Raw genomic sequence first — 53,798 nt, 5'->3', positions numbered from 1 at the left:
CGGAGTTCACCCGCGCCGCGTTCCTCCAGGACCCCGGCGTGCGGACCCCGGTGTTCGTCCGCTTCTCGACCGTGCAGGGCCCGCGCGGCTCCGCCGACACGGTGCGCGACGTACGCGGGTTCGCGACCAAGTTCTATACGTCAGAAGGCAATTACGACCTGGTGGGGAACAACTTCCCGGTCTTCTTCATCCAGGACGGCATCAAGTTCCCCGACTTCGTGCACGCGGTGAAGCCCGAGCCGGACACCGACATCCCGACCGGGGCCTCGGCACACGACACCCTCTGGGACTTCGTGTCGCTGCAGCCGGAGACGCTGCACGCGATCATGTGGCTGATGTCGGACCGCGCGATCCCGCGCAGCTACCGGATGATGCAGGGCTTCGGCGTGCACACGTTCCGGTTCGTGGACGCGGACGGGCACGGCACGTTCGTGAAGTTCCCCTGGACGCCGAAGCTGGGCGCGCACTCCCTGGTGTGGGACGAGGCGCAGGAGTGCCAGGGACGCGACCCGGACTTCAACCGGCGTGACCTGTGGGACAGCATCGCGGCCGGTGAGTACCCGGAGTGGGAGCTGGGCGTCCAGCTGATCCCGGAGGAGGACGAGTTCGCGTTCGACTTCGATCTTCTGGACGCGACGAAGGTCGTGCCGGAGGAGCAGGTGCCGGTCCGGCCGATCGGCCGGATGGTCCTGGACCGCAACCCGGACAACTTCTTCGCGGAGACGGAACAGGTCGCCTTCCACACCGCCAATGTGGTGCCCGGCATCGACTTCACGAACGACCCGCTGCTCCAGGCCCGCAACTTCTCCTACCTGGACACGCAGTTGATCCGGCTCGGCGGGCCCAACTTCGCGCAGATCCCGGTCAACCGGCCGGTGGCGCCGGTGCGCACGAACCAGCGCGACGGCTACCACCAGGACGCGCTGCACACCGGCACGAACTACGCGCCGAACTCGCTGGGCGGCGGCTGCCCGGCGATCGCGGGCGCCGGCGGCTCCGCGTACACCCACTACGCGGAACGGGTCGACGGCGCGAAGATCCGCCGCCGCAGCCCCAGTTTCCAGGACCACTACAGCCAGCCCGCGCTGTTCTGGAACAGCATGGCGGACTGGGAGAAGGAGCACATCGTCCAGGCGTTCCGCTTCGAGCTCGGCAAGGTCGGCGCGCGAACGGTCCGTATGCGTGCCGTGGACGAACTCTCGCACGTGGACCGCGAGTTGGCGTGCGAGGTGGCCCGCGGCATCGGCGTGCCGGAACCGCAGGGCGGCGCCGGGCCCGACCGGTACAAGGCCTCGTCGCCCGCGCTGAGCCTGGAGGCGCTGCGCGGTGACGGCTCCGTACGCACCCGGCAGATCGCGGTGCTGGTGGCCGACGGCGTGGACGCCGCCCAGGTGGAGTCCGTGCGCGAGGCGCTCACCGCGGCCGGTGCGGTCGTGGAGGCGATCGCGCCGGCGGACGGCACGGTCGAGGCGTCCGACGGGGAGCTGTTCCCGGTCGACCGGGCGCTGCCCACCGTCGCGTCCGTGCTCTACGACGCCGTCCTCGTGCCGGGCGGCCCGGTCGGCACGCCGGAACTGGCGGGCGATCCGGACGTGGTGCGCTTCGTGCGCGACGCCTACCGGCACGGCAAGCCGGTGGGGGCGCTCGGCTCCGGGGTCGGTGTGCTGGGGCGGGTGGTGCCCGACGAGGTGCGCCGCACCAGCCAGTCCGGGCAGGTGGTCGCGGACCGCGGGGTCGTGACGGACGCGACGCCCGGGGCGGCCCGGCCGGAGTTCCTGCGCGCGTTCGTCGGCGCCGTGGCCGCCCACCGGCACCCGGCGCGGCCGGAGGTGCGGGCATGACCGGCATCCACAGGTCCCCCACCCTCCTCGGCGCCTTCCCGACTCCCCTCCGACCGAATGCGTGATACGTCGTGTCCGAACCCCTCACCCACGTGTCGGTGCACCCGCACCGGACCGCCACCCTCCTCCATGACGCGGTGCTGCTCCGGGACGGGCTGCATCCGCTGCCCCTGGGCCTCGAACTGCACTACACCTCGCTGGACCCCTTCGCCGTCCGCGTCACGCTGGAGGTGGAGGGCGCGCAGGTCCGCTGGTTCCTGTCGCGGGAGACGCTGCTGCTCGCCCGCGACCGGCGTGCCGGGGTCGGCGAGGTGGCCGCCTGGCCGGTGCCGGGCGACGCCGGCGCACCGGCCGCGCTGCGCATCCGGCTCGGCCCGGCCGACGGCTGCGCCGTCGTGGAGACCGAGCGCGACGTGGTGGCCGAGTGGCTGGACGTCACCACGCGGCTCGTGCCGCCGGGCGAGGAGTCCGCGCACCTCGACTGGGACGGCTTTCTGACCGGCCTGTCCGGCGACGCGTGACGCGCCTCCCCCGCCCGCCCGCCGCCGGATGGAAGAGTTCACCCACCCGTACAAGGAGCGCGACATGCCTGTTGCCCGGTACTGCCTGGTCGCCGTGGACTGTCCCGACCCCGCCGCACTCGCCGGCTTCTACGCCGCGCTGCTCGGCGGCGAGGTCCGGCAGGACGGCGAGGACTGGTACGACCTGTACGCCCCCGGCGACCACCGCATCGCCTTCCAGCGCGCCCCGGGCCACCGTCCGCCCGAGTGGCCCCGCGCCGACGACAACTCCCAGCAGCTGCATCTGGATCTGAAGGTCGACGACATGGCGGACGCCGAGGCGCAGGTCCTGGCCCTGGGCGGCATGCCGCTGGATCTGGACGACGAGGACGGCAAGCGCGGCTTCCGGGTGTACGCGGATCCGGCCGGGCACCCGTTCTGCCTGGTCCGCGCCTGAGCCGCCGATGTACGGACCCCTGCGCGCCGGCGCGGAGTTCCTGGCCTGGTGGGCGGTGCTCGACGCGCTGTGGCTGGTGCTGGTGAGCACCGTCGACGTGCTGGAGCTGACCGTGGGCGTGTGCTGCGCCGCGGCGGGCGCCCTGGCCGCGACGGCGGCGCGGCGCGCGGCGCGCGAGGAGCCCCGGTGAACGCGTGGGCCGCGTGCGGCGCCGCCCTCCTGGCCTTCGGCATGCTGCCGGTGATCTGGCGCGTCTCGGTCGGCCCACTGGCCGGCCGGCTGCTGGCCCAGAACGCGGGGAGCACGGTCGTCGCCCTGGCGTTCCTGCTGCTCGCGCAGGGCTACGGGCGGCCTTCGTACGTGGATCTGTCGCTGGTCCTGAGCCTGCTCGGACCGGTCGGCACGCTGGTGTGCGTGCGGCTGCTGGACGACGACCTGACGGACGGGTCGCCGCGCGGGAGCACGGCCGTGACCGTGATGTGCGTCGCCGCCGCGGTGGCGGTGACGGCCGCCGTGGGCGCGGCCACACCGCCCGGCCGGGCGCTGGTGAAAGCGCTTCTGATCGGTGTGCTGGTGGCGGTCGGCAATGTCGTCGCGACGCGCGCCCTGTCGGTGGGCGTGGTGCGGGAGCCTGGCGCGGAGCGGGAAGGCGGTGGGGCGCGGTGAACGGCGACGAGGTGCCGATCGCGGTGTGTCTCGTCCTGGTCGCGGTGTCGGCGACGGTGGCGGTCGCGGTGCGGGAGCCGGCCCGGCAGGCACTGGTCCTGTCCGTGCTCGGTCTCGCGCTGGCCGCGCTGTTCACGGTGCTCCAGGCGCCGGACGTGGCGCTGTCCCAACTGGCCGTGGGCTCCGCGCTGACCCCGCTGCTGATCCTGCTGTCGGTGCGCAAGGTCCGCCGCCGGGGACGCCGCACGGACGGGGACGAGGAGGCACGCCGGTGAGCCACGCGCTGCGGCGGTGGATCCTCGCGCTCGGCCTCGCGGGCCTGGCCGCGCTGTTCCTCGCCGCGTTCCTGGACCTCCCGGACTTCGGCCTCGGCGCGCATCCGTACGGCGACCGGTCGGTCGCGGAGTCCCTCCACCGCCACACGGCGAACGTCGTGTCGGCGGTCAACTTCGACCAGCGGTCCTTCGACACCCTGGGCGAGGAGTCGATCCTGTTCACCGCCGTGCTCGGCACGGTCGTCCTGCTGCGCCAGACCCGCGACGAGGACCGGCTGCCGCCCCGGCCCGCGCGGGTCGACCCCTGGGTGCGGCGCTACGCGCTGGCGCTGCTGCCGGTGGCGCTGGTGTCGGGCCTGTACGTCGTCGCCCACGGGCAGCTGAGCCCGGGCGGCGGCTTCCAGGGCGGCGTCATCGTGGCGACCGCCGTGCATCTGCTCTACATCGGCGTGGACTACCGGGCGCTCGAACGGGTCCGGCCCGTGGGCCCGTACGAGGTGGGGGACGCGGTCGGTGAGGCGGCCTATCTGCTGCTCGGCGTGGCCGGTCTCGTCGCCGGGTCCTCCTTCCTGGCGAACACGCTGCCGTCCGGCACGTTCAACACGCTCGCCTCGGGTGGCACGGTGCCGCTGCTGAACGCGGCGGTCGGCATCGAGGTGGCCAGCGCCGTCGTCGTGCTGGTGAGCCGCTTCCTCGACCAGGCGGTGGAGATCACCGACGCCGACGGGGCCGGGGAGGAAGCCGCCCGATGATGCACGTCCTGCCCTATCTGGTGTCCGGCTGGATCTTCCTCGTCGGCTGCTACGGCCTCGCGACCAGCCGCCACCTCGTGCACGCCGTCGGCTGTCTCGCGGTGTGCCAGGCCGCCACGTACGTGCTGCTGCTCGCCGTCGGCTACCGCGAGGGCGGCACCGCGCCGGTCCACTCCGACCTGCGTCCGCGCTCCCGGCCGCTCGTCGACCCGGTGGTCCAGGCGCTCGCCCTCACCGACGTCGTCGTCGGCGCCACCGTCACCGCGCTGCTCCTCGCGCTCGCCATCCAGGTCGCCAAGCACCACGGGACCGCCGACCCGGACGAGCTGTCGGAGCTGCGCGGATGAACCATCTGCTGCCGCTGGTCGTGGCGGGGCCGCTGCTCGGCGCCGCGTTCCTCGTCGCGTTCGGCCGGCTGCTGCCGCGGATCGCCACGGACGCGGTGGCCGCCGTCGTGGCGGCCGGTACGACGGCGCTGTGCGTCCTGCTCCTGACCCGGTCCTCGCCCGCCGCGACGGAGTGGGTCGGCGGCTGGGAGCCGGTGGCGGGGCGGAGCGTGGGCATCGTCCTGGTCGGCGACGCGCCCGGCACCGGACTCGCCACGCTCGTCTGTCTGCTGACGGTGGCGGTGCTGGTCTACTCGTGGCGTTACTTCGAGGAGGTCCCGCACAAGAACCCCGGGGCGTTCCCCGCGCTCGTGCTGCTGTTCCAGGCGGGCATGTGCGGATTCGCGCTGACCGGCGACCTGTTCGACGCGTTCGTCTTCTTCGAGCTGATGGGCGTCGCCGCGTACGCGCTGACCGGCTACCGGGTGGAGGAGTCCAAGGCCGTCCAGGGCGCCCTCACCTTCGGCGTCCTCAACTCCCTGGGCGCGTACGCGACGCTGATGGGCATCGGGCTGCTGTACGCGCGCACCGGCGAACTGGGCATGCGCCGGATCGGAGCGCGCCTGGACGGCCAGGGGCCGGCGGACGCGCTGGTCGTGACCGCGTTCGTGCTGGTGGCGACCGGGCTGCTGGTGAAGGCGGCGGCCGTCCCGTTCCATTTCTGGCTGCCCGACGCGCACGCGGTGGCGCCGAGCCCGGTCTGCATGCTGCTGTCCGGGGTCATGGTCGAGCTGGGTGTGTACGGGGTGTGGCGGGTGCACACGTTCGTGTTCGCGGGCCCGGGCGGGGTGCCGTCCGCCGATGTGGGTCTGTGTCTGGTCGTGCTGGGCGCGGTGACCGCCGTGCTGGGCGCGGTGCTGTGCTGGCAGCAGCACCACCTCAAGCGGCTGCTCGCGTACTCGACGATCGCGCACACCGGGCTGTTCCTCGTCGGGGTCGGGCTGCTGCGCCCCGAGTCGACCGCCGGGGTCGCCCTGTACATCGTCGGCCACGCGGGCGCCAAGGCCGCTCTGTTCGCCTGCACGGGGATCCTGCTCGACCGGTACGGCAGTGTCGACGAGCACGAGCTGTTCGGCCGGGCGACCGGGCTGCGGCTGATCGGCGTGCTCTACACGGTCTCGGCCCTGGCGCTCGCGGGGCTGCCGCCGTTCGGCACGGCGCTCGGCAAGGGCACGGTCGAGGAGGCCTCGGGGTTCGCGGGAACGGTGCTGTTCACGGTGGTCTCCGCGCTCACGGGCGCGGCCGTGCTACGGGTCGCGGCGCGTGTCTTCCGGGGCCTGGGGCCGCGCCCGCGCCGGGCGTCGGAGCAGGAGACGAAGGGCGGTGACGAGGAGCCCGAGACCCGCGGCAGGCTGTCGCGGGTGCCGCTGCCGATGGTGGCGGTGCCCGTGGCGCTGCTGGCCGGGTCGCTCGCCGTGGGGGTCGTGCCGGGGCTCGGCGAGCGGGCCGGTGCCGGGTTCGGCGGTCCGCCGGAGCTCGCCCCGCACTGGACGCTCGCCTCGGTGCTGACCGGCCTGCTGTCGGTGGCGTGCGCGGCCGGCTGCGCCGTACTGGCCCTGCGCCGGGACACGCCTCAGGAGCCGTACGCGTGGACGGAGCCGCTGCGCCGGCTGCACTCGGGGCACATCGGCGACTACGTGGCGTGGTTCGTGCTCGGCGTCGCTCTCCTCGGCGCGCTGGCGTTCTCCGGCTCCCTGCTCTGAGCGGGGCCGCGCGCGGTCGGTGCGCAGCGGTGCCTTTGCGTGACGTGAGGGTGGGTACCGGCGGATCCCAGCGAGGGTGTCCGATCCGACGACCCGAAGACGGTGTCCGTATGCACGCATCTCAGGCCGCTCCGGCCGACCTCGAAGGCCTCGAGTCCGCGTTGCGCGAGGCGGTCGCGGGCGAGGTCCGCTTCGACGCGGGCAGTCGCGGCGCGTACGCGACGGACGGCTCGAACTACCGCCAGGTGCCGATCGGGGTCGTCGTGCCGCGTTCTGTGGAGGACGGGGCGCGGGCGGTCGGGGTGTGCGCGCGGTTCGGGGCTCCCGTGCTCTCGCGCGGCGGCGGCACCAGCCTGGCGGGGCAGGCCACGAACGCGGCGGTGGTCCTCGACTGGACCAAGTACTGCGACGCGCTGGTCTCGGTCGAGCCGGCGGCCCGTACGTGTGTGGTGGAGCCCGGGATCGTCCTGGACGCGCTGAATGGGCGGCTCGCGGAGCACGGGCTGCGGTTCGGCCCCGAGCCCGCCACGCACAGTCACTGCACGCTCGGCGGGATGATCGGGAACAACTCGTGCGGCGCGACGGCACAGGCCTACGGCAAGACCGCGGACAACGTGCGCCGCCTGGAGGTCCTGACCACGGACGGCACCCGCATGTGGGTGGGCCCCGTCAGCCGGTCCGAGCGCGCCGAGATCGCCGCCGGGGGCGGGCGCCGGTCGGAGATCCACGCGGGGCTCGAACGGCTCCGGGACACGTATCTGGCGGACATCCGCCGCTCCTACCCCGACATCCCGCGCCGGGTGTCGGGCTACAACCTCGACGCGCTGCTGCCCGAGAACGGCTTCGACGTGGCGAAGGCCCTGGTCGGCAGCGAGGGCACGCTCGTGACGGTGCTGCGCGCCGAGCTGGACCTGGTCCCCGTGCCGCCCTGCCAGTCGCTGCTCGTGCTCGGCTACGAGGACATCTGCCGCGCCGCCGACGAGGTGCCCGAGCTGCTGCGGCACTGCGCCCCCGCCCAACTGGAGGCGCTCGACGGCCGCATGGCCGAGCTGATGCGTGAGGAGGGCGCCCACCTCGACGCGCTCGACGCCCTCCCGGCGGGCGACAGCTGGCTGATGCTGCAGTTCGCCGGTGACACCCGCGAGGAGGTCGACGAGCAGGCGTACGCGCTGCTGCGGGATCTGGGCCGCGGCGAGGACGACGACACCGTCGCGTTCTCGGACGAGCCGGAGCGCGAGCACCGCATGCTGAAGGCGCGGGAGGCCGGGCTCGGGGTGACGGCCCGCCCGCCGGACGACCGGGAGACCTGGGAGGGCTGGGAGGACTCGGCGGTGCCGCCGGACCGGCTCGGCGCCTATCTCCGTGATCTGAAGGGCCTGTTCGCCGAGTTCGGCTACGACCACCCGTCGCTGTACGGGCACTTCGGGCACGGCTGTGTGCACACCAGGATCCCGTTCGACCTGCGCGGCGCGGGGGGATCGCGGACTTCCGCCGGTTCCTGGAGCGCGCCGCCGACCTCGTCGTGTCGTACGGCGGTTCGCTGTCCGGTGAGCACGAGGACGGGCAGGCGCGGGGCGAGCTGCTGACGCGGATGTTCGGGGAGCGGATCGTCGCCGCGTTCGGCGAGCTCAAGGCGCTGTTCGATCCGGACGGGCTGATGAACCCGGGCAAGGTCGTCGACCCGCGGCCGGTCGACGGACAGCTCCGCCTGGGGCCCGCGTGGCACCCCGCGGACCCGGAGACCCGCTTCGCGTACCCCGACGACGAGCACTCCTTCGGGCGGGCCGTCCTGCGCTGTGTCGGCATCGGCAACTGCCGCGGCGCGCACGGCGGCGTGATGTGTCCCTCGTACCGTGCGACGAAGGAGGAGGAGCACTCCACGCGCGGCCGGGCCCGGCTCCTCTTCGAGATGCTGGACGGGCACGCGGACTCGGCGATCACGGACGGCTGGCGGTCGACGGAGGTCCGTGACGCGCTGGATCTGTGCCTGTCCTGCAAGGGCTGCCGGTCGGACTGCCCGACCGGCGTCGACATGGCCACGTACAAGGCGGAGTTCCTGTCCCACCACTACGCGGGGCGGCTGCGTCCGATGGCGCACTACTCGCTGGGCTGGCTCCCGGTGTGGGCGCGTCTGGCCCGGCTGTCGCCGCCGCTGGTCAACGCGGCGCTGCACGCCCCCGGTCTCGCCCGGGCCGGCAAGCGCCTCGCCGGAGTCGACACCGCCCGGCCCGCGCCGGTCTTCGCGCGGCGGACGTTCACGCAGACGTGGCGGGAGCGGGGCGGACCGGCGCCGGACCCGGCCGATCCGCGCACGGTGGTGCTGTGGCCCGACACGTTCACCGACTCCTTCCATCCGGCGATCGCGCACGCGGCCGTCCGGGTCCTGGCGGACGCGGGCTTCCGGGTCGCGGTGCCCGAGCGGCCCGTGTGCTGCGGACTGACCTGGATCTCGACCGGTCAACTGGGCGTGGTGCAACGGGTGTTGCGGCACGCGGTCGACGTCCTGCGCCCCTACGTCGAGGCGGGCACCCCGGTCGTCGGCCTGGAGCCGTCGTGCGCGGCCGTGTTCCGGTCCGACGCCCCCGAACTGCTGCCCGACGACGAGGGCGTGCGGCGCCTGGCGGGCCGGTTCCGTACGTTCGCCGAGCAGTTGACGGAGCACGCCCCGGGCTGGCTGCCGCCCGCCCTGAACCGGCGGGCCACCGTGCAGACGCACTGCCACCAGCACGCGGTCCTGGGCGACGACGCGGACCGCGAACTGATGCGCCGCGCCCATCTTCTGGCCGACGTGCTCGACGAGGGCTGCTGCGGGCTCGCCGGGAACTTCGGCTTCGAACGCGGCCATCACGAGGTGTCCGCGGCGGTCGCGGAGCAGGGCGTGCTGCCCGCCGTCCGCGCCGCCTCCCCCGGCAGCCTGCTGCTCGCCGACGGGTTGAGCGCGCGATCCCGCTCCAGTCCGCGTACTGCGGCGCCAAGCACGCCGTCAACGGCTTCACGTCCGCCGTGCGCACCGAACTCCTCCACCACCACAGCCAGGTGCGGGTCACGGTCGTGCAGTTGCCGGCGGTGAACACGCCGCAGTTCTCCTGGGTACGGTCCCGGCTGCGCGGCCACCCGAGCCCGGTCCCGCCGATCCACCAGCCGGAGGTGGCGGCCCGCGCGGTCGTGTACGCCGCCGACCACCCCGGCCGCAAGCAGTACCTCGTGGGCGCCGCCACCTGGGCCACGATCTGGGCGAACCGCCTCGCCCCGGCGGCCCTGGACCGCTACCTGGCCCGCACGGCCTTCGACACCCAGCAGACGGACGCCCGCCCGGAATCACCCCCCGGCGGCAACCTCTTCCCCCCCCCCCCCCCCCCGCGACGACCTTCCCGGCACGGACCCGGGCGCCCACGGCGTCTTCGACGCGTCCTCCCACCCCCACTCCTGGCACGCCGCCCTGAGCCGGCACCGCGGCGCGGCGACGGCGGCTGCGACGGCAGCAGCGGGGGCGGCGGCTCTCGCGGTCCGATCCCTCAGACGCTGAGCGGCACCGGGTGGATCTCGTCGGCCTTGTGACCGGCGCGTTCGTGGATGCGCTGGACCGCTTCGGCCGAGGGGGCCTCGGAGAGGCAGTACACGGTGCCGGACTTCGGGTCCGCCCACGCCTTCTCGAAGTGAACGCCTTCCTCCTTCTCGATGGCGAGGTCGGCCTGGTGCGCCTGCATCAGCTGGTCGGCAGTGATGTCCTTCATCCCGTGGTGGACGTCCATGAACTGGGACATGGCGTCGACCTCCTTCCGCCGTACGGGGTCGGACGTGCGGAGCCGCCGAAGCGCGCGGCGGCTCCGCTTCCGCTGTCTCCATCCTGCGCCCATCGGCCCGAGCGGTCGACCGGACGGGGCAGGCCCGGCTCAGACCAGCGCGTTCTTGTAGAAGATGCTGGAGCGCCGGTCGCCCTCGTAGCCGGTGGCGAAGCCGATGAACAGGCGGGCCTCGCCGGCGTCGGTGCGGTAGACCGCGAGGCCCTCGGGCTCGCGGAAGTGGAGCGTGGAGCCGGCCTTGGTGAGGACGGGGCCCTGCGTCACGGTGCCGGTGTTGATGTCGATACTGGTGACGTACGTGTTGCCGTCCCCGGTGGGGGTGCCGTCGCCCGGGTACGCGTCACCGGTCAGGAAGTACATGGACGAGCCGTAGAGGGCGTACCCCTGCGCGGTTCCGGCGATGGTCGGCTGCTTGAAGTCGACGAGCGGCGTGCCGAAGGTCCGGTTCTGGAACGCGGAGAGCGGGTACACGGCGACGCGCTTGCCCTCGCTGGTGTGGTAGCGGACGATCATGCGCTGGTAGACGGGGTCGACGGAGCAGGTGTACTCGCTCGCCCCGGAGATCGGCTGGAACGCGGCGGAGGCGGCGGGCGATCCGAGCGTGGTGTTCGGGGTGTAGCGGATGGGTGCGAGCGCGGTGCCGTACCCGTTGGTGTTCGTGGCGCACTCGATCCACAGCTCCGTGCCGGAGCCGTCCGGCAGCGCGGCGAAGGCGACGCCGTGGCCGAACCCGTCGAGGTGCATGTACGAGAGGTAGTTCCCGTCGAAGTCCATCTTGTTGATGCAGAGGTCACCGGCGGACTCGGAGCTGCCGTCGCGCTTGGTCGCCACGTACAGGAACTTGTTCACCCAGTCGAAGGCGAAGCTCTGCTGGACGCGCGGCCCGTGCGTGTCCTTGTCCCGGAACAGGTCGTACGAGGGCTGCGTGAGGTCGAACCGCTGGGTGGTGGCCACGGCGGCGGACGCGCTCGGCGCACCCGCCCCGAGCCCGAGCGCGGCGAGCGAGGCCGCGGCACCGGTGCGTATGAGGCCGCGGCGGGTGAGGGGGAGGCCGGCGGTGCGGTTCATGAGCGACTCCATGGACGCGTGTGGAGGGAAGGGGCACGTGATGCTATCGGTGTTCGAGGGCGGCGCGGTCGGGCGCATCCCCGCCCGGCCCGTGGGGAGTTGGGCCCCGCGCGAGGTCCGCGACTGCCCCACCCGCAACCCACGGGTTGCACTACGCGCTTTCTTGTGCAACCTTGGGGTTGCAGGTTGAACTCGTTCGCGACCACGCCACGGAGGACACCATGAGCGACACCACCTACACCGCAGCCGAACTCGACGCCCTGGACCGGATCGCCCGGCAGATCGACATCGACGCCCCCGCGGACCGGGTCTGGGAGCTGATCGCGCGGCCCGGCTGGTACATCAACGACGGCGACGTCGAGGCCGAGCCCGACCTCACCCACGAGGCGGACGGCGTGGCGGTGGTCCGCCACCCGAAGCTCGGCGAGTTCCGCTTCCGCACCGTCGAGCTCGACAAGCCGCGCTACGCGGCGTTCCGCTGGATCGGCACCCCGTACCGCGACGAGGCGAAGCCGTCCACCCTGGTCGAGTTCTGGATCGACGAGCGCGACGGCGGCGGCGTGACGCTGCGGGTCGTCGAGAGCGGGTTCAGCGGCCTCGCCGAGGACCCGGCCGCGTGGCTCAAGGAACGCGAGGGCAACGACAAGGGCTGGCACGTGGAGCTGGAGGCCGCCAAGGCCTTCGTCGAGGCCCCTCGGGCGGCCCGGCCGTGACCGCTCCCCCGCCCAGGACGCTCCCCGGCCTGTGCGCGGCCCTCGGCGACCCGATGCGCTGGGAGATCCTCACCCGGCTCGGGGAGGGCCCGATGTCGGCGTCCGCGCTGGCCAGGGAGCTGCCGGTGAGCCGGCAGGCGATCGGCAAGCACCTGGACGTGCTGCGCGAGGTCGGCCTCGTCGAGTCGGAACAGCGGGGCCGCGAGGTCCTCCACCTCGCGGTCGGCGCCCGACTCGGCGCCCTGGCCCGCGAACTGGACCGCATCGGCCGTTCCTGGGAGACCCGCCTGCTCCGCATCAAGGACCTGGCGGAACGCCCCTCCCCGGCCCCTGACGCGTAGCGGCCTCGCCCTGACGTTCCGTCAAGGTCAGCGCAGGAGCGCGTAGACGGCCTCTTCACGGGGCCGGTCAGGACTCGTCGCCGGCAGAAGGGGAGACCGTGTCTCCTCACGCAGGCCAGAAGGGTCAGCGGGTGCGCACCCGTACGGGGACCGAGGGAAACCAGGCACCTTCCCCGATGCCTGCCTACACTCGGCTCATGGCCAGGACCGATCGCGCCAGCCGGATCATCGCGGCGCCGCAGGCAGCCGTCTACGACGCCCTCCTCCACAAGGAAGCCCTGGAGACGTGGCTGCCGCCGGACGGCATGCGGGGGCGCGTCGAGCGGTGGGACCCGCGCCCCGGCGGCGGCTTCCGCATGGTGCTCACGTACCTCGACCCCACCGACAGCCCGGGCAAGTCCTCGGCCGCCGAGGACGTCGTCGACGTGGGCTTCAGCGAGCTGGTGCGGCCCCGGCGGGTGACCCAGCAGGCGGTGTTCGAGGCCGACGACCCCGCCTACGCGGGCACGATGACCATGACCTGGGACCTCGTCCCGCTGCGGGCCGGAACCGAGGTGACGGTCACCGCGACGGACGTGCCCGCGGGCATCGACCAGGCGGTCCACGAGGCGGGCATCGCCTCGTCGCTGGCCAACCTGGCGTCCTACGTCGAGGCGCAGCCGTAAGCGGAGGACCGGGCGGTCACGCGCGCGGCGTTCCTCCGACGGCCCGCAGCACGAAGGGCAGGAAGCGGTCGGCCTCGGCGCGCGCCGAGGCGGCGTCCACCCGCTCCGGCGGATCCGGGGTCAGCAGGAACCTGCACATCACGGGGCCGACGACGATCTCGCCGAGCACGTCCGGGTCCTCGACCGGCGGGATCTCCCCCCGGTCCACGGCGCACCGCACGACCTCGGCCACCCGCCGGTACACGGGCTCCAGGAAGGCGACGGTGAGGGCTCCGGCCAGCACGGGACTGCACGCCGCCTCGCCCACCAGGGCCCGCATCAGCCGGCCGCTCTCGCCGGTCATGACGGCGGCCTTGTCCCGGAGCACCACGCGCAGGTCGCCTTCGAGGCTGCCGGTGCCCGGCGGCTCGCAGGGACCCTCGGTGACCGTGGCGGCCGCGGCAACGACGAGGTCCGCCTTGGAGGACCAGCGCCGGTAGAGGGTCGCGGTGGACACCCCCGCGCGGGAGGCCACGGCGGCCGTGGTCAGGCCGCCGTACCCGCTCTCGGCGAGCACCGCCAGCGTGGCCTCCAGCAGCGCGCGGTCCCGGGCCGTGTCGCGGGGCCGCCCCCGGCGCGGCGCGTTGGTGCGGGTCATCTCCGCACCGTAACAGGAAAACGAAACGAAACGCTTTCGTTTTGTTTATGCTCGGCCGTATGACCGCTTCCACGATCCGGACCACATCCGCCCCGACGGACGAGGGCGCGGCAGCGACCGTCGCCCGTCTGCGTGCGGCCTTCGCCGACGGCCGCACCAAGCCCCTGGAGTGGCGCAAGGAGCAACTGCGCGCGCTGCGCCGCCTGTTGGTCGAGCAGGAGGACGCCTTCGTCACCGCGCTCCGCGCCGATCTCGGCAAGAGCGCCACGGAGGCGTACACGACCGAGATCGGGTTCACGCTCAACGAGATCGACCACACCCTGCGTCATCTCGACCGCTGGCTGCGCCCCCGGCGGGTCTCCGTGCCGCTGGCGCTGCGCCCGGCCCAGGCCCGCACGGTGCGCGAGCCGCTCGGCACGGTGCTGGTCATCGCTCCGTGGAACTATCCGCTGCAACTGGCCCTCGCCCCGCTGGTCGGCGCGATCGCCGCGGGCAACAGCGTGGTCGTCAAGCCGAGCGAGCTCGCCCCGGCGACCTCCGCGGCGCTCGCCCACTGGCTCCCCCGCGCGCTCGACCCGCAGGCCGTGGCCGTCGTCGAGGGCGGTGTCCCGGAGACCACCGAGCTGCTCGAGGAGCGCTTCGACCACATCTTCTACACGGGCAACGGCACGGTCGGCCGCATCGTCATGACCGCCGCGGCCCGTCATCTCACCCCGGTCACCCTGGAGTTGGGCGGCAAGAGCCCGGCGATCGTCGAGCCGGGCACGGACCTGGCCACGGCCGCCCGCCGCATCGCGTGGGGCAAGTTCATGAACGCGGGGCAGACCTGCGTGGCCCCCGACTACCTCCTCGCGATCGGCGAGGCCGCCACGGAGATCGAGCCGCATCTGACGGCCGCGATCCGTGAGATGTACGGGGCCGACCCCGCGCGGAGCGCCGACTACGGCCGGGTCGTGAACGAGCGCCACCTCGACCGCCTCACGGAGCTCCTCGGCAGCGGCCGGATCGTCACCGGCGGCGCCCACGACCGCGCGGAGCGCTACCTCGCCCCGACGGTCCTCGCCGACGTGGACCCGGACGCGCCGGTGATGCGCGAGGAGATCTTCGGCCCGGTGCTGCCGATCCTGCGCGTCCCGGACCTGGACGCCGCGATCGCGTTCGTCAACGCGCGCGACAAGCCGCTGGCCCTGTACGCCTTCACGGACTCCGCCGTCACCAAGCGCCGCCTCACGACGGAGACCTCCTCGGGCGCCCTGTCCTTCGGCGCCCCGAACGCCCATCTCGCCGTGCCCGGCCTGCCGTTCGGCGGTGTCGGCGAGAGCGGCATCGGCGGCTACCACGGCGAGCACAGCATCGACACGTTCAGCCACACCAAGCCGGTGCTCGACAAGCCGCTCCTCGGCGACCCCCTGCGGCTGGCCTACCCGCCGTTCAACCGCGTCAAGTCCGGCCTCCTGCGCCGCTTCCTCTGACCGCGCCCGGGCGGGGGCGACCGCCGTCAGCCGGCCTGCGGCCAGGGCCAGCCCAGCTGGAGGAACAGGCCGAGCCGGTCGCTCACCGCCCGGATCTCCGTGACCCTTCCCCCGGTCACGGTGAAGATCCAGATCGCCTCGTTCTCGAAGGCGCGGCCGGTCGGCTCCGGCATCCGCGCGTGCACACCGCCGTGGACGCCGCGCTGGGTGACCCGGGCGACCACCCGGTCGCCCTCGCCGATCAGTTCGTCCACCTGGACGGTCAGCGGGTCGAACGCGGCCAGTTGCTGCCGCAGGCCCTCGAAGGCCGCCCCCGGCTCGTCGGCCTCCCCGTGAATGATCTTGTTGTGGTCCACGACGTCGTCCGCCAGGAACCGCGGCAGGTCCTCCGGCCGGCGTGCGCTGACGGCCTCGAAGAAGCCCGCGACCACCTTCTTGTTGTCCTCCACCACGTCAACTCCCCCAGTTCGGTCGTGATTCGGCGCGAGCCTACTCAGGGGCCGTCGTGCGGCGTCCCAGTTTTCGATCAAGCGGTCGTCAGCATCCGGTCAAGCCGGGCACGGGCTCAGCGGTCGAGCAGCATCGGGAACGTGCCCACCGCGTCCAGCGCCATCGACAACTCCGCGACGATCTTCGGGTCGTCGAGGGAGCCGCGCAGGAACTCTTCGAGGCGGTGCATCCGGTAGCGGACCGTGTTCTGGTGGCAGTACAGGGCGCGGCCCGCCTCCGCCGCCGAGCCGTGCGCCTCCAGCCAGGCGCGGGCGGTCGCCAGCAGGGTCGTGCGGTCCTCCTCGGGCAGGGAGAGGACGCCGCCGAGGACGCGGCGGACCGCACGCTGCGTGGACTCCAGGTTGTTCATGACGAGTTCGGTGAACGGGGTGTCCTCCAACTGGCGCACCGCCGGCGCTCCGGCCGGCAGGGACTCCGCCGCGACCTGCGCGTACCGCAGGGCCCGGTTCGTCTGGTCGAGCCGGTCGTAGACGGGGCTGATCCCGACCGGGCTGGTCGCGACCGCCCGTACGGCATCAAGGGCCTGGTCGACCGGCAGGCGCGGCGGACAGGACAGGACGCCGGTCTCGGAGCCGCGCAGGGCCCGCCAGGCGGAGCCGATGCCCAGCAGGCCCAGGCGGTGGTCGAGGCCCGGCAGCGGCGGTTCCCCGGAGCTGAGTCCCGCCGCGGTGACGACGAGGAAGGTGCCCTGGAACGGGATGTCGAGCATCCGCGCGATCTCCCACACGGTGTCCGTGCTGAGCGAGGGCCCGTCGATCAGCTCGCCGACCAGCGCGGAGCGGCGCCGGTCGGTCTCCACCATGCGCTCGGCGCAGGCCTGCCGGTAGGCGTCGGTCAGGGCGGAGGAGTAGACGTCGGCCAGTCCCCAGATGTGCGAGGCCGCGTCGAGCAGCGCGTCCGGCGCGTCACCGCCCGTCTGCCGTGCCTCGCCGAGGAGTTGGTCCCACAGGTACTGGAAGCCGAGCCGGTACGCGCGCAGCACCTCGGGCAGCGGGGCGTTCTGCTGGGCCCGCCTGCGTCCGGTCGAGGTCGGCCCGTCCAGGTCGACGCCGGACGAGGCGGGGTCCGTGAGGTGCCGCAGGATGGAGCCGACGTTGAGCCGCATCGAGGCATGCAGGTCCTCGGGACCGACGACCGCCGCGCGGTAGAACTCGATGTTCTCGTAGGTCGTACGGGACATCGCGGCGGCCAGGTCGTCGATCCTGCCCTCCAGGGCCGTGGCCAACTCGGCGACGAGGACGCGGGAATCTGTGGTGTGCACCACGTGAGACTAGACGAGACGACTCGCCGGCGCGGGCGGCTCGCTCACCCGGTCAGGGGTGCACGAGGATCTTCACGTGGGCGTCACGGCCCGCGCCGAGCAGACTCTCGTAGCCGTCCTCGACCGCCCGTTCCAGCGGGACGCGTGAGGTGATGAAGGGGGCCGCGTCGATCGCGCCGCGGGCCATCGCGGCGATGACGGACGGGAAGTCCGTGCCCGCGTAGCCGATGCTCGACGTGTACGAGGTCTCCGTCATCATGAACCGCGCCGGAGTGATCTCCGCCGGCTGCTCCCACATCGCCAGGTTGACCAGGGTGCCGCGCTTGCGGAGCGCGCCGAGCGCCGTGTCGAGGGTGACTTGGAGGCCGGAGGCGTCGAAGGCCGCGTCCACGCCCAGCCCGTCCGTGAGCTCCCGTACGCGGGTGAGGACGTCGTCCTTCGTCGGGTCGAGCACGACCCCGGCGCCCAGGCGCTCCGCCAACTCCTTGCGGGACGCGCTGAGTTCACTGACCGCGACGAGGCGGGCGCCGGTGGCGTTCAGCGCGGACAGCAGGCCCAGGCCGATCGGTCCGGCGCCGACGACGAGCGCGGCGGCGCCGGGCGGGAGGGCGGCGCGGCGGACGGCGTGCCAGGCGACGGCGAGGGGCTCCACGAGGGCGCCGAGGTCGGTGCCGACGCCGTCGGGCAGCCGGTGCAGCATGCGGGGCGGCAGCACTACGTACTCGGACAGGCCGCCGCCCCATCCGTTGATGCCGACGAATCCGCACTGCTGACACAGGTTGTAGTCGCCGTGCCGGCAGTACGCGCAGGTGTCGTCGTGGATCTCCGGCTCGACGCACACGGCGTCGCCGACGGAGAGTCCGGTCACGCCCTCGCCGATCTCGGTGACGTGGCCGGCGAACTCGTGGCCCATCACGGCGGGGGCCCGTTCGCCGGTCAGCGGGTGCGGGTGGTCGAGGCCGAACGCGGCCGGTCCCGCCTGGTAGAGGTGGAGGTCGGAGCCGCAGATCCCGCACCAGTCGACCTTGATCTTGACGGTGCCGGGCCGCGGTTCGGGCTCGGGAATGTCCTCCAGGCGGAGGTCCTTCGGTCCGTGCAGGCGCAGTGCGCGCATGGTCGCCGGGTCCTTTCCGGTCAGGGGACGGTGATCTCGCGGACGGGGTCGCTGCCGTCCCAACCGGTCGCGGCCGCCCGGATCGCGTCGAAGAATCCGCCCCACTGCGCGGTCTCGATGACCTCGACTACGGTGCCGCCGTGCTCCTCGGTGGGCAGATAGGCGAAGCGGCTGCCCGGGCCCGAGTCTCCGTGGTGGTAGGGCTCGACGTCGGCCTCGGCGAAGCGGGCGAGGAACGCGTCGTAGGTGTCGTCGCCCTCCCCCGTGACGAAGTGCCCGACGTGGTGCAGTCCTTCGCCGCGCTCCTCGATGAACTCGCGGTAGGCACTGGGAGCTTCCGGGTTGAGCTGCTGGATGAGCTCGATCTGCACGTCGCCCGCCTGGGCGATGCCGACGGCGATCCGGGCGTCGGTGGGCTCGCCCAGGTAGAAGGTCCGGCCGACGGCGGCCTCGGGGAAGTAGAAGAAGGGGCCGACGCCGAGGTTCGTCGTCCAGTGCCGCATGGCGGCCTCGACGTCCTTCACGACATAGCCGAGCTGGTCTATCGATCCGATCGAGGGGGGCACCTGTCCTCCTGAGCGAGGGTGCGGAGACGGAGGGGGAGAGCACCGGACCGGGTGCGCTCCGATGACGGGGCCGCTGCCGGTGGTTCGCGGACCGGCAGCCCAGTAGGTTGCCTATGTATATGGAAGATATATCGGGGAGGCAAGACCCTTGGCGAGGATCGAACTGACGGCGACGGCCTGGACCGCCCTGGGTTTCATCGCGGTGCGCCCGCGCTCCGGCTACGAGATCAAGCAGGCCTGCGCCGAAACCGTGGACGCCTTCTGGGGTGTGAGCTACGCCCAGCTGTATCCGCAGCTCAAGCGCCTCCAGGAGGAAGGGCTCATCACCGGGCGGGAGTCCACGGGCGGCCGTCGGCAGGTGATCTGGCAGGTGACCGAGCCGGGCCGGCGAGCCCTGGACGCGTGGCTGATGGAGCCGCCCGCGGCGCCGCAACTGCGCGACGAGGCGCTGCTGAAGCTGCTCTTCGTGCAGTCGCTCAGCCCGGCGCACGCCCTGCCGCTGATCCGCGCCAAGCGCCGGGAGTTCGAGGGCTGGATCGCGCAGTTCACGCCCGAGGAGACGGAGGACACGCGGGGACCGGGCGATCTGCTCCACTCGTACGCGCTGACCATGGCCCGGGCGGGCCTGGCCTGGTGCGACACGGCGGAGGAGTCGCTGGCCGGGGCGCCCGGGAACCCGTAGCCGTCCCCCGGAGCCCCCACGATCTCCCACTGAGCGGGAAGACGGGCTTGTTGGCCCCCGGCCCTCGGATGGAACGTTCAGGGACTCCCGCAGGGCCAGGGAGAGGGCGCGTCACCGGCATCGCCGGCACGGATCGGACCGGGTCCACGCCCCGCCGCCCGAGCGCACGCCCGAAGACCCCCTCTTGCGGCGCGCGCCTCGGCCACAGCTCGGTTTCAGTGAAGGGAACAGTCACAGTGGACTGGGATCACGAGTACGACGTAGTGGTGGTCGGTTCCGGTGGAGGCGGCCTGACCGCCGCGATCACCGCGCAACTGCACGGCATGTCCGCCCTGGTGGTGGAGAAGACCGACCGGTACGGCGGCTCGACCGCACTGTCCGGCGGCGGTCTGTGGATACCCGACAACCTGTATCTCCAGCAGGCGGGTGAGGTCGACACGTTCGACAACGCCATGGACTACCTGGACGCCACCGTGGGCGACCAGGTCAGCCGGGAGCGCAAGGCGGCCTATCTGACGCGGGGCCCGCAGATGCTGCGCTTCCTGCACGAGCGCACGGACTGGGTGCGGTTCAGGTACGTGCCCGGGTACGCGGACTACTATCCCGAGCGCAAGGGCGGCAAGCCGCGCGGCCGGACCATCGAGCCGGAGACGCTGGACCTGCGCAAGCTCGGCCCGGAGCGGGAGAAACTGCGCACCAACGAGCTGCCCACGTACGGCCTGACCATCACGCAGTACGACTTCCGGTTCCTGAACATGGCGGCCCGCACGTGGAAGGGCCGCAGGACGGCGGTCAGGATGGCGGCGGCCGCCGCCAAGAACCTCCTCGCGGGCAAGAAGATGGCGGCGCTCGGCACGGCGCTCATCGGCCGGCTGCGGCTCGCGCTCGCCGCGTCCGGCGGCGGCCTGTGGCTCGACTCGCCGTTCCGTGAGCTGGTGCTGGAGGACGGCAAGGTCGTCGGCCTGCGCGTCGAGAGGAACGGCCGCACGGTGACCGTGCGGGCGCGGCGCGGTGTCCTGTTCGCCGCCGGTGGTTTCTCGCACAGCCAGGAGCTGCGGGAGAAGTACCTGCCCCGGCCCACATCCGCGGACTGGACGCACTCCTCGCCCGGCCAGGTCGGCGAGGTGCTCACGGCGGGCATCGAGGCGGGCGCCGCGCTCGCCCTGATGGACAAGGTGTGGGGCGCGCCGTCCACGCCGGTCCCGGGCGGCGGGCTCTTCTTCCTGGTCGCCGACCGCGCGATCCCCGGCATGGTGATCGTGAACGGCGACGGTGAGCGGTTCGTCAACGAGGCCGCCCCGTACCACGAGTTCGTGGACCGCATGTACGCGAGCCCGAGTGCGCCGGAGAACTCGTGGATCATCCTCGACTCGGTCGCCCGCAAGCGCTACCCGTTCCTCGGCCTGGTGCCCGGGCAGAAGTTCCCGAAGGCGTTCGAGGAGGAGGGTATCCTCAGGACGGCCCACTCGGTCCGCGAGCTGGCCGGAAAGATCGGTGTCCCGGCCGACCGCCTGGAGGCGACCCTCAAGCGCTTCAACTCCCTCGCGGAGCAGGGCCGTGACGCCGACTTCGGCCGCGGCTACAGCACGTACGACCGCTACTACGGCGACCCGACGCTGCCGAACCCGAACCTGCACCCGCTCACCGAGGGCCCGTACTACGCCCTGCCGGTGAAGCCCGGCGACCTCGGCACCAAGGGCGGACTGCTCACGGACGAGCACGCGCGGGTGCTGCGCGAGGACGGCACACCGATCGAGGGCCTGTACGCCACCGGCAACTGCTCGGCGGCCGTCATGGGCGACACCTACCCTGGCCCCGGCTCCACCATCGGCCCCTCCATGACCTTCGGCTACGTTGCCGCGACCCACATGAAGGACGCCTCATGAGCTCGTTCCACACGATCAGGACCGGCGCGATGCCGGACCGCTTCGCCCGCGGCTGGCACTGCCTGGGCCTGGCGGACAGCTTCAAGGACGGCAAGCCGCACCAGATCGAGGCCTTCGGCACCAAGCTCGTCGTGTTCCAGGGCGAGAGCGGCGAGCTGCACGTCCTCAACGCCTACTGCCCGCACATGGGCGGCGACCTGAGCCAGGGCAGCGTCAAGGGGGACGCGGTCGCCTGCCCGTTCCACGACTGGCGCTGGTCGGGCGACGGCAGGTGCGCCGCGATCCCCTACGCGCGGCGCGTACCGCGGGCGGCGAAGACCCGGAGCTGGGCCACGCTGGAGGAGAACAAGCAGCTGTTCGTCTGGCACGACCCGCAGGGCAATCCGCCGATCCCCGAGCAGGCGATCCCGAGGATCGAGGGCGCGTTCACCGACGAGTGGAGCCGGTGGACCTGGAACCAGATCCTCATCGAGGGCTCGCACCCGCGCGAGATCGTCGACAACAACTCGGACATGGCGCACTTCTTCTACGTGCACTACTCCTTCCCCACGTACTTCAAGAACGTCCTCGACGGGCACACGGCGGCCCAGCAGATGAACTTCGAGTACCGCCAGGACTACGACCTCGGCATGGTCCCGCCGGGCACCGAACCCGCGGTGAACCGCTCCGAGGCCGCGTACTACGGCCCGTCCTACATGATCGACTACCTGTGGAGCCCGGTCGGCGGCGGCCAGGAGCTGGAGGCGGTCCTGATCAACAGTCACTACCCGGTCCGCCAGGACGCGTTCATGCTGCAGTTCGGCGTGATCGTGAAGAAGCTGCCCGGCATGGACAACGAGGCGGCGAACGCGGCGGCCCGGCAGTTCGGCGCCGGTGTCGAGATCGGCTTCCGCCAGGACGCGGAGATCTGGCAGAACAAGACCCGTGTCGACAACCCCCTCCTCACCGAGGAGGACGGCCCGATCTACCAACTCCGCCGCTGGTACCAGCAGTTCTACGTCGACGTGGAGGACATCACCCCGGAGATGACCAACCGCTTCGAGTTCGAACTGGACACCAGCCGCGCCGACAAGGTCTGGCGCGAGGAGGTGGCGGAGAACCTGGCGGCGGGCCGCACGGTCTCCCACACGAGCACCATCTCCTCCTGACCCGCAGGGTCCCTCATGGCCGCCTCGGTACGGTGGCGGCCATGAGGACCGTGCGCGTGGTTCACACCGTCGGCGCACCCGCGACGCTGTCCGCCGTACGCGTGCCGCCGGCGGACTGGATCAAAGCCTCGGCCACCCGTTCCGCGTCGGCGTCCGCGAGGTCGGCCGGGTACTCCGGGAGCAGGTCGTCCCAGACGGGGAGCCAGGAGCCGTACATCTGGGTCTGGCCCTCGGGACGGGCGAAGAACCAGATGTGCAGGTGGGCGCCTCCGTCGCCGATGCGGTAGATGTGGGCCCGGGAGATGTGCGGCAGGGCCTGCACGTGGCGGACGATGTGGGCGTTCAACACCCCCAGTTCGGCGGCGAGTTCATCGGGCAGGTCGGCCATGTCGTAGTGGTCGCGCGGGTGCAGCATGAGGACCAGCGGAACGCCGACCTTCTTGACGCGGGTCAGCCGCCAGCGCTCGTTGAACCAGATCCCCTCGTCTCGACGGCCGCACGACCCGCACTCCGCCGGGTCCTCGCCGTGCCGCGGCGGCTCCGGCACGACCGGCGGGCGCAGGGGTGTGACGCGCAGGCCCTCCTGCTCGAAGGGGCTGATCTCCCAACCGGTCATCCGGGCCAGGGGGAGGCGGTGCGCGTCGTCCGTGGCGGCGAGCGCGTGCTCGTGGAACTCGTCAGGTGTCATGGCCATGCGCCGAAGATTAGTTCAGGCGGTCGAACGTCGTTTCGCCCTGCCGTCGCCCTGCCCGTTGAGCGGGATCAACGTGTCGAGGTGGGCGCCCTTGACCCAGGCGCCCAACAGGTCGCGGTGCAGGGCGACGACGTCCTGACGCGAGGCGAGGCCCTGCGCGGCCTTCGTGAACGTACGGCAGGTGGTGACGAACAGGGCGACGTCCGCGCCGTGTTCGGGGCGGGCGGTGCCGACGAACTTCTGCATGTCCTGGGAGGACACGCTGCGTTCGGGTGCGTACTTCTTGCACTGGACGACGAGCTTGCGCCCGTCGGGGAGCCGCCCGACGACATCGGCGCCCAGGTCACCGCTCTTGCCGCTGACGACGACCTTCGTACAGCCGTCCCGGCGGCACAGCTCGGCGACGTACTGCTCGAACTCCTGCCAGGACAACGCGTCGACCTCCGCCATCGACCGCTCCCTGGCCTTCTCCGCCTCTTCCTGGCGCCAGATCCGGTCCTGCCCGACCGCGTTCCGGTGGGCCCGCCACAGCACCCAGCCGGCTCCGCCCGCCAGGACGGCCCCGGCCAGGACCGCCACCACGGGCCACACCGCGTCCCAGTTCACCGCCAGCCACACGGCGGCGATCAGGGCTGTCCCGGCCCCCAGGGTCCGCAGCGTGCGGCGCGTCCCCTTCGGTAACCGGCCGCGCCCTCGACGTGCTGCCATCACCGCACCACTCCCCACTCCGCCGCACCGCACTCCGCCCCGTGCACCGCAGTGTGAAAGGCCTGTCCGGACCCCGCAAGAGTGCCTTCCGCGCCGCGTCCGCGCACCGCCGCCATCCCAGTGAAACTCCGGGTGGCCCCCCGCACAGTCGGCCGCCCTTATGGCTCGATCGAGGAGTATGCGGGCAGCGGGAGCCCCTCGGAGGCCGGGCCTCCCGAGTCGACCTGTGGAGCTGTGATGAGGCGTATGCGCCTGGCCGTCGTGGGCACGGCCGCGTTCCTGACGATCGCCGCGATGAGCGGCTGTTCCGACGACAACGGAGGCGGCGGATCCTCGTACGCGTCCCCGTCGGCGTCCACGAGCAAGAGCCCGAGCAGCGCTCCGGCCGGCGCCACGGCCGAGGTGAAGACGGCGAAGGCCGGCGACCTCGGCACCGTTCTCGTCGACGGCAAGGGCCGCACCCTGTACCTGTTCGAGGCCGACAAGTCGACGTCCTCCACCTGCAACGGCGGCTGCGCGACGGCCTGGCCGCCGCTGCTGACGGAGGGCAAGGCGTCGGTGGGCGGCTCGGCGCAGGACAAGCTGCTCGGCACGACGAAGCGGGACGACGGCAAGACCCAGGTCACCTACCACGGGCACCCGGTCTACGGGTACGCGGGCGACACGAAGCCGGGTGACACCAACGGCCAGGGGCTCAACCAGTTCGGTGCGAAGTGGTACGTGCTCGACGCCGACGGCAACAAGGTCGACAAGGACTGACCGGTGGCCACCACGACTCCGGCCCGGGCGGTCGCGGTCGCGCTCGGCGCCGCGCTGCCCGTGGCCGTCGGGGTGGCGATCTGGCTGACCGGCCGGCACCACTCCCCCGAGTACACGACGAGCCTGTTCGGCGCCCACGGCGCCGACGCGGTCACGCTCAAGGCCCGCCTGGGCTCGGCCCTGTTCGGCCTGGCGATCGTCCAGGTCCTGCTGGCGCTGTGGATGTACGGCCGCTCCCGGCCGGGCCGCGTCCGCCTCGCACACCGCGCCGTCGGCTGGCTGGCCTTCCTCCTGTCGGTGCCGATCGCCTTCCACTGCGTGCGCACCTACGGTGTGGAGACATCGAGCACCCGCGTCTTCCTGCACTCGGTCGCGGGCTGCGCGCTGTACGGGGCCTTCGTCGCGAAGGTGCTGGTGGTGCGTAGCCGGCGGCTGCCGGGCTGGACCCTGCCGGTGGCGGGCGGCGCGCTGTTCGCCGCGATCGGGCTGCTCTGGTACTCGGCCGCGCTGTGGGCCCTCAACGGGTTCACCGTGCCGGGCCTGTAGCGGCAGCGGGCTACGCTCGCCGCATGCGAAGCAGCGATGGTCCTGGCCCCCTGCCGGGCGGCGCCGCACGATGGGACCGCGTCGCGGTCGAGGTCACGAACGGGCGTTACTGGCCGGACAGTTCCATGGCCTCGCACGCCAACTGCCGCTAGCCGCCCGGGAAGTGGAAGGGGAGCGACCCTTTCGGCGCGCGCCCCGCCTACGGCGAGCACCTGGTTGAGGCCGGTGACGTGGTGGCCCTGCGGGCCGTCGGAGACGCCCTAGGCTCGGCGCCATGAGCGACGCCCGACCCACCACCGCCCTCCCCTCCGAGGTCCTGCGCTATGTCACCGAGGTCGCGGCCGTGCTCTCCGGCACGTGCCGCGATCTCGTCGGCGTGTACGTGCATGGTTCGGCCGTGCTGGGCGGGTTCCGGGCCGCGCGCAGTGACGTGGACGTGCTGGCCGTCGTCGCCGCACCGTCCGGCGAGGCCGAACAGCGCACCCTCGGCGAGGCGTTGGCGGACACGTCGGTGCGATGCCCGGGAACGGGGCTCGAGTTGAGCGTCATCACATCGGCCACGGCTGCGGACCTGGGTTCCTGCCCGTTCGAGGTCCATGTCCGGGCGAGCGCGGAGGAACGCGTCGTCGTACCGGGGGCCGCCCACGCCGGGGACCCCGATCTCGTCCTGCACTGCGCCGTGTGCCGCGAGCACTCCTACGCCGTCTGCGGCCCTCCGGCGTCCGAGGTGTTCGGTCCGGTGCCCGCCGCGCGCGTCGTGGCCGCGATGCTGGACGAGCTGCGGTGGGGGCTCGATCAGGCCGATCCGACGTATGCGGTGCTCAATGCGTGCCGCGCGCTCCGTTTCGCCGAGGGCGGCGGGCTGTGCTCGAAGGTCGACGGCGGACGCTGGTACCTGTCCCGGTACGGGAGGCACTCGACGGTTGCCGCGGCCCTCTCGCATCAGCTCGGGTCCGGGCCCCGACCTGCGACGGCCGAGGCCACGGCGTTCGTGGAGCGCGCCTCCCGGCGGCTCACCCCGTGACCTCCGTCGCCGGCTCCCGCCCGCCGGGGGCCTTCCGGCGGGCGGGAGTACGGGGCCCGGTCCTAGACCCGTGCGGTTGCTTCCTCCGCCTGCCTGCGCAGCAGCTTCTTGTCCGGCTTGCCGGCGTCGGTCAGCGGGAGCGCCGGCAGGAAGGTGATGTGCGCCGGTTCGTACATCGCGCCGCGCTCCTGCCGCACCGCCGCCCGCAGCTCCTCCGCCGTCACGCCGGAGCCCGGCACCGGGACGACCGCGGCGTGCACCCGTTCCATGCGGTCGGCGTCGCGCACCCCGTACACGGCGCTCTGCCGCACCTTCGGGTGCGTGTTGACGAGGTCCTCCAGCTCGGTGGTGTACACGTGGCCGCCGACGACCACGATCATGTCCTTGAGCCGGTCGACGACCGTGATGTAGCCGTCCGCGTCCAGGAACCCGATGTCCCCGGTGTGCAGCCAGCCGTCGCGCAGCACCTCGGCGGTCAGCCCGGGCTGCTTCCAGTAGCCCGTCATCACGCCCTCGGAGCGGACGCAGATCTCGCCGAGCTCACCGGCGGGCAGGCCCCGCCCGTCGGGGGCGCGGACGGCGATGTCCACGCCGGGCAGCACCTGGCCGGCGGACCGCAGCCGTTCGGGCCGCTCCGGGTCGTGGTCGTCGGCGGTGAGCACACTGATCCCGCCCGCCTCGTTCTGCCCGTAGAACTGCACGAGCACGGGCCCGAGACGGCGTACGGCGTCCGCGATGCGCGCGGGTGAGGCCTGACAGCCGCCGTAGGTCAGGCCACGCAGGCTGCTCAGGTCACGGCGCGCGGAGTCCGGGTGATCGAGCAGCTCGTAGAGGAGCGGCGGCAGCAGGAACAGCCGGGTGACGCGTTCGCGCTCGATGGTGGCGAGCACCTCGCCCGCGTCGAAGTCGTCGTGCAGCACGACGGTGCCGCCGCAGCGGATCACCATGTCCGCCAGCAGGCCCGCGGCGTGCGCGAGGGTGGTGCAGGCGAGCTGTCGGGGCGCCGGTTCCTCGGGGCGCACTGCGGTCGTCATGCGGTTCATCCGGGCGACCTGCTCGAAGGTGGTGACGATGCCCTTGGGGTGGCCGGTGGTGCCGCCGGTGTGCCGGATGGTGCAGATGTCGTCGGGCCGGGCCCGCGAGACGAACGGCTCGGTCGGCTGTCCGGCGGCAAGTGCCGTCAGATCCGGCCCCGTTGCGCCCCCGCTCTCGCCGAGGACGAACACGTGCGGTACGGGCACGCGGTCCGTGATCTCGGCCGCGCGGTCGGCGTGGCGCGGGTCCACCAGCAGGACCCGCGTCTCGACGTCCTGGACGATCGTCGCCTGCACGTCGGCGGACAGCTTGTTGTAGAGGTGGTTGACGCGGCAGCCCAGGAGGTTGGCCGCGTACCGGGCCGCTATGGCCTCGGGCAGATTGCCGCTGAGCAGGGTGACGGTCGTGGCCCGCTCGACACCGGCGGCGGCCAGTGCGTGGGCCATTCCATGTACCAGCGCATTGAATTGACGGGACGTCATGCGGTGCTCGCCGTGGACCAGCAGTTCGCGGTCCGGGGCGTCCCGGAGGGCGTCGAGGCTTTCCTCGACGAAAGTACGGAAGGGTGGGGGGTCTTGGGGGGTGGTGCGCGTGGGGGTGACTACGGCTGCGGATGCCTCGGCGGGCATGTGCGTTCCTCCTGAACCCACGGGCGCCCTCGTCCCTGGGTGCGCCCGTGGTGGTGCGTGATCGGTCACGGAGGTCCGGGGCCGCCGGCGCGTGCCGGCGCACCCGGAGGGGGTGGGGCCCACCCCGGGCACATTTGGTTGCCCCAGACAACCAATCTCAGGCTAACCTGCCGCCCCGTCAGTTCGCGCCTCAGATCAAGCCATATACGCCCGCTTGACTCCTTCTTTTCCTTGATCACATACGCATTTGACCATCGGACCCTTGCCGGGCGGCGGGTTCGCTCATCGAGTCGTCGATCAGGCGGATGCCGTCCGGGGTGGTCGTCGGGCTGACGATCACGAGCCGGGTGCAGGGGCGGCCCCGGTGGCCGGTCGGAGTGACGAAGGCCTGTTGCGCGTCGAGCAGGGCGCGGCTCCAGCGCGCTTAGTCGTCGCGCCCCTTGGCCGCCCTCGACGCGGGTCTCGGGGACCTCGCCCCGGACGGTCCGCCGACCGGCCGTGCCCGGCTCGCCGGATGCGCGACGCGTCCGGTCCGGCACGTGATCCCGGCCGTCAGCGCGCTGCGCGAGCACCATCCCGGCCGTCGCCTACCGCCAGGTGGCGATGGAGCTCGCGGTGCCGGCCGGGGACGAGCGGCCGGCGGCGGAGATCATCGCTCCCCGACGCACTGGATCGGCAACTCCCGGTCGGACGACGACGACCGACTCGTCCACCACGTGACGGCGGCGCACAGTTTCAGGCCTCGCGTCCAACACCATGCGGACCGCCCCGGCCGTGCGGCGTGGCCGACGCGCGCCGCCGTGATCGCGGCCGTCGCCGAGGCCGGACGGGATTCCACCGGCACCGCGCGCCGACACGCGTGCGGGGGTACAGGGCCACGACGGGCCCGTACCCCCGCACCTCTCACCTCCGTGCCGGATCCCGTACCGCTCAGTCGAAGACGAGTGGGCCGGGCGCCTGCGCGGAGGTCGCCGTACAGGTCGCCGTGATGCCGAAGACGACCACCTTCAGGGACGTCGCCGCCAGGCTGTCGCCGGAGGCGACGGTCCCGGTGAGCGGGCCGGTCGACACGGGGCTGCCGGCCGGGATCGCGGGGTTGGAGTGGCCGGTGAACTGGACCGCGCCCGTGCCGTGGTTGGTGAGGGTGAGGGTGGAGTTCACAGAGCCCGCGCCGACATTGATCGGAGCGGTGATGGCGGAGGTCGAGACCTCGATGGTCGCGGCGGTGCCGTTCTGCGACGCGGTGAGGGTGGCACTGCCGGAGCCCCAGGTGCCGCAGTCGAAGGAGATCGTGGCGGTCTGCGGCGCGACGGCGCCGGCCGCGGGAGCCAGTGCCAGTACGCCGGCGGCGAGGCCGGCGCCGAGCGCCGCGGTCAGCCCGGCTCGCCGGGAAACGGAGAAGGAGGTACGGGGGTTTCGTCGCATGGGGGTGCCCTGTGCCCTTCGTGTGGGGGGGGGGGAGGTCGCACCGGTGGCCTGACGGTCTGTCAGCCGTGGTGAGTGGGCCCATTGAGGCACGCCCCTCTGGAGACGACAAGGCACAGCCCCGCCCCATTTGGCATGCACCGTTCAAATCGCGCCTTGGTCATCCCCTCGGCCCGGGCGACCCGACCGCCGTGACGGACGCAGGTTTTGCTCACCGCCTGACAAATCGAGCACGGCACACAGGTCCGATCTCTGTGGCACGGTGAGCGGAATCGTGCGACATCAGGGCGTGCGACGGCACAGCAGAGCGACCCATTGGCACCGGCACGGGCGTCGGGGCCCGGCACCGTGTGAGGTACCCCCGGGCAGGGTAGGCGCGGGCACGTCAAGTGTCCCTCCGGCCCCAGGAGTTCCCGTGCCGCTGCCCGCGCTCAACCGCACCACGACCACCGTCGGCGTCGCCGCCCTCGCCCTCCTCGGCGGGATCGTCATCGGCGGCACCGGCGCGGTGAGCGCGAGTCCCCCGGCCGAACCGAAGGTGCAGGACACGTTCGACTCCCTCGGCGCCGACGTGCGTGCCGCGAAGCTCCCGTCGGGCCGCACCGCGCACTACACCGACTCGGGCCCCGCCGACGGCACCCCGGTCCTCTGCATCGGCGGCACCGGGACCAGCGCCCGCGCCGTCCACATGACCGATTTCCTGCGCACGACCCGGCAGAACCTGGGCCTGCGCATGATCACGGTCGAGCGCAACGGTTTCGGCGACACCGCCTACGACCCGGAGCTCGGCCGCGCCGACTACGCCGAGGACGTGCTCCAGGTCCTCGACCGGCTCGGCGTACGGGAGTTCAAGGTGATCGCGATATCCGGCGGCGGCCCGTACGCCGCCGAGATCGCGGCCCGCGCCCCGGAGCGGGTGAGCGCCCTGCACCTGGCGGCAGCGCTCCCGCCCTTCGGCCCGAAGCCCGCGTACTGCGGCCTGTCCGACGAGCAGCTCTCGGCGGCGGTGAAGGACCAGATCAGGGACCCGCGGGTGTGGTGGGCGTTCCCCGCCGACAGCCCGGTCCGGCCGATCCCCGGCTTCGCCGACACGGCGTACGAGGAAGGGGCGCGGACCTACAACCAGCGCGGCCAGCAGGCGGATCCGGCGCCGCAGGTGCACGAGCAGCGGCTGTACTGCGAGCGCCCGGGCCCGGACGTGTCGAAGCTGACGGCGCCCGTGTTCCTGTACCACGGCGACAAGGACACCACCGTCCCCGCGAGCACCCTGGCCACCTGGCGCGAGCAGTTCGCGCCCGACCAGGTGCGGACCCGTACGTACGCGGACTCCGGGCACGACGTCCAGTACCGGCACTGCGACCAGATCCTCGTCGACCTGGCGGGCCGGGCCGACCGGACGGTGGTCTGCCGGGACGCGCACACGCGGGCGCTGCCGGCCCGGGAGGCGGACGCGCTGGTCGCCAAGGGGCGGGCCACGCTGGGCAGTTGCGCCTGGAACGGCTGAGCCGACCGCCCGCGGGCGGTGGCCGTACACGGGGATGTGCCCGAGCGCGTCCGATGTCCCGACCGGCGGGCAGCCCGGACCCGGTCACGCCGATGAGTGTTTCGACCACCCCTGTCCGTGCGGCATACCGGCATCACCGGTGATCGGCGTCCGGGCCCGGCTCCAACGCGGGGGCTGTGACGCCCAGGTGGGAGCGGCACTGCGGGCGCGGCGCCTCGGCCAGGCGCGGGCGCACCGTCCGGGGGCGGACGAAGACCGCCGCCAGCACGGCGCTCAGGGCGAACAGGGCGGCGCATCCGTACGCGGCACGGTGGAAGGAGGTGTTCACGGCCTCGGGCCGGGTGTACGCCTCGCCGGACAGGCCGACGGCGAGCGGCAGTGCGGCGACGACGAGCAGCTGCGCGACGCGGGCGGCCGTGTTGTTGACGCCGCTGGCGAGCCCGGCGCGCTCGGGTTCCACGGAGGCCAGGACGGTCGCCGTCAGCGGCGCCACGAACGTGGCCATGCCGAGGCCGAGCACACCGACCGCGGGCAGCACGTCGGCCGCGTACGAGGAGCCGGGGTGGATCCGCAGCATGAGCAGGACGCCGGCCGCGGCCACGAGCGGGCCGGTCACGAGCGGCACCGTCGGTCCGATGCGGCGGGCCAGGTCACCGGAGCGGGCGGACAGGAGCAGCATCAGGACGGTGATCGGCAGGGTGGCCACGCCGGCCTCCAGCGCGTCGTAGCCGAGGGCCACCTGGAGCTGGACGGGCAGCAGGAAGAGGATGCCGCCGATGCCCGCGTAGAGGCCGAGGGTCATGCCGTTGGTGGCGCTGAAGAGGCGGGAGCGGAACAGGGACGGCGGCAGCATCGGCGCGGCCCTGCGCCGCTCGACGAGGACGAAGGCGACCCCGGCCGCGACGCCGAACACCGCGGCGAGCGCGGTCCCGCCGGCCGGGACGCCGCCGGACGCGCCGATCAGGGCGTAGCTGACACCGGCGAGGCAGAGCGCGGCGAGCACCGCTCCGAGCTGGTCGAACGGGGTGCCGGCCGCGTCCGGGTCGCGGCTCTCGGGCACGTGGCGCAGCGCGATGGCGAGGACGACCGCGGCGATCGGCACATTGATGAGGAAGATCCAGCGCCAGCCGGGTCCGTCGATGAGCCAGCCGCCGAGGAAGGGCCCCAGCGCGCCGGCGACCCCGGTCAGGCCCGACCACGCGCCGACCGCCCGCGCCTGGTCGTCGGGGTGGAACACGGCGCGTACGAGGGCCAGCGAGCCCGGTGTGAGCAGGGCGCCGCCGACGCCCTGCAGGGCCCGTGCCGCGATGAGCGTCCCCTCGTCGGGGGCGAGTCCGCACAGCGCGGAGGCGACGGCGAACCAGGCGACGCCGAGGACGAGGGTGCGCCGCCGGCCGATCCGGTCGCCGAGCGCGCCGCCCCACAGGAGCAGCGCGGACAGGGTCAGCATGTACGCGTTGACGACCCACTGGAGCACCGAGATCGAGGCGTCGAGGTCGCGGCCCATCTTGGGCAGTGCGACGTTCACCACGGTTCCGTCGAGCATGGCCATACCGGAGGCGAGCACGACGCACGCGAGGATCCAGCGCCCGCGCGCCGAGGACAGCCTGATATCCATGCCCGTCATTCTGCTCCGGACGGCTGTGGTGCGCCGGGCGGCGGCAGCCGGGGTCCGCAATGTCGTGGGCTGCCGATCAATTTCTGTACGTGCGTGAACAGGGCACCATATGTTCGGCGCCGGAGTCCCGGGTGTAACACGCCGGCAATTGCGCGGCGCTGAAAGGGAGAAACGGCCAAGCGTCAGATGGGATTTCTTGTGAACGGCACCGGCCACCCCACACCCGGATACCAGTCGTACGAGCGGCCCCCGGAGCCCGACCGCTCGGAGAGCAGGGCGCGCACCGCACGCAGGACGGCCCTCACGATCTCCACGATCGCCGACGTCGCCGCCGGATTCCTGGGTCTGTGGATCGTCCTGTATCTCCTGGAGGCCAACGGGGCGAACCCGTTCGTGTCGTTCGTGCACTCCGCGGCCGGCTGGCTCTCCGGGTGGGCACAGGACATTTTCACGATGGACACAGAATTCCTGCGGATCATTCTCAATTACGGCCTTCCGGCGTTGATCTATTTGGCGATCGGCCATGGGATCGCCGCTCGGATCAATCGCGCCTGACGGTTCGGCGAATGCGGCCTCACGGTGAATCGACGGGGTACGGCAGCGGAAGGAGCGATCAGGTGACACGTACGCACGGCGCCGGAAACGATCTCGCGCCCATTTATGAAGAACTCGTGCGCGAGCGGGGTGACGTCGTGGCCGAGGTTCAGCAGGCCGCGGCCCACACGCGCCACCAGGAGGCGGTCCTGCTCCCCGGACCGGCCCCGGCGGGTCCGCCCGCGCACCCGGCACTGGGGCCGCAGGGAAGCGGACAGTAGACCGAGGGGCTCACAGCGCATCGTTTCTGCGTCCCGCTCGTTGCACAGGACACCGCGGGTCCGGGGACGCGCACTCCCCCTCGGGCCCGCACCTCACAGCCACCGTTGTCTGCACCGTAGGTCACACCGTTACGCCGGTGTGCAGGTGCGTTCCGACGGGTGCGGGACCGGCCCCCCTCCTTCCGGTCCCGCACCCGCCTTGCTGCCCCCGAGGACACACCCGTATCTGTACGCACCACGGCGGCGATCAACCTCGCCCGCGCGTGGGCACAGGCGTGCGCCCCTTCCCCCGTACGGGTCAGGCCAGGTCCTCGGCGAGGCCCACGATGATGCCCTCGGGACCGCGCACGTAGGCGAGCAGGAAGGTGTCCTCGAAGCGCTCGATCGTGCCGACGAGTTCGGCGCCGTGGGGGCGCAGGCGGGCGACGGTGTCGTGGAGGTCGTCGACGGCGAACATGATCCGGCGCAGGCCCAGCGTGTTCGACGGGGCGGCCTGCGGTTCCGGTACGACCGGGGCGGGGCGGTGGAACTTGGCCAGTTCGACGCGCCCCGGGGCGCCGGGGACGCGCAGCATGGCGACGTCCTGGCGCACGTCGTCGACGCCGATGACGCGCTCGGCCCAGCGCCCTTCCAGCGGGAACCGGCCGTCCAGTTCCATGCCGAGTTCGACGAAGAACGCGATGACGGCGTCGAGGTCCTCGACGACGATCAGGACGTTGTCCATCCGCCGGATGCTCATGCGGGGTCTCCTTCGGCCTGGGGTTGTTCCGGCAGGTGCCGGGGCGGCACCTCCAGCGGCGTCTCCCCCGCGGCCAGATGGTCCAGGACCTCGGCGAGTTCGTCGCAGGCGCTCTGCACCGAGCGGCGGGTCGCGATCTGCTCGGTGACGAGCGCGGAGAGCAGCAGGGCGGTCAGGGCGGTGGCGCCGTTGAACGCCTGCAGCTTCACCATGATCTCGACCTTCGAGAGATGGAGGAAGGCCCCCTTGCCCGTGTTCGCGGCGTACGTGGACAGGACGGAGGAGAACAGGGCGCAGAGCGTACTGCCGGCCAGCTGGAAGCGGATGGCCGCCCAGATCAGCAGCGGGAAGACGAGGAAGAGCAGGCTCGTCCCGCCGAGCGCGCAGAGCGGCACGATGACGACCGTGGCCACGGCCAGGCAGACCGCCTCCAGCCAGCGGCGGTCCCACCGGGGGCGGCCGACGCCCACGAGGAGGAGCAGCAGCGGGGTGACGAGGAGGACGCCCATCGCGTCGCCGACCCACCAGGACAGCCAGACGGCCCAGAACTCGCCCCGGTCCAGGTCTCCGTTGACGGCCTGGAGGCCGACGCCGATCGTCGCGCTGATCAGCATGGCGCCGAGCCCGCCCAGGAAGACCAGGGCGAGCCCGTCGCGCAGCCGTGAGATGTCGAGCCGGAAGCCGATTCTGCGCAGCAGGAAATACGCGCACAGGGGGGCGAGGGTGTTGCCCGCGACGTTGACGAGCGTGGTCATGTGCGGGGTGACGATGGAGGCGATGACGAGGAAGGAGCCGAGGGCGATCCCCGGCCAGACGTGGACGCCGAACACGAGCAGGGCCGCGACGGCGACGCCGGTCGGGGGCCAGATGGGGGTGACGACGACGCCCTCGACGACGACCTGGCTCAGCAGCCCGATGCGGCCGGCCACGTAGTAGCAGGCGGCCACGACCAGGAGCTTGAGGGCCGCCTCCACGGGCGGCAGCAGTCGCCGAGTCACCACCACAGCAGTCATCAGACACCGGGCGGGCCGGATCGGCCAGACGAAGGCGTCTGGCCGGGTCCGCGCGAGGACCCGCCGGGTGTGGGCGTCAGGTTCGGCGCCGGGTACCAGGGGACGCCGACGTCGTGGCCGATGACGAGCACGGCGGCGTCGTCCTCGTGCCCGACCGTGTCGGCCAGTTTCATCACCCCGCCGACGAGCGCGTCGATGCCGAGGCTCGCCCCCGCGGTGATCTCGGCGAGCCGTCTGACCTGGCCGAGGCCGTCGTCGATGTGCAGGGAGGGCCCCTCGACGACGCCGTCCGTGAGCAGGACCAGGACGCCGCCGACGGTCAGCCGGTGGCAGGCCACGGGGTACTCCGCGCCGCTCATCACCCCCAGCGGCGGCCCGACCTCTCCGTCGTCGATGCCGGACCGGCCGTCGGCGGTGGCCCAGATGTGTGGAATGTGTCCGGCCCGCGCGCACTCCAGGATCCCGGTGGCGGGGTCCAGGCGCAGGAACGTGCAGGTGGCGAAGAGGTCGGCCTTGAGGGAGATCAGCAGCTCGTTCGTGCGGCCGAGCAGCTGGCCGGGGTCCTCGGTGACCGAGGCCAGGGCGCGCAGGGCCACCCGGACCTGGCCCATGAAGGCGGCGGCCTGCGTGTTGTGGCCCTGGACGTCGCCGATGGAGATGCCGATGCGTCCGTCGGACATGGGGAAGGCGTCGTACCAGTCCCCGCCGACGTTGAGCCCGTGGTTGGCGGGCATGTAGCCCACGGCGATCCGTACGCCGGGCGGGCGGGGCAGGTCGCGGGGCAGCATGCCGTGCTGCAGGGCCACCGCCAGCTCGACCCGGGAGCGCTGCATCTCTGCCAGCTCCCGGGCCCGGGCGGTCAGCGCGCCGAGCCGCTGAAGCAGCTCGTCACCGCCGTCGGCGGACCCACTGCGGAACATCGCTCACTCCGGTCCCACGAGATCCCCTCGCACCAGCCCACTCTGGGGGGTTTCCCTTGTGCGGCATCCTGAACGGCCGAATCCTGAACAGTCGCATCACCTCGGACGACATGAATCGCCCCCTTACTCTGCCCAAGGTCGGGGTCCACCGCACCTTGTCGGGACCCGGGGCCCGCCGCCGGGCCGATCCCCGGGGGGGCGTCAGGCGCTGAGCACTCCCGCACCGAGCAGAGCGAACAGCGCGAGGCCGATCACGATCCGGTAGGCGACGAAGGCGTTGAAGGAGTGCCGGGCCACGAACTTCAGGAGCCAGGCGATCGAGGCGTAGGCGACCACGAAGGAGACGGCCGTGCCGACCACGATGGGCGCGGCGCCCGCCCCGCTGCCCACCGCGTCCTTCAGCTCGTACAGGCCGGCGCCGGTCAGGGCGGGGATGCCCAGGAAGAAGGACAGGCGGGTCGCGGCGACCCGGTCGAGGTCGAGCAGGAGCGCGGTGGACATGGTCGCCCCGGAACGCGAGAACCCCGGGAAGAGCAGGGCGAGGATCTGCGAGCAGCCCACGAGCATCGCGTCCTTGAACGAGGTGTCGTCCTCGCCGCGCTTGTGGCGGCCCATCTGATCGGCCACCCACATCACGGCCGACCCGGCGATGAGCGAACCCGCGACCACCCACAGCGAGGCGAGCGGGCCCTCGATGAGCGGCTTCGCGGCCAGGCCGACGACGACGATCGGGATCGTGGCGCAGATGACCCACCAGGCGAACTTGTAGTCGTGGTGGTAGCGCTCCTCCTTGTCGCGCAGGCCGCGGCCCCACGCGGTGACGATCCGCACGATGTCCTTGAAGAAGTAGACGAGCACGGCGGCGATCGCGCCGACCTGGATGACCGCGGTGAAGCCGACCACGGCCGGGTCGTTCACCGGGATGTCCATGAGTCCCTCGGCGATCTTGAGATGGCCGGTGGACGATACGGGCAGGAACTCGGTGACGCCCTCGACGACACCGAGGATCACCGACTGTCCGAGGCTGATGGCACTCATCTGTTTTCCGTCGTCCGTTTCTGCTCGGGCACATGGCACACTGAGGCACACCAGCTTCTACACCGGTGTCGAACTTCTACACGACTGTAGAAGGTGAAGGAAGGAACACCAAACCCCATGGGCTCCCAGCTGCCGGACAGCGGCCCGAAGCGGCCCAACGGCGCGCGCGAGGCCGAGATCCTCGCCCTGCTGCAGGAGGCCGGCGCCGCCCTGACACCGGGCGACGTCACCGAGCGCCTAGGCGGCGAGCTGACGTACAGCAGCGTCGTGACGATCCTCACCCGCATGCACGCCAAGGAGCTGCTGACCCGCAGCCGGCGCGGCCGGGCGTACGCGTACGCTCCGGTGACGGACGACGCCGGGTTCGCCGCACGCCGGATGCACACGGTGCTGGCCGAGCGACCCGACCGGCAGACCGTCCTCGCCCGATTCGCGGACGACCTCTCCAGCTCCGACGCCGAGCTGCTGCGACAGCTGCTCGACCAGGCCCCGTAGGGACACGCCGCCCGATGCACATCGCCGTCTACCTGCCACTGCTGCTGCCCCTGCTGGCGCCGCTGTTCGGCCGGCCGCTCGCCGAGCGGTGCGAGCCGCGCCTCGCCACCTGGCTGCTCACGGCGACCTCGCTGGTCCTCGGCGCGGCGAGCACCCTCTCGCTGGGCGCACTGGCCGTCGCCGGGCTGATCCGGCTGCCCTTCCTGGCCGGACTCGGGCACTGGTCGGCCGGTGCCGCGCAGCGCGACGACCCGATCGAGCTGTCCGTCTCGCTGGCCGCCGGACTCCTCCTCGGCGGCGCCGTCGTCATGGCCGTCCGCATGCTGTGGCGCCGGGCCCGCACCCTCGCCGCCGCGGCCGTGGAGGCCGCCTGCATGCCGGCCCGCGACGGTGTGGTCGTGATCGAGGACGACGCGCCGGACGCGTTCGCGCTCCCCGGGATGCCAGGGCGGGTCGTCGTCTCCACGGGCATGCTCGACACCCTCGACCGGACCGAGCACGGCATCCTGCTCGCGCACGAGCGGGCCCACCTGGCCGGACATCACTACGCGTTCGTGGCCCTGGCCCAGCTCGGCGCCGCCGCCAACCCGCTCCTGCGCCCGCTCGCCCGGTCCGTGACCTACACGATCGAGCGCTGGGCCGACGAGCGCGCCGTCGCCGCGACCGGCGACCGCGGCCGGGTCGCGCGCGCCGTCGGCAAGGCGGCGCTCGCCGCCCGGCCCGCCGCACGCCGCCCCCTGGGCGCCGCGCTCGGCATCCTCGGCCTCGCCCGCCGCACCGGGCTCGCCGCCGCCGGCCCCGTACCGCGCCGCGTCGCCGCGCTCCTCGCCCCGCCGCTCGGCCGCCACCCGCTGCTCGCCGCGGCGACCGCCGCCGTCCTGGCCGCCGCGACCCTGTCCAGCGCGGAGGCGGCCCACGACCTGCACCGCCTCCTGGAGGCCGTCGGCGCCTCGTAGCCGACCGCTGGGCCCCGCCGCTCACCGCACCTCCCCTCGCCGCACCTCACCGCACCCCGCCGCGAAACATACCCCCGGGGGTACCTGTGCTACGGTTTTTATATACCCCGGGGGGTAATGAGCGAAAGGGAATGAACCGTGTTCTTCATCGACACCATCGAGCTCGAAGGGCTCGGGAACCGGCACTACCTGGCGGGCGGGACGCGGACCGCGGTGGCCGTGGACCCGCCGCGCGACTTCGACCAGGTCCTCGCCGCGGCGGCGCGGCGCGGAGTGCGGATCACCCACGTCGTGGAGACCCATATCCACAACGACTACGTGACCGGCGGCCTGGAGCTCGCCCGCGTGACGGGAGCCGCCCACCTGGTGCCGGCCGGGGCGCACGTGTCCTTCGCCCGGGTGCCGGTGGCGGACGGCGACACGGTCACGATCGACGCCGGACTCGACCTGCGCGCCGTCGCCACCCCCGGCCACACCCCGCACCACACCGCCTACGTGCTCCAGGAGGGGGGCACGCCCGTGGCCGCGTTCACCGGCGGCTCCCTCCTGATCGGCACGGTGGGCCGCCCCGACCTGGTCGAGCCCCGGCTGACCGAGGAGCTGGCCCGCGCCCAGCACGCGTCCGCGCACCGCCTCGCGGCCGAACTGCCGGACGAGACCTCGGTGCTGCCCACGCACGGCTTCGGCAGCTTCTGCTCCTCCGCGCAGGCCGAGGGCGACGCCACCACGATCGGCCACGAGAAGGGCGCCAACACGGCGCTCACCACCGACGTCGACACCTTCGTCGCCGCACTCCTCGACGGGCTCGACGACATCCCCGCCTACTACGCGCACATGGGCCCGGCCAACGCGAGCGGCCCGGCCCCGCTCGACCTGACACCCCCGGCCGTCGCGGACGCCGACGAGATCGCCGCCCGGCTCGCGGCCGGCGAGTGGGTCGTGGACCTGCGCAACCGGGTCGCGTTCGCCGAGGGCCACGTCGCGGGCACCTTCAACTTCGAGGCGGACGGCAAGATCGCCACCTATCTGGCCTGGATGATCCCGTGGGGCAAGCCGGTGACGCTGCTCGCCGAGTCCCCCGCCCAGCTCGCCGACGCGCAGCGGGAGCTGGTCCGGGTCGGCATCGACCGCCCGGCGGCCGCCGCGATCGGCGCCCCCGAGGACTGGGCCGCCGGCGGCGGGCTCGCCCCCTTCCCGCGCTCCACGTTCGCCGGACTCGCCGAGCGCGGCACGGACGAGGTCGTCGTGCTCGACGTGCGCCGCGCGTCCGAGCGAGCGGCCGGACACCTCGCGGGCTCGGTGCACATCCCGGTGCACGAACTGCACGGACGGCTCGGCGAGGTCCCGGCCGACACCGTGTGGGTGCACTGCGCCGGCGGCATGCGGGCGGGCATGGCCGCGTCGCTCCTCGACGCCGCGGGCCTCGACGTCGTGGCCGTCGACGACGGGTTCGACTCGGCCGCCGAGGCCGGCCTGCCCGTCGTCGCGGCCTGAGCACCGCGATCCCCGCTTCCACCCGCTTCCACCCTCTTCACCCCGAAATCCCTTCGAGAGGCTGCGAGATGCTGTCCCCCTTCCCTGACCGTGCGCACCGCGTCACCGTCGAAGCGGCGCACCGATGTACCGCCGGCGCCGACGCCCCGGCCGTCCTCCTCGATGTACGCGAACAGGAGGAGTGGGACGCGGGGCACGTGCCCTGGGCCGTCCTCGCACCGCTGTCCGCGCTGGCGTCGGGAGCCGCACTGCCCGCCGCCGCGGCGGGCCGGCCGCTCGTGGTGATCTGCCGCAGCGGCCGGCGTTCGCGGCACGCCGTCGAGCTGCTGCGCGAGCGGGGAGCGGAAGCCGTCGACGTCGTGGGCGGGATGCAGGACTGGGCCGGTGCGGGACACCCCGTCGTCGGCGCGCGCGGGAGCGACGGTTTTCCGGCATGACCGCACTCCTCCTCGCCCTCCTCGCGGGGGCGGTCGTCGGCCTGGCCCTCGGCGGGCTCGGCGGGGGCGGCAGCGTCCTCGCGGTGCCCGCTTTGATCTACGCGCTCGGCCTCTCCCCCACGGCGGCGATCACCACCAGCCTCGTCATCGTCACCGTCACCTCGATCACGGCCCTGGCCGGGCACGCCCGCGACGGGAACGTCGCCTGGCGCACCGGCTTCCTCTTCGCCGCGGCGGGCATCGTCCCGGCGATGCTCGCGGGCGCGGTCGCGGGCCGCGTGCCACAGACCGCGCTGACCCTGGCGTTCGCCGTGATCGCGGCCCTCGCCGCGGTACGGATGCTGCGCCCGGCCGAGGCCGGAACTCCCGGCCCGGTCCACCCGGGCAAGGCCGGGGCGGCCGGTTCCGGGCTCGGCGCGGTCACCGGATTCCTGGGGGTCGGCGGCGGGTTCCTCGCCGTGCCCGTCCTGGTGGGCGTGCTGAGCCTGCCCATGCGGCGGGCCGTCGGCACCAGCCTGCTGGTCATCACGGTCAACTCCCTGGCCGCGCTCGGCGCCCGCGCCGGCAGCGGCACCCATCTGGACCTCGCCGTCATCGCCCCGTTCACGGCGGCGGCGATCCTCGGCGCGTGGGACGGCAAGCGGCTGTCCCGGAAGCTCAAGGGACGCACCCTGCAACGCGTCTTCGCCTACGTCCTGTTGGCGGTGGCGGCCCTCATGGCCGCCGATGCCGTGCTCTGACGGCGCTCCGCCCCGCGCCCCCGACACCCCCCGGCGGCCCGGCGCGTCGGCCGGGAGAGCCGTCTCGTGAAGACGGCGTGCGCAGCGCGTGAGGATGCGCGGCACAACGTCAATTCACGCCCCCTGTGCCACAACGCGCCCGATCTTGCTTCGTTGTGAGGCACGTCCGGATACGCGCGATGCGCAGCGCGGGTGACCTGCACACACCATTTCCGGACGCCGGGTTGCCCGGCCCCGCCGTTCCGCGAGCCACGGTCCGGCGGGCCGGGCAACCCCACGCCCCTCGGGAGCGCCCGGGCGCCCTGTAGCCTCCGGCCCCATGACCCGCGCCTGGATCGCCCCGTCGCTCATCGCCCTCTGCGGCGCCGCCCTCGCCACCGTGCAGGTGCTCGCGGACAGCCCGCGGGCGGCCGCCGGCATCTTCCTGTTGTTCCTGGCCCTCGCGGGCGCCACCTCCCCGCTGGTCTTCCCGAGGTCCGTCGGCGCGGCGGAGGCACTGCGGCGCAGCGCGGCGGACGGCCGGCCCGTCGTCTACTGGCGGCCCGGCTGCGCGTACTGCCTGCGGCTGCGGGCCCGGCTCGGCCGGAGGGCGCGCCGGGTGCACTGGGTCGACATCTGGCGCGATCCGGAGGGCGCGGCGGCGGTGCGCGCGGTCAACGGCGGCGACGAGACGGTGCCGACGGTCGTCGTGGCGGGGCGCGCCCACACCAACCCCGCCCCGGAGTGGGTGCGCGCACAGATCTCCGCGTCTCACTGATCCGCCCCGCGCACACGATCCGTCACAGGCGTTGAGATCCTGACTGATGTGAAAGTCAGGTGCACAACACCGCAGCTCAGCGAGTGATTACCTGCCCATGTGTTGAATTCTTCTCAATGCGTGGTTAGGGTCGTGCCCGTGGAAACCGACGACGTCACCGGTGGCGTGCCCGCCGCCGACACCGCCGCCCGCGTCCGTGAGGTCATCACGGCCGCGGGGGTCAGCCAGCGCGAGTTCGCGCGCCGCATCGTCATGGATCCGTCCAAGCTGTCCCGGTCCCTGAGCGGCACCCGCCGCTTCACGGCCGCCGAGCTGGCGCGGATCGCCGACGAGGGGCGGGTGGACGCGGGCTGGCTGCTCGGGGCGCGACACCGGGAGCAGACCGGGTCCGCGCCGGGCGCCGAGCCGGTCGCCGCCGTGCCCGTCGACGGAGGGCGGCCGTTGCAGATCGTCCGCGAGACGGTCCGGCTGATCGCCGAGCACGGATTCCACGCGGTGCGGGTCGCGGACATCGCCCGCGCCTGCGCCACCAGCAGCGCCGCGATCCACTACCACTTCCCCGGCCGCGCCGACCTCCTGGAGGCCTCGGTGCGCTGGTGCATGGACGAGGACACGGCGCGCCGCGCCGCCCGGCTCGCCGAGGCGGACGACGCGGCGGCGGAGCTGCGCCAGCTGATCGAGCTGCAGACGCCGCGCACCGCGCAGCAGCGCCGGCAGTGGGCGGTCTGGCTCGACCTGTGGGCCGAGGCCGCCCGGTCCACGGCGGTGGGCCGGCTGCACACCGAGTACTACCGCCAGTGGCGGGAGACCGTCGCCGACGTCGTCCGCCGCGGGATCGAGCAGGGCGTGTTCCGCCCGTCGGCCGATCCTGAGGCCGCCGCGCTGACCCTGACCGCGCTCATCGACGGTCTGGCGACGCAGGTCCTGGCCGCCGGAACGCAGGACGCAGAAGCGCAGGACGCCGGAACCGAAGGCGCCCGCACGCAGAGCGCCGGCGCGGACGCCATGCACGCCGCGCTGCTCGCCCACGTCCGCACGACCCTGCTGGCCTGAGCCGCTCCCCGGAGCACCCCCTCCACTCCCCGCACTCGAGAACCCCCCACACCCAGTCCCCAACGGAACGGGAGGCCCCCACATGCCCCTGCACGAGAGCACCATCATCACCTGCGCCCTCACCGGCGCCGGTGACACCGTCCGCCGCAGCCCGCACGTCCCCGTCACCCCGGAACAGATAGCCCGGAACGCGGTGGAAGCCGCGGAGGCCGGCGCCGCCGTGGTCCACATCCACGTACGCGATCCCGAGACCGGCGACCCGTCGCGCGACCCGAAGCTGTACCGGGAGGTCGTCGAGCGGGTGAAGGAGACCGGCACCGACGTCGTCATCAACCTCACCGCCGGCATGGGCGGTGACCTGGTGATCGACCCGGACCGCCCGCTGGAGGGCTTCCCGCTGCCCGGGTCCGACCTGGTCGGCGGCCTGGACCGGCTCCCGCACGTCGAGGACCTGCTGCCCGACATCTGCACCCTGGACTGCGGTTCGCTGAACTTCGGCGACGGCTCCAACCTGTACGTGTCGACGCCCGACATGCTGCGCGCCGGCGCCCGGCGCATCCAGGAGCTCGGCGTGCGCCCGGAGTTGGAGATCTTCGACACCGGTCACCTGTGGTTCGCCAAGCAGATGCTCGCGGAAGGGCTGCTCGACGACCCGACCGTGTTCCAGCTGTGCATGGGCATCCCGTGGGGCGCTCCGGCCGATCCGGGCGTGCTGCAGTCGATGGTCAGCATGCTGCCGGAGGGCGCCCGTTGGGCGAGCTTCGCGCTGGGCCGGATGCAGATGCCGTGGGTCGCGCAGTCGATCCTGCTCGGCGGCCACGTCCGCGTCGGCCTGGAGGACAACCTGTACCTCGGCAAGGGCAACAAGGCGACCAACGCCCAGCTCGTCGAGCGTGCCGTGACCATCACCGAGTCGCTCGGCGCCCGCGTCGCGACCCCCGACGAGGCCCGCGAGATCCTCGGCCTGCACAAGAAGGGCGCCTGATCATGCGTACCGCACCCGAGAACGTCCGCCGCGTCGCCTGTGTCGGCGCCGGTGTCATCGGCGGCGGCTGGGTCGCCCATTTCCTGGCCCGTGGCTACGACGTCACGGCCTGGGACCCGGCGCCCGACGCCGAGCAGAAGCTGCGCCGCCTGGTCGACGCGGCCTGGCCCGCGCTGACGCAGCTGGGTCTCGCCGAGGGAGCGTCCGCCGACCGGCTGAGGGTCGTCGCGACGCTCGAAGAGGCCGTGGCCGACGCCGAGTTCGTGCAGGAGAGCGCGCCGGAGAAGCTGGAGCTCAAGCGCGATCTGCTGGCCCGGCTCGACGCGGCGGCGCCCGCCGGCGTCGTCATCGCCTCGTCCACGTCGGGCTACCCGATGACCGACATGCAGACCACGTCCGCGGACCCGTCGCGTCTGGTCGTCGGGCACCCGTTCAACCCGCCGTACCTGATCCCGCTGGTCGAGGTCGTCGGCGGCGAGCGCACCGCCGAGGACGCCGTCGCGTGGGCGTCGCGCTTCTACGAGGTCGCGGGCAAGTCCGTGATCACCATGAACCGCGAGGTGCCGGGCTTCATCGCGAACCGCCTCCAGGAGGCCCTGTGGCGCGAGGCGCTGCACATGGTCGCCAACGGCGAGGCCACGGTGAAGGAGATCGACGACTCGATCACCGAGGGTCCCGGCCTGCGCTGGGCGTTCATGGGTCCGATGCTGACGTTCGCACTGGCCGGCGGCGAGGGCGGCATGGCGCACATGCTGGACCACTTCGGTCCTTCCCTGAAGTCGCCGTGGACCCGGCTGGAGGCGCCCGAGCTGGACAAGGCGCTGTACGACGCCGTGGTCGAGGGCTGCGACGAGGCGGCCGCCGGACGCACGATCGCCGATCTCGTGGCCGAGCGCGACCGGGGCGTCATCGACGTCCTGCGCGCCACGGGCCGCCTGCCGCAGCAGGAGGGCCCGCGATGACCGCGACGACGGCCTCCGTGCCCCTGCTGCACCGCACGGTCCGCCCCGAGTGGATCGACTACAACGGCCACATGAGCGAGGCCTTCTACGTCCTCGTCTTCGGCCACGCCACCGACGCCCTGATGATCGAGACGGGCCTGCACTCGGGCTACCGCGAGTCCACGGGCTGTTCCCTGTACACGGTCGAGTCGCACCTGCGCTATCTGCGCGACGTGCCGGAGGGCGCCCATCTCGCCGTGCGCACCCGGGTGTTGGGCGCGGCGGGCAAGAAGGCCCGCTTCACGCACGAGATGTACGTGGTCGCCGACGCGGAGTGCGAGCCGGAGGGGGACGCCGAGCCCGTGGCGACGACCGAGCTGATGGCCGTGCACGTCGACCAGGAGGCGGGGCGCGCGGTGCCGCTGCCCGACGCGGTCCTCGCCCGGTTCGCCGAGTTCACCGGACCGGCCCCGCAGTGGGCGGGCCGGTCGATCGCGCCGGTGGGCTGACGCCCGTACGCCGTGCGATGACGCGGGCCGGGCCGCACGGAGTCGTCCGTGCGGCCCGGCCCGTGTGCGCTACTCCGCCGAGGCGGTGCGGGCCGCGACCGCCGCTTCCAGCAGGGCCCATCCGTCGCGCTCGACGAGGCCGCGTTCCGCCGGGTCCCAGCCGGAGCCGCGTGCCGCGTCGAGCAGCGCGCGCACCGCGCCCGGTTCGTGCAGGTTCAGGGAGCTGCCGTGGACGTAGCCCACGTCCCCGGAGCCCAGGGGCGCTCCCCCGGGGACGAAACGGTCGGGCCCTTCCGCGAAGACGATCCGCAACGGGCCGCCCGTACCGGCCGGTTGGGGATACAGCGTGAGGGTCTGGCGGCAGTCCGCGGACCGGCCGCCGTCCAGGACACGGTGGTGGTGACGCTGCGTCCACAGGTACACGCGTCCGTCGGCGACCAGGCGCCGTGGCTTGTTCTGATGACGGGGCACGGGGGTGAGGGTACGCGCTGTGCCCCACCCGGATCGGGCACCCCCGTCGGAGCGACACGTTCCGCTGTGACGGCGCGCCTGCCCGCGAATTCCGCTCCCGTGAGGAAACGTTCCTTCTGCGAGGTGGTTCCCGGGCGGGACGCACGCGGCAGGCATGCATGCCGCGTGCGTCTTCCGGCCCGGCCGGGTGCAGGGAGTCGTGGTGAACGCGCAGGACCGACAGGCGTCCGGCTGGCCCGAGTACCGCAGGTACCTGGACCACCTGATGGACTGCGCGGAGTGCGCGCGGCTCCCCAAGCGGTGCGCGATCGGGGAACGGCTGCGGCGCGAGCACCGGGCCGCCGCGGGCCGGGGACCCGGGTCGTCGTCCTCCTGAGCGTCCCGGCTCCCCCGCCGGTCCGGGTCAGAACCAGTGCAGGCAGTGCGGTGCGCGTTCGGTGCGGAACAGGTCGTCCGCGAGCTCCGCGGCGCCGGGGTGATGGGCCTTGACGTGTCCGGCGCGGACCAGGGTGCTCGGGGTCGTGCCGCCGAGGTAGACCGAGCCGAGGTCGCTCACGTCGAGGGACAGGTCGGGGGCGCGGTCGGTGCGGACGCAGTCCGCCTTGCCGTCGCGGACCGACAGGAGGTGGCGCTCGGGGGCGGCGCCGAGGAACGGGTCGATGACCTCCAGGACGAGGTCGCCGTCCGTGCGCCAGCCGCGCGCGGTGAGGGCCCGGGGCACGTCCAGGATCCGCACCCAGAGCCAGTCGCCGTCCGGGCCGGTCTCGGCGGCCCGGAAGTCGGCGAGCTGCCAGCGCAGCGGGTGCCCGGCCGGTACGTGCTTGAGGACGACCTCGCCGACGAGGTCATGTTCGAGCACGTGGCGGGCCAGGGCGGTGTACGCGGCGTCGTCGACGGCGATGATCTCGTCGACCTTCAGGACGTCGGGTTCGGCGATCGCGTAGCTGACGTACCCGTCGGGCGTCCCGTGCGCGTCGCGGTGCACGGCGATGTGACGCGGGGCCGGGGCGATCGGGGGCTGGCCCGCGCCCACCTTCCACCAGTGGTGCGGCCGGGACAGGGCGCCGGGCTGGACGCGGCGGTACCGGTCGTAGATCTCTTCGAGGAGTGCGCGGCACCGGTCGCTGCGCAGGACTTCGACGGAGCCCTCGTCCGCGTGGCCCGCGCCGCCCGCCCGGGGAGCGGCGAACGAGGCGCGGTGGCGGGGCACGGTGAGCCGTCCGCTGTACGTCGCCGGGCCGTAGCCGAACCGGCGGTAGATCACGGCCTCGGAGGCGAGCAGCACGGAGAGGATCTCGCCGCGGGAGCGCAGTTCTGTGAGCTGGTGGCGCATCATGGCGCTGAGCACGCCCCGGCGCCGGTGCGAGGGGACGACGCCGACGGCGGTCACTCCGGCGGCCGGGACGAGCGAGCCGCCGGGCAGGGTCAGTTCGAAGGAGTACGTGCCGGCCGTGCCGACAGGCCGCCCGTCCTCGGTCACCGCGAGCACGTTGCGGTCCATCTCCAGCGCCGCCCACCAGACTCCGCCGCCGTGCTCGTCGGGGGTCTCGGGGAAGCGGCCGAACGCCGTGTGCATCGTGTCGACGAAGACGTCGCGGTCCTCGTCGGTCGTGGGACGGATCTCCACCGCTGCCGATGCCTCCCTGGTACTCGGCACCACCCCGTGCGGCGCCCGTGATCGTCGCCAGCCTGCCGGTACGCCCCGTGGTCCGGTCAAGGGATTTTCGCGGCCCGCGGGTCGAAGGCGGCCGATCTCAGCGGTGCAGGTGGCTCAACCGGCCCTCGCTCAAGGGATAGACGCGCTCCTGCGGAAGCAACTCCCGGGCGCGCTCCAGCTCGCCCGACCGGACGTGGCCGTGGATCTCGTGAGCCAGGCCGGTCACGTCGGTGATGGACACCGTCCACTCGTCCGCGTAGCGCCCCGCGGCCTCACCGGCGAGCCCCAACTGGAGCGAGCGGTACGGCAGGGCCTGGAGGTGCAGGTCCCGCTCGGGGTCCCACTGGACGCGGGTTGGGGAGCGTCGCAGGTCGCGCTTCCAGGCGTCGCGGTCCTCGTGCAGGCCGCGCTCGTAGTGGGACAGGCACGCGTGGTCCAGCGCCCATTCGAAGCCCTCGCGCGTGATCTCGACGGCGAGGACGACCTCCTGGCCCTCCTTGGCCGCCCAGCCGCAGCGGTACATCATCCAGAGGAACGACGGCTTGATCCACGTCATCCGGTCCCGCTTCCAGAGGTCCGGGAAGCGCCCGTCGCGGGCTGCGGGAAGGCCGATCCGCGGGGAGTACGCCTGGTAGACGGTGACGGTGGATTCGGTGTGGCGGGCGCGGATCCGATGTTTGTCTTCTAGCACGGAGTACAGCATGCGCGGGTGATCCCGCGGGCACCAGCGAATTCCGAAGTGGCGGGAGGGAGGCCGCCCGTGCGTTGTCGGACCCTGCTGGCAGGATGCCCGCATGGATCTTGTGGACCCTCTCGCCGGCCTGGACTCGTATCCCTGGGGCTCCGTCTCCCACGCGTACGGGAGCGCCGACGACGTGCCCGCCCTGCTGCGGGCGTTGACCGATCCCGACGACGAGGCGGCGGACGAGGCGCTGTCGGAGTTGTACGGGAGCGTGCTGCATCAGGGGACGGTGTACACCGCCACCGTGGCGGCCGTGCCGTTCCTGGCCCGGATCGCGGCGGCCGGGCACCGTGCGGAGGAAGTCCTGGTGCTGCTCGGCGGGATGGCCGAGAGCGGGGACGAGTCCGGCATGGAGCCGGGTGCGGTGCGGGGGGCCGTCGCCGCTCAACTGCCCGTATTGATACCGCTGTTGAATGACACGTCAGCGGACGTGCGGCGGGCCGCCGCGTGGGCGCTGGCCCATACGCGTGCGGGCGGCGACCTACGGGACGTGCTGCGTGCGCGGTGGGAGCCGGAGTCCGATCCCGGGGTGCGGGCGGAGCTCCTGGCGGGTATCGCCCGGCTCGATCCGGCGGCCGGAGCGGCGCTCGCGGCCACCGTGCTGGAGCCGGAGGAGCCCGGCGTGGTGCGACTCGCGGCCGTCTTCGCGCACTTGGACGCGGGCGCGCCCTGGACCGAGCCGTTGCAGCGGACGATGCTGTCGGTGCTGCCCGCCGAGGCGGTGCGCTCCGAGTTCGACGAGGAGCGGGGCGAGCCGCTGGCCTCTGTGGTCGAGGCGCTCCTGGAGCGGGACCACGAGGACGCGCGCGAGGCGGCGTTCGCGCTGATCGACGCGGCGGCGCGGGACGGCCGGGCCGAGGTCCGCGCCGAAGGGCTGTGGGCGGCCGAGCAGGCGTGCCACCGTTCGCGGAGCGCCCCGGCACGGCTGCTCCCGGCACTGCGTGCGGCGGCCGTCGACGAGGAGACGCTGCTCGGGCTTGCCTCGCTGCTGGGGTCGCTCGGTCCCGCCGCCGCGCCGCTCGCCGACCTCCTCGTCCCGCTCGCCGGGCGGAACGCGAAGGAGGGCGACGACCCCGCGGACCGCGCCCTGGCCGCGCTCGTGCGCGTCGCCCCGGACCAGGCGCTCCCCCTTCTGACCGCCGCGTTCGGCCGGCGCCCCCGGGCCCTCGGCGCGGCCGTCGGCCGGGGCGACCGTGCCGACGAGGCGGCGTTCCCGTACGCGGACGAGCTCCTCGCGGCGGTCCGCGGCCGGCTCGCCCACCCGGAGGACCTGAAGGGCAACGAGCCCTGGCAGCTCACACACCTGCTCGCCACCTGGCAGGCCGCCGCGGCCCCGGCTCTGCCGGAGCTGTGCGCCGCGCTTCCCCACCATCCCCACCAGGCGGCGCAGGCGATCGCCGCGATCGCCCCGGCCTGCGCGCCGGACGTACGCGCTCAGGTCCTGGAGCCGCTCCGGGCGGCGGCCGAGGCGGGCTCCCTCGCGGCGGCCCAGGCCGTCCACGCGCTCACCGGCGAGACCGCGCCCTTGCTGCACCGTCTGCGGCAGGAACTCGGAGGCGGCGCCCGCGAGGTGGCGACCGCCGCCCTGATCGCGGGTGAACTCGGGCCCCGGGCCGTGGAGTTGGTGACCGTCCTGCGCGAGGCGCTGGGCGACCCCGGAAGCGACACCACTCCGGTCCTGGACGCGGACGCGGCGATCGCCGTGGCGTTGTGGCGGATCACGGGGGACGCGGCCGAGGCCGTCGCCGTACTGGACTCGGTCCTGACCCGCGCGGCGGGGAACGCGTGGGCCCGGTGGGCGGTCGTGCGGGCCGCCCGCGCGGCCCGCACGCTGGGGCCGGCGGCGCGCCCGCTCGTCCCGCACCTCGAAGCCGCCCTCGACGATCCCGTCCGCGCCCCGGCGGCGGCGACCGCGCTCGCGGCGGCCTCGGAGCCTGGATCGCCGGTGCGCGGCGCGCTCGCCGAGACCGCTCTGCGCTCCGCCGAGCTGGGCGCCGACCCGGCCGGAGCCTTCGAGGCCCTGGAGGCCCTCGGCCTCGACGCGCTGACGCCCGACCAGCTCCGTCGCGTGGCCGTTCTCGCGGACGGGGACCGCAGGATCGTGCTCTCGGGCGTCGTCGACGAGTTCATCCGCCGGGACGAGGCGCTGCGGGCGCGCGCCGGAGCGTTCCTGGCGACCTGACCTTCTACCTCCAACCGCGATGGTTTCTAGACTGACCGGATGGAGGACACCGAGGACACCCAAGGAACCGGCGGAGCCCGCGGCAGCCGCACCCTCGGGGACATCGACGCGATCGCGGCCCTGCAGGACCCCGTACGGCGACGGCTCTACGAGTACGTGGCGGGGCAGGGCCGCGAGGTCGGGCGCAACGAGGCGGCGGAGGCGGCCGGCGTCGCCCGCACCCTCGCCGCGCACCACCTGGACAAGCTGACCGAGGTCGGGCTGCTGGAGAGCGGGAGCCGCCGGCTGACCGGGCGCTCGGGGCCGGGGGCCGGGCGGCCCGCCAAGGTGTACTCGCGGGTCCGGTCCGAGCGGTCCGTGTCGCTGCCCGCCCGCGACTACCGCACGGCCGCGGAACTACTCGCCGAGGCCGCCGAGGAGGCGGGGCTCGACGCCGGGCTGTGCGCGGCCGCCCGCCGCCGGGGTGCGGCGCTGCGCGGTTCCCCGGACCCCTGCGCCGGGCTCGACGAGGCCTTCGCCACGCTGGCGGCGCGCGGTTACGAACCGCACGTCGAGCGGCCCGGGGACGACGGCACGGGCGCGCCCGTGGTCAGGATGCGCAACTGCCCCTTCCACGCCGTCGCCGAGCGGTTCCCACCCCTAGTCTGCGGCATGAACTTCGCCCTCCTGGAGGGCCTGCTCGGCGCGGACGGCCCGGTGCGGGCCCGCATGGACGCCCGGCCGGACGAGTGCTGCGTGGTGGTCGAGGAAGCCTGACATCCGCTCAGCCACTCTAAAAACAATGTCGATTGACATAGAAATGCGGGACGTGCTGGGATGACCGCATGACCTCAGCCGTGCCCGCTGCCGCCCCTGCCCACCTCGCCGAACTCAACATCGCCAAACTGCTGTACCCCCTCGACGATCCGCGCGTCGCCCCGTTCGTCGAGATGCTGGACCCGGTCAACGCCGCCGCCGACGGCGCGCCCGGATTCGTCTGGCGCCTCGTCGGCGAAGAGGCGGACGACGCGACGGGCCTGCGCCCGGCCGGTGAGAACGTGATCGTCAACCTGTCGGTGTGGGAGTCCACGGAAGCCCTCTGGGACTTCACCTACCGCAGCGGGCACCTGGAGGTGATGCGCGGGCGCCGCGACTGGTTCGCGCGGCACGTCGAGGCTCATCTGGTGCTCTGGTGGGTGCCGGCCGGGCATGTGCCGTCCGTCGAGGAGGCATTGGAACGCCTCGGTGAACTGCGGGCGAACGGGCCGTCGCCGCGCGCCTTCACTTTCGCCTCCACGTACAGCGCCGCCGAGGCCGCGGCACACCTGGAGAGCACGCGCGGTTAGGGTCGCTGTCGTTCCGGCCGGGATCGGGCCCGGCGCGGGATGAGAACGAGGGAGCGTGGCCGTGAACAGTTCACCGGGGGCGGTCGGATCGAGCGGGGCGGACGCGTTGGTGCGGCGTCTCGGCGTCACCGACGCGGTGGTGATCGGGCTCGGGTCGATGATCGGGGCCGGCGTCTTCACCGCGCTCGCCCCGGCGGCCCGCGCGGCCGGCTCGGGCCTGCTCGTGGGCCTGGCGCTCGCGGCGGTGGTGGCGTACTGCAACGCGACGTCCTCGGCCCGCCTCGCCGCCCGCTATCCCGCCTCCGGCGGCACCTACGTCTACGGGCGGGAGCGGCTCGGGGAGTTCTGGGGCTGTCTCGCCGGGTGGTGCTTCGTCGTCGGCAAGACCGCCTCGTGCGCGGCGATGGCGCTCACGGTGGGGGCCTACGTGTGGCCGGGGCAGGCGCACGCGATCGCCGTCGGGGCCGTCGTGGCGCTGACCGCCGTGAACCTGGTCGGCGTGCAGAAGGCCGCCTGGCTGACCCGGGCGATCGTCGCCGTGGTCCTCGCGGTGCTCGCCGCCGTGGTGGTCACTTCCCTCGCCTCGGACGCGGCGGACCCGGCCCGCCTCGACATCGGGGCGGACACGTCCTGGCACGGGGTGCTCCAGGCGGGCGGACTGCTTTTCTTCGCGTTCGCCGGCTACGCGCGCATCGCGACGCTGGGCGAGGAGGTGCGGGACCCGGAACGCACGATCCCGCGCGCCATCCCCGTGGCGCTCGCGATCACGCTCGTCGTGTACGTCCTCGTCGCCGTCGCGACGCTGAGCGTGCTCGGGCCCGCCCGGCTCGGAGCGGCGGCGGCGCCGCTGTCGGAGGCCGTACGGGCCGCGGGCGCGGACTGGCTGGCGCCGGTGGTGCGGGTGGGGGCGGCCGTCGCCGCGCTCGGCTCGCTGCTCGCGCTGATCCTCGGGGTCTCGCGCACGACGCTGGCGATGGCCCGCGACGGGCATCTGCCGCGCGCGCTGTCCGCCGTCCACCCGCGCTTCAAGGTGCCCCACCGGGCCGAGGTGCTGGTGGGCGTCGTCGTCGCGGCGCTGGCCGCGTTCGCCGACGTGCGGGACGCGATCGGCTTCTCGTCGTTCGGCGTGCTCGTCTACTACGCGGTCGCCAACGCGTCCGCCCTCACCCTGTCCTCGCGGGAGGGGCGCCCCGCACGGATCGTGCCCGTCCTCGGGCTGCTCGGCTGCCTGGTGCTCGCGTTCGCGCTGCCCGTGGGCTCGGTGATCGCGGGCGCCTGCGTCGTCGGGGCGGGCGCGCTCGTGTTCGGGGCGCGCGCGGCGCTGCGCTCCGGCACGTCGGCCTGAACTCGGTCAGCGGGCAGAGCGGCGCGGGCGCCGGAGTTCGGCACGGTCCGTCTCGGTCGTGCCGCCCCACACCCCGCTCGCGTGCCGCATCCCGAGCGCCAGATCAAGGCACTGCCAGGTCACCGGGCAGCGGTCGCACACCTCCTGGGCACGCCGGATCTGCGTCAGGCTCGGGCCGCTGCCGCTGACCGGGAAGAACAGTTCCGGGTCCTCCCCCACACACGCCGCCCTGTCGAGCCACTCCATGGGCGTCTCCTTCTCATCCCTCCGTCGGGGCCCGGCGCAGCAACGCGCCGAGGCCACCGGCCGGTCCACCGTCCGGTGCGGTCGCGGCGACGGACGGGGCAGCCTCGACCTCTGTGTCCAGCGGGCGGCCTCTGTCGCCCCGCCGGGTCCGGGCCGTGCGCTCGCGCGGGTCCCTCGGGAATGCGCCTCGGGCTGCGGCGCCCTCGCGCCGGTCGCCGACGAGCCGGACCGCGTCGCAGGCCGGCTCGGACGGGCGTGAGGTGTCGACGCGGACACGAGCCCACGGGCCTGGGTGTCCGGCGAGAGAGGTGCGGAACGCGACGTGCATGATCGTCTCCCACGGTCGTCGTGATGCGCCGTCGACCGGTACGGGTGCTCGAAGAATACGCGCGGAAACCCGTGCGGGAGCAGGTGTCGCACCGCATCTGGTGAACACGCGGAAGCGCAGGACGACTCTGCCGGAGGGATCGTGTCCGGATACGGGTGGTGGGCGCCTGCGGGCCGTGTGGCCCTGCAGACGCCCACCGTGGAGCGGTGCCGGCTGGCGGGG

Annotated in this window: 60 protein-coding genes and 1 pseudogene (1 of these 61 running past the window's edge); 40 read left to right on the top strand and 21 right to left on the bottom strand. The window is 73.1% G+C overall.

Annotated features, from left to right (window positions below):
- The 11 genes and pseudogenes from ACZ4E1_RS37445 to ACZ4E1_RS37395 form a co-directional block, all read left to right on the top strand.
- Positions 1-1,841, top strand: the 3' portion of a protein-coding gene (locus ACZ4E1_RS37445) for a catalase (RefSeq protein WP_467548044.1). It extends 259 nt beyond the left edge of the window; only the last 1,841 of its 2,100 coding nucleotides appear in the window; its start codon lies off the left edge, out of view; its stop codon occupies positions 1,839-1,841.
- Between the two features lie 71 nt (positions 1,842-1,912).
- Positions 1,913-2,362 carry an SsgA family sporulation/cell division regulator gene (locus ACZ4E1_RS37440; RefSeq protein ID WP_467548042.1) on the top strand — a complete coding sequence of 150 codons (450 nt, stop codon included), beginning with the start codon at positions 1,913-1,915 and terminating at the stop codon, positions 2,360-2,362.
- A 64-nt stretch (positions 2,363-2,426) separates the two neighbouring features.
- Positions 2,427-2,798: a VOC family protein gene (locus ACZ4E1_RS37435; protein ID WP_467548040.1), complete on the top strand. Its 372-nt coding sequence runs from the start codon at positions 2,427-2,429 to the stop codon at positions 2,796-2,798.
- 7 nt (positions 2,799-2,805) lie between these two features.
- Complete coding sequence (locus ACZ4E1_RS37430; RefSeq protein WP_467548038.1) at positions 2,806-2,988, top strand: hypothetical protein; 183 nt, start codon at positions 2,806-2,808, stop codon at positions 2,986-2,988.
- Positions 2,985-3,464, top strand: a complete 480-nt coding sequence (locus ACZ4E1_RS37425; RefSeq protein WP_467548036.1) for a monovalent cation/H+ antiporter complex subunit F — start codon at positions 2,985-2,987, stop codon at positions 3,462-3,464. The genes ACZ4E1_RS37430 and ACZ4E1_RS37425 overlap by 4 nt, the downstream gene beginning before the upstream one ends.
- Positions 3,461-3,739 carry a DUF4040 domain-containing protein gene (locus tag ACZ4E1_RS37420; RefSeq protein ID WP_467548034.1) on the top strand — a complete coding sequence of 93 codons (279 nt, stop codon included), beginning with the start codon at positions 3,461-3,463 and terminating at the stop codon, positions 3,737-3,739. Before ACZ4E1_RS37425 ends, ACZ4E1_RS37420 begins: the two co-directional genes overlap by 4 nt.
- Entirely contained in the window at positions 3,736-4,491 is a 756-nt protein-coding gene (locus tag ACZ4E1_RS37415) for an MnhB domain-containing protein (RefSeq protein ID WP_467548032.1), read from the top strand. Before ACZ4E1_RS37420 ends, ACZ4E1_RS37415 begins: the two co-directional genes overlap by 4 nt.
- On the top strand, positions 4,488-4,838 hold the full coding sequence (locus ACZ4E1_RS37410; protein WP_467548030.1) for a sodium:proton antiporter: 351 nt from the start codon (positions 4,488-4,490) through the stop codon (positions 4,836-4,838). The genes ACZ4E1_RS37415 and ACZ4E1_RS37410 overlap by 4 nt, the downstream gene beginning before the upstream one ends.
- On the top strand, positions 4,835-6,580 hold the full coding sequence (locus tag ACZ4E1_RS37405; protein ID WP_467548028.1) for a complex I subunit 5 family protein: 1,746 nt from the start codon (positions 4,835-4,837) through the stop codon (positions 6,578-6,580). The genes ACZ4E1_RS37410 and ACZ4E1_RS37405 overlap by 4 nt, the downstream gene beginning before the upstream one ends.
- A 110-nt stretch (positions 6,581-6,690) precedes the next feature.
- A pseudogene (locus ACZ4E1_RS37400) lies at positions 6,691-9,530 on the top strand (FAD-binding and (Fe-S)-binding domain-containing protein); the annotation flags it as partial.
- 53 nt (positions 9,531-9,583) lie between these two features.
- Positions 9,584-10,138 (top strand): hypothetical protein, encoded by a 555-nt coding sequence (locus ACZ4E1_RS37395; RefSeq protein ID WP_467548026.1) that lies wholly within the window; start codon positions 9,584-9,586, stop codon positions 10,136-10,138.
- Here the strand turns inward: ACZ4E1_RS37395 and ACZ4E1_RS37390 are convergent.
- Both ACZ4E1_RS37390 and ACZ4E1_RS37385 read right to left on the bottom strand, forming a co-directional pair.
- Positions 10,096-10,344 carry an SCO4226 family nickel-binding protein gene (locus ACZ4E1_RS37390; protein WP_467548024.1) on the bottom strand — a complete coding sequence of 83 codons (249 nt, stop codon included), beginning with the start codon at positions 10,342-10,344 and terminating at the stop codon, positions 10,096-10,098. The genes ACZ4E1_RS37395 and ACZ4E1_RS37390 overlap by 43 nt on opposite strands.
- A 129-nt stretch (positions 10,345-10,473) precedes the next feature.
- On the bottom strand, positions 10,474-11,451 hold the full coding sequence (locus ACZ4E1_RS37385) for a phage baseplate protein (RefSeq protein ID WP_467548022.1): 978 nt from the start codon (positions 11,449-11,451) through the stop codon (positions 10,474-10,476).
- 221 nt (positions 11,452-11,672) lie between these two features.
- Between ACZ4E1_RS37385 and ACZ4E1_RS37380 the strand changes: the two genes are divergently transcribed.
- The 3 genes from ACZ4E1_RS37380 to ACZ4E1_RS37370 all read left to right on the top strand — a co-directional run bounded on the left by ACZ4E1_RS37380 (position 11,673) and on the right by ACZ4E1_RS37370 (position 13,170).
- Entirely contained in the window at positions 11,673-12,164 is a 492-nt protein-coding gene (locus ACZ4E1_RS37380; RefSeq protein WP_467548020.1) for an SRPBCC family protein, read from the top strand.
- The gene (locus ACZ4E1_RS37375; protein ID WP_467548018.1) at positions 12,161-12,505 is read left to right on the top strand and encodes an ArsR/SmtB family transcription factor; all 345 of its coding nucleotides are present in this window, start codon (positions 12,161-12,163) and stop codon (positions 12,503-12,505) included. Before ACZ4E1_RS37380 ends, ACZ4E1_RS37375 begins: the two co-directional genes overlap by 4 nt.
- A gap of 197 nt (positions 12,506-12,702) precedes the next feature.
- Positions 12,703-13,170, top strand: coding sequence for an SRPBCC family protein (locus tag ACZ4E1_RS37370; protein WP_467548016.1), 468 nt, complete (start codon positions 12,703-12,705; stop codon positions 13,168-13,170).
- Between the two features lie 16 nt (positions 13,171-13,186).
- Here ACZ4E1_RS37370 and ACZ4E1_RS37365 read toward each other — a convergent pair whose 3' ends face one another.
- On the bottom strand, positions 13,187-13,807 hold the full coding sequence (locus ACZ4E1_RS37365; RefSeq protein ID WP_467548014.1) for a TetR/AcrR family transcriptional regulator: 621 nt from the start codon (positions 13,805-13,807) through the stop codon (positions 13,187-13,189).
- 59 nt (positions 13,808-13,866) lie between these two features.
- On the opposite strand from ACZ4E1_RS37365, the gene ACZ4E1_RS37360 reads away from it, so the two are divergent.
- Positions 13,867-15,279: an aldehyde dehydrogenase family protein gene (locus tag ACZ4E1_RS37360; RefSeq protein ID WP_467548012.1), complete on the top strand. Its 1,413-nt coding sequence runs from the start codon at positions 13,867-13,869 to the stop codon at positions 15,277-15,279.
- A 26-nt stretch (positions 15,280-15,305) separates the two neighbouring features.
- On the opposite strand, the gene ACZ4E1_RS37355 is transcribed toward ACZ4E1_RS37360, so the two are convergent.
- The 4 genes from ACZ4E1_RS37355 to ACZ4E1_RS37340 all read right to left on the bottom strand — a co-directional run bounded on the left by ACZ4E1_RS37355 (position 15,306) and on the right by ACZ4E1_RS37340 (position 18,730).
- Positions 15,306-15,731 (bottom strand): ester cyclase, encoded by a 426-nt coding sequence (locus ACZ4E1_RS37355; protein ID WP_467548010.1) that lies wholly within the window; start codon positions 15,729-15,731, stop codon positions 15,306-15,308.
- Between the two features lie 113 nt (positions 15,732-15,844).
- Positions 15,845-17,050 carry a PucR family transcriptional regulator gene (locus ACZ4E1_RS37350; protein WP_467548008.1) on the bottom strand — a complete coding sequence of 402 codons (1,206 nt, stop codon included), beginning with the start codon at positions 17,048-17,050 and terminating at the stop codon, positions 15,845-15,847.
- Positions 17,051-17,102: 52 nt separating this feature from the next.
- Complete coding sequence (locus ACZ4E1_RS37345) at positions 17,103-18,164, bottom strand: 2,3-butanediol dehydrogenase (protein ID WP_467548006.1); 1,062 nt, start codon at positions 18,162-18,164, stop codon at positions 17,103-17,105.
- 20 nt (positions 18,165-18,184) lie between these two features.
- The gene (locus ACZ4E1_RS37340; protein ID WP_467548004.1) at positions 18,185-18,730 is read right to left on the bottom strand and encodes a VOC family protein; all 546 of its coding nucleotides are present in this window, start codon (positions 18,728-18,730) and stop codon (positions 18,185-18,187) included.
- A 148-nt stretch (positions 18,731-18,878) separates the two neighbouring features.
- On the opposite strand from ACZ4E1_RS37340, the gene ACZ4E1_RS37335 reads away from it, so the two are divergent.
- The 3 genes from ACZ4E1_RS37335 (at position 18,879) to ACZ4E1_RS37325 (ending at position 22,446) form a co-directional block, all read left to right on the top strand.
- Positions 18,879-19,412: a PadR family transcriptional regulator gene (locus ACZ4E1_RS37335; RefSeq protein ID WP_467548002.1), complete on the top strand. Its 534-nt coding sequence runs from the start codon at positions 18,879-18,881 to the stop codon at positions 19,410-19,412.
- A 236-nt stretch (positions 19,413-19,648) separates the two neighbouring features.
- Complete coding sequence (locus ACZ4E1_RS37330) at positions 19,649-21,298, top strand: FAD-dependent oxidoreductase (protein WP_467548000.1); 1,650 nt, start codon at positions 19,649-19,651, stop codon at positions 21,296-21,298.
- Positions 21,295-22,446, top strand: a complete 1,152-nt coding sequence (locus ACZ4E1_RS37325; RefSeq protein WP_467547998.1) for a Rieske 2Fe-2S domain-containing protein — start codon at positions 21,295-21,297, stop codon at positions 22,444-22,446. Before ACZ4E1_RS37330 ends, ACZ4E1_RS37325 begins: the two co-directional genes overlap by 4 nt.
- Positions 22,447-22,507: 61 nt before the next feature.
- Here ACZ4E1_RS37325 and ACZ4E1_RS37320 read toward each other — a convergent pair whose 3' ends face one another.
- Complete coding sequence (locus ACZ4E1_RS37320) at positions 22,508-23,140, bottom strand: hypothetical protein (RefSeq protein WP_467547996.1); 633 nt, start codon at positions 23,138-23,140, stop codon at positions 22,508-22,510.
- A 15-nt stretch (positions 23,141-23,155) separates the two neighbouring features.
- A complete protein-coding gene (locus ACZ4E1_RS37315) occupies positions 23,156-23,848 on the bottom strand; it encodes a restriction endonuclease (protein WP_467547994.1) in 693 nt (230 codons plus the stop codon).
- Positions 23,849-24,085: 237 nt separating this feature from the next.
- Here ACZ4E1_RS37315 and ACZ4E1_RS37310 point away from each other — a divergent pair, with 237 nt between their 5' ends.
- The 4 genes from ACZ4E1_RS37310 to ACZ4E1_RS37295 all read left to right on the top strand — a co-directional run bounded on the left by ACZ4E1_RS37310 (position 24,086) and on the right by ACZ4E1_RS37295 (position 26,177).
- Entirely contained in the window at positions 24,086-24,607 is a 522-nt protein-coding gene (locus ACZ4E1_RS37310; protein WP_467547992.1) for a COG4315 family predicted lipoprotein, read from the top strand.
- A 3-nt stretch (positions 24,608-24,610) separates the two neighbouring features.
- Positions 24,611-25,153 carry a DUF6529 family protein gene (locus ACZ4E1_RS37305; protein ID WP_467547990.1) on the top strand — a complete coding sequence of 181 codons (543 nt, stop codon included), beginning with the start codon at positions 24,611-24,613 and terminating at the stop codon, positions 25,151-25,153.
- Positions 25,154-25,176: 23 nt separating this feature from the next.
- The gene (locus ACZ4E1_RS37300) at positions 25,177-25,305 is read left to right on the top strand and encodes a hypothetical protein (protein WP_467547988.1); all 129 of its coding nucleotides are present in this window, start codon (positions 25,177-25,179) and stop codon (positions 25,303-25,305) included.
- A gap of 122 nt (positions 25,306-25,427) precedes the next feature.
- Positions 25,428-26,177, top strand: coding sequence for an aminoglycoside adenylyltransferase domain-containing protein (locus tag ACZ4E1_RS37295; RefSeq protein WP_467547986.1), 750 nt, complete (start codon positions 25,428-25,430; stop codon positions 26,175-26,177).
- A 62-nt stretch (positions 26,178-26,239) separates the two neighbouring features.
- Here ACZ4E1_RS37295 and ACZ4E1_RS37290 read toward each other — a convergent pair whose 3' ends face one another.
- Entirely contained in the window at positions 26,240-27,841 is a 1,602-nt protein-coding gene (locus ACZ4E1_RS37290; RefSeq protein ID WP_467547984.1) for an AMP-binding protein, read from the bottom strand.
- Positions 27,842-28,771: 930 nt separating this feature from the next.
- A complete protein-coding gene (locus ACZ4E1_RS37285) occupies positions 28,772-29,266 on the bottom strand; it encodes a hypothetical protein (protein ID WP_467547982.1) in 495 nt (164 codons plus the stop codon).
- A 415-nt stretch (positions 29,267-29,681) separates the two neighbouring features.
- Between ACZ4E1_RS37285 and ACZ4E1_RS37280 the strand changes: the two genes are divergently transcribed.
- Positions 29,682-30,770 carry an alpha/beta fold hydrolase gene (locus ACZ4E1_RS37280; protein WP_467547980.1) on the top strand — a complete coding sequence of 363 codons (1,089 nt, stop codon included), beginning with the start codon at positions 29,682-29,684 and terminating at the stop codon, positions 30,768-30,770.
- Between the two features lie 133 nt (positions 30,771-30,903).
- Here ACZ4E1_RS37280 and ACZ4E1_RS37275 read toward each other — a convergent pair whose 3' ends face one another.
- Entirely contained in the window at positions 30,904-32,388 is a 1,485-nt protein-coding gene (locus ACZ4E1_RS37275) for an MFS transporter (RefSeq protein ID WP_467547979.1), read from the bottom strand.
- 186 nt (positions 32,389-32,574) lie between these two features.
- On the opposite strand from ACZ4E1_RS37275, the gene ACZ4E1_RS37270 reads away from it, so the two are divergent.
- Both ACZ4E1_RS37270 and ACZ4E1_RS37265 read left to right on the top strand, forming a co-directional pair.
- Entirely contained in the window at positions 32,575-32,943 is a 369-nt protein-coding gene (locus tag ACZ4E1_RS37270) for a hypothetical protein (protein WP_467547977.1), read from the top strand.
- A 62-nt stretch (positions 32,944-33,005) separates the two neighbouring features.
- Complete coding sequence (locus ACZ4E1_RS37265; protein ID WP_467547975.1) at positions 33,006-33,203, top strand: hypothetical protein; 198 nt, start codon at positions 33,006-33,008, stop codon at positions 33,201-33,203.
- A gap of 298 nt (positions 33,204-33,501) precedes the next feature.
- Here the strand turns inward: ACZ4E1_RS37265 and ACZ4E1_RS37260 are convergent, their stop codons facing one another.
- The 4 genes from ACZ4E1_RS37260 to ACZ4E1_RS37245 all read right to left on the bottom strand — a co-directional run bounded on the left by ACZ4E1_RS37260 (position 33,502) and on the right by ACZ4E1_RS37245 (position 36,913).
- On the bottom strand, positions 33,502-33,942 hold the full coding sequence (locus tag ACZ4E1_RS37260) for a VOC family protein (protein ID WP_467547974.1): 441 nt from the start codon (positions 33,940-33,942) through the stop codon (positions 33,502-33,504).
- The gene (locus ACZ4E1_RS37255) at positions 33,939-34,955 is read right to left on the bottom strand and encodes an MASE1 domain-containing protein (protein ID WP_467547972.1); all 1,017 of its coding nucleotides are present in this window, start codon (positions 34,953-34,955) and stop codon (positions 33,939-33,941) included. The genes ACZ4E1_RS37260 and ACZ4E1_RS37255 overlap by 4 nt, the downstream gene beginning before the upstream one ends.
- Entirely contained in the window at positions 34,955-35,875 is a 921-nt protein-coding gene (locus ACZ4E1_RS37250) for a PP2C family protein-serine/threonine phosphatase (protein ID WP_467547970.1), read from the bottom strand. The genes ACZ4E1_RS37255 and ACZ4E1_RS37250 overlap by 1 nt, the downstream gene beginning before the upstream one ends.
- 201 nt (positions 35,876-36,076) lie before the next feature.
- On the bottom strand, positions 36,077-36,913 hold the full coding sequence (locus tag ACZ4E1_RS37245; RefSeq protein WP_467547968.1) for an undecaprenyl-diphosphate phosphatase: 837 nt from the start codon (positions 36,911-36,913) through the stop codon (positions 36,077-36,079).
- A 117-nt stretch (positions 36,914-37,030) separates the two neighbouring features.
- On the opposite strand from ACZ4E1_RS37245, the gene ACZ4E1_RS37240 reads away from it, so the two are divergent.
- The 10 genes from ACZ4E1_RS37240 to ACZ4E1_RS37195 all read left to right on the top strand — a co-directional run bounded on the left by ACZ4E1_RS37240 (position 37,031) and on the right by ACZ4E1_RS37195 (position 45,280).
- Positions 37,031-37,408: a BlaI/MecI/CopY family transcriptional regulator gene (locus ACZ4E1_RS37240; RefSeq protein ID WP_467547966.1), complete on the top strand. Its 378-nt coding sequence runs from the start codon at positions 37,031-37,033 to the stop codon at positions 37,406-37,408.
- Positions 37,409-37,422: 14 nt separating this feature from the next.
- Positions 37,423-38,364 carry a M56 family metallopeptidase gene (locus ACZ4E1_RS37235; protein WP_467547964.1) on the top strand — a complete coding sequence of 314 codons (942 nt, stop codon included), beginning with the start codon at positions 37,423-37,425 and terminating at the stop codon, positions 38,362-38,364.
- A gap of 138 nt (positions 38,365-38,502) precedes the next feature.
- Positions 38,503-39,858, top strand: coding sequence for a rhodanese-like domain-containing protein (locus ACZ4E1_RS37230; protein ID WP_467547962.1), 1,356 nt, complete (start codon positions 38,503-38,505; stop codon positions 39,856-39,858).
- Positions 39,859-39,926: 68 nt separating this feature from the next.
- Positions 39,927-40,295: a rhodanese-like domain-containing protein gene (locus ACZ4E1_RS37225; RefSeq protein ID WP_467547960.1), complete on the top strand. Its 369-nt coding sequence runs from the start codon at positions 39,927-39,929 to the stop codon at positions 40,293-40,295.
- Entirely contained in the window at positions 40,292-41,035 is a 744-nt protein-coding gene (locus ACZ4E1_RS37220; RefSeq protein ID WP_467547958.1) for a sulfite exporter TauE/SafE family protein, read from the top strand. Before ACZ4E1_RS37225 ends, ACZ4E1_RS37220 begins: the two co-directional genes overlap by 4 nt.
- Before the next feature lie 319 nt (positions 41,036-41,354).
- Entirely contained in the window at positions 41,355-41,792 is a 438-nt protein-coding gene (locus tag ACZ4E1_RS37215) for a glutaredoxin domain-containing protein (RefSeq protein ID WP_467547956.1), read from the top strand.
- Positions 41,793-41,930: 138 nt separating this feature from the next.
- Positions 41,931-42,845, top strand: a complete 915-nt coding sequence (locus ACZ4E1_RS37210) for a TetR/AcrR family transcriptional regulator (protein ID WP_467547954.1) — start codon at positions 41,931-41,933, stop codon at positions 42,843-42,845.
- Positions 42,846-42,927: 82 nt separating this feature from the next.
- Entirely contained in the window at positions 42,928-43,830 is a 903-nt protein-coding gene (locus tag ACZ4E1_RS37205; protein WP_467547952.1) for a beta-keto acid cleavage family enzyme, read from the top strand.
- A gap of 2 nt (positions 43,831-43,832) precedes the next feature.
- On the top strand, positions 43,833-44,792 hold the full coding sequence (locus ACZ4E1_RS37200) for a 3-hydroxyacyl-CoA dehydrogenase NAD-binding domain-containing protein (RefSeq protein WP_467547950.1): 960 nt from the start codon (positions 43,833-43,835) through the stop codon (positions 44,790-44,792).
- Positions 44,789-45,280, top strand: coding sequence for a thioesterase family protein (locus tag ACZ4E1_RS37195; protein ID WP_467547948.1), 492 nt, complete (start codon positions 44,789-44,791; stop codon positions 45,278-45,280). The genes ACZ4E1_RS37200 and ACZ4E1_RS37195 overlap by 4 nt, the downstream gene beginning before the upstream one ends.
- A 69-nt stretch (positions 45,281-45,349) precedes the next feature.
- Here ACZ4E1_RS37195 and ACZ4E1_RS37190 read toward each other — a convergent pair whose 3' ends face one another.
- Positions 45,350-45,751 (bottom strand): hypothetical protein, encoded by a 402-nt coding sequence (locus ACZ4E1_RS37190; protein WP_467547946.1) that lies wholly within the window; start codon positions 45,749-45,751, stop codon positions 45,350-45,352.
- 202 nt (positions 45,752-45,953) lie between these two features.
- On the opposite strand from ACZ4E1_RS37190, the gene ACZ4E1_RS37185 reads away from it, so the two are divergent.
- On the top strand, positions 45,954-46,127 hold the full coding sequence (locus ACZ4E1_RS37185; RefSeq protein ID WP_467547944.1) for a hypothetical protein: 174 nt from the start codon (positions 45,954-45,956) through the stop codon (positions 46,125-46,127).
- 27 nt (positions 46,128-46,154) lie between these two features.
- On the opposite strand, the gene ACZ4E1_RS37180 is transcribed toward ACZ4E1_RS37185, so the two are convergent.
- Together ACZ4E1_RS37180 and ACZ4E1_RS37175 are read right to left on the bottom strand one after the other, a co-directional pair.
- Positions 46,155-47,378, bottom strand: a complete 1,224-nt coding sequence (locus ACZ4E1_RS37180; protein ID WP_467547942.1) for a GNAT family N-acetyltransferase — start codon at positions 47,376-47,378, stop codon at positions 46,155-46,157.
- A 127-nt stretch (positions 47,379-47,505) separates the two neighbouring features.
- Positions 47,506-48,111 (bottom strand): DUF4291 domain-containing protein, encoded by a 606-nt coding sequence (locus ACZ4E1_RS37175; RefSeq protein WP_467547940.1) that lies wholly within the window; start codon positions 48,109-48,111, stop codon positions 47,506-47,508.
- Positions 48,112-48,202: 91 nt separating this feature from the next.
- Here ACZ4E1_RS37175 and ACZ4E1_RS37170 point away from each other — a divergent pair, with 91 nt between their 5' ends.
- From ACZ4E1_RS37170 to ACZ4E1_RS37155, 4 genes are all read left to right on the top strand, one after another.
- Complete coding sequence (locus ACZ4E1_RS37170) at positions 48,203-50,332, top strand: HEAT repeat domain-containing protein (protein WP_467547938.1); 2,130 nt, start codon at positions 48,203-48,205, stop codon at positions 50,330-50,332.
- 39 nt (positions 50,333-50,371) lie between these two features.
- Positions 50,372-51,088 carry a helix-turn-helix transcriptional regulator gene (locus tag ACZ4E1_RS37165; RefSeq protein WP_467547936.1) on the top strand — a complete coding sequence of 239 codons (717 nt, stop codon included), beginning with the start codon at positions 50,372-50,374 and terminating at the stop codon, positions 51,086-51,088.
- 68 nt (positions 51,089-51,156) lie between these two features.
- On the top strand, positions 51,157-51,657 hold the full coding sequence (locus ACZ4E1_RS37160) for a DUF3291 domain-containing protein (RefSeq protein ID WP_467547934.1): 501 nt from the start codon (positions 51,157-51,159) through the stop codon (positions 51,655-51,657).
- 61 nt (positions 51,658-51,718) lie between these two features.
- Complete coding sequence (locus tag ACZ4E1_RS37155) at positions 51,719-53,002, top strand: APC family permease (RefSeq protein WP_467547932.1); 1,284 nt, start codon at positions 51,719-51,721, stop codon at positions 53,000-53,002.
- Between the two features lie 6 nt (positions 53,003-53,008).
- On the opposite strand, the gene ACZ4E1_RS37150 is transcribed toward ACZ4E1_RS37155, so the two are convergent.
- Both ACZ4E1_RS37150 and ACZ4E1_RS37145 read right to left on the bottom strand, forming a co-directional pair.
- Complete coding sequence (locus ACZ4E1_RS37150; RefSeq protein WP_467547930.1) at positions 53,009-53,248, bottom strand: WhiB family transcriptional regulator; 240 nt, start codon at positions 53,246-53,248, stop codon at positions 53,009-53,011.
- Positions 53,249-53,261: 13 nt separating this feature from the next.
- On the bottom strand, positions 53,262-53,576 hold the full coding sequence (locus tag ACZ4E1_RS37145; RefSeq protein ID WP_467547928.1) for a hypothetical protein: 315 nt from the start codon (positions 53,574-53,576) through the stop codon (positions 53,262-53,264).
- Between the last annotated feature and the right edge of the window lie 222 nt (positions 53,577-53,798).

The organism is Streptomyces sp. NPDC025806 (assembly GCF_055558275.1).
This window is presented reverse-complemented; position numbering and strand designations above follow the sequence as displayed.

Excerpts from the sequence above, each read along its gene's own strand:
- ACZ4E1_RS37215 (WP_467547956.1), top strand. The coding sequence starts at position 41,355 with ATGACCCGCGCCTGGATCGCCCCGTCGCTCATCGCCCTCTGCGGCGCC.
- ACZ4E1_RS37235 (WP_467547964.1), top strand. The coding sequence starts at position 37,423 with ATGCACATCGCCGTCTACCTGCCACTGCTGCTGCCCCTGCTGGCGCCG.
- ACZ4E1_RS37260 (WP_467547974.1), bottom strand. The coding sequence starts at position 33,942 with ATGAGCATCCGGCGGATGGACAACGTCCTGATCGTCGTCGAGGACCTC.
- ACZ4E1_RS37310 (WP_467547992.1), top strand. The coding sequence starts at position 24,086 with ATGAGGCGTATGCGCCTGGCCGTCGTGGGCACGGCCGCGTTCCTGACG.
- ACZ4E1_RS37345 (WP_467548006.1), bottom strand. The coding sequence starts at position 18,164 with ATGCGCGCACTGCGCCTGCACGGACCGAAGGACCTCCGCCTGGAGGAC.
- ACZ4E1_RS37255 (WP_467547972.1), bottom strand. The coding sequence starts at position 34,955 with ATGACTGCTGTGGTGGTGACTCGGCGACTGCTGCCGCCCGTGGAGGCG.
- ACZ4E1_RS37290 (WP_467547984.1), bottom strand. The coding sequence starts at position 27,841 with ATGCCCGCCGAGGCATCCGCAGCCGTAGTCACCCCCACGCGCACCACC.
- ACZ4E1_RS37390 (WP_467548024.1), bottom strand. The coding sequence starts at position 10,344 with ATGTCCCAGTTCATGGACGTCCACCACGGGATGAAGGACATCACTGCC.
- ACZ4E1_RS37225 (WP_467547960.1), top strand. The coding sequence starts at position 39,927 with ATGCTGTCCCCCTTCCCTGACCGTGCGCACCGCGTCACCGTCGAAGCG.
- ACZ4E1_RS37315 (WP_467547994.1), bottom strand. The coding sequence starts at position 23,848 with ATGGCAGCACGTCGAGGGCGCGGCCGGTTACCGAAGGGGACGCGCCGC.
- ACZ4E1_RS37410 (WP_467548030.1), top strand. The coding sequence starts at position 4,488 with ATGATGCACGTCCTGCCCTATCTGGTGTCCGGCTGGATCTTCCTCGTC.
- ACZ4E1_RS37270 (WP_467547977.1), top strand. The coding sequence starts at position 32,575 with ATGGGATTTCTTGTGAACGGCACCGGCCACCCCACACCCGGATACCAG.
- ACZ4E1_RS37380 (WP_467548020.1), top strand. The coding sequence starts at position 11,673 with ATGAGCGACACCACCTACACCGCAGCCGAACTCGACGCCCTGGACCGG.
- ACZ4E1_RS37175 (WP_467547940.1), bottom strand. The coding sequence starts at position 48,111 with ATGCTGTACTCCGTGCTAGAAGACAAACATCGGATCCGCGCCCGCCAC.
- ACZ4E1_RS37200 (WP_467547950.1), top strand. The coding sequence starts at position 43,833 with ATGCGTACCGCACCCGAGAACGTCCGCCGCGTCGCCTGTGTCGGCGCC.
- ACZ4E1_RS37145 (WP_467547928.1), bottom strand. The coding sequence starts at position 53,576 with ATGCACGTCGCGTTCCGCACCTCTCTCGCCGGACACCCAGGCCCGTGG.
- ACZ4E1_RS37295 (WP_467547986.1), top strand. The coding sequence starts at position 25,428 with ATGAGCGACGCCCGACCCACCACCGCCCTCCCCTCCGAGGTCCTGCGC.
- ACZ4E1_RS37195 (WP_467547948.1), top strand. The coding sequence starts at position 44,789 with ATGACCGCGACGACGGCCTCCGTGCCCCTGCTGCACCGCACGGTCCGC.
- ACZ4E1_RS37205 (WP_467547952.1), top strand. The coding sequence starts at position 42,928 with ATGCCCCTGCACGAGAGCACCATCATCACCTGCGCCCTCACCGGCGCC.
- ACZ4E1_RS37435 (WP_467548040.1), top strand. The coding sequence starts at position 2,427 with ATGCCTGTTGCCCGGTACTGCCTGGTCGCCGTGGACTGTCCCGACCCC.
- ACZ4E1_RS37360 (WP_467548012.1), top strand. The coding sequence starts at position 13,867 with ATGACCGCTTCCACGATCCGGACCACATCCGCCCCGACGGACGAGGGC.
- ACZ4E1_RS37160 (WP_467547934.1), top strand. The coding sequence starts at position 51,157 with ATGACCTCAGCCGTGCCCGCTGCCGCCCCTGCCCACCTCGCCGAACTC.
- ACZ4E1_RS37300 (WP_467547988.1), top strand. The coding sequence starts at position 25,177 with ATGCGAAGCAGCGATGGTCCTGGCCCCCTGCCGGGCGGCGCCGCACGA.
- ACZ4E1_RS37275 (WP_467547979.1), bottom strand. The coding sequence starts at position 32,388 with ATGGATATCAGGCTGTCCTCGGCGCGCGGGCGCTGGATCCTCGCGTGC.
- ACZ4E1_RS37165 (WP_467547936.1), top strand. The coding sequence starts at position 50,372 with ATGGAGGACACCGAGGACACCCAAGGAACCGGCGGAGCCCGCGGCAGC.
- ACZ4E1_RS37170 (WP_467547938.1), top strand. The coding sequence starts at position 48,203 with ATGGATCTTGTGGACCCTCTCGCCGGCCTGGACTCGTATCCCTGGGGC.
- ACZ4E1_RS37150 (WP_467547930.1), bottom strand. The coding sequence starts at position 53,248 with ATGGAGTGGCTCGACAGGGCGGCGTGTGTGGGGGAGGACCCGGAACTG.
- ACZ4E1_RS37430 (WP_467548038.1), top strand. The coding sequence starts at position 2,806 with ATGTACGGACCCCTGCGCGCCGGCGCGGAGTTCCTGGCCTGGTGGGCG.
- ACZ4E1_RS37250 (WP_467547970.1), bottom strand. The coding sequence starts at position 35,875 with ATGTTCCGCAGTGGGTCCGCCGACGGCGGTGACGAGCTGCTTCAGCGG.
- ACZ4E1_RS37240 (WP_467547966.1), top strand. The coding sequence starts at position 37,031 with ATGGGCTCCCAGCTGCCGGACAGCGGCCCGAAGCGGCCCAACGGCGCG.
- ACZ4E1_RS37245 (WP_467547968.1), bottom strand. The coding sequence starts at position 36,913 with ATGAGTGCCATCAGCCTCGGACAGTCGGTGATCCTCGGTGTCGTCGAG.
- ACZ4E1_RS37405 (WP_467548028.1), top strand. The coding sequence starts at position 4,835 with ATGAACCATCTGCTGCCGCTGGTCGTGGCGGGGCCGCTGCTCGGCGCC.
- ACZ4E1_RS37220 (WP_467547958.1), top strand. The coding sequence starts at position 40,292 with ATGACCGCACTCCTCCTCGCCCTCCTCGCGGGGGCGGTCGTCGGCCTG.
- ACZ4E1_RS37320 (WP_467547996.1), bottom strand. The coding sequence starts at position 23,140 with ATGGCCATGACACCTGACGAGTTCCACGAGCACGCGCTCGCCGCCACG.
- ACZ4E1_RS37365 (WP_467548014.1), bottom strand. The coding sequence starts at position 13,807 with ATGACCCGCACCAACGCGCCGCGCCGGGGGCGGCCCCGCGACACGGCC.
- ACZ4E1_RS37370 (WP_467548016.1), top strand. The coding sequence starts at position 12,703 with ATGGCCAGGACCGATCGCGCCAGCCGGATCATCGCGGCGCCGCAGGCA.
- ACZ4E1_RS37385 (WP_467548022.1), bottom strand. The coding sequence starts at position 11,451 with ATGAACCGCACCGCCGGCCTCCCCCTCACCCGCCGCGGCCTCATACGC.
- ACZ4E1_RS37325 (WP_467547998.1), top strand. The coding sequence starts at position 21,295 with ATGAGCTCGTTCCACACGATCAGGACCGGCGCGATGCCGGACCGCTTC.
- ACZ4E1_RS37285 (WP_467547982.1), bottom strand. The coding sequence starts at position 29,266 with ATGCGACGAAACCCCCGTACCTCCTTCTCCGTTTCCCGGCGAGCCGGG.